This window comes from Marilutibacter aestuarii, assembly GCF_006546775.1.
Lineage (GTDB): Bacteria > Pseudomonadota > Gammaproteobacteria > Xanthomonadales > Xanthomonadaceae > Marilutibacter > Marilutibacter aestuarii.
Map to the genome: position 1 here is coordinate 1 of NZ_VICE01000014.1, position 52,664 is coordinate 52,664.

The 52,664-nt window shown below is 68.7% G+C and carries 70 protein-coding genes and 1 tRNA gene (1 of these 71 running past the window's edge); 46 read left to right on the plus strand and 25 right to left on the minus strand.

Translation table 11 applies throughout. The annotated features are described in order from the left end of the window. Positions 1–79: 79 nt before the first annotated feature. Both ggpS and FKV25_RS01750 read right to left on the minus strand, forming a co-directional pair. Complete coding sequence (ggpS, locus tag FKV25_RS01745) at positions 80–2,410, minus strand: glucosylglycerol-phosphate synthase (protein ID WP_246071833.1); 2,331 nt, start codon at positions 2,408–2,410, stop codon at positions 80–82. Further along, positions 2,407–3,684, minus strand: a complete 1,278-nt coding sequence (locus tag FKV25_RS01750) for an MFS transporter (RefSeq protein WP_141517073.1) — start codon at positions 3,682–3,684, stop codon at positions 2,407–2,409. The genes ggpS and FKV25_RS01750 overlap by 4 nt, the downstream gene beginning before the upstream one ends. A gap of 208 nt (positions 3,685–3,892) precedes the next feature. Between FKV25_RS01750 and FKV25_RS01755 the strand changes: the two genes are divergently transcribed. The 8 genes from FKV25_RS01755 to FKV25_RS01790 all read left to right on the plus strand — a co-directional run bounded on the left by FKV25_RS01755 (position 3,893) and on the right by FKV25_RS01790 (position 11,500). After that, positions 3,893–4,201 (plus strand): FmdB family zinc ribbon protein, encoded by a 309-nt coding sequence (locus FKV25_RS01755; protein WP_141517074.1) that lies wholly within the window; start codon positions 3,893–3,895, stop codon positions 4,199–4,201. Positions 4,202–4,299: 98 nt separating this feature from the next. Next, positions 4,300–6,069 (plus strand): aspartate--tRNA ligase, encoded by a 1,770-nt coding sequence (gene aspS / locus FKV25_RS01760; protein ID WP_141517075.1) that lies wholly within the window; start codon positions 4,300–4,302, stop codon positions 6,067–6,069. A gap of 189 nt (positions 6,070–6,258) precedes the next feature. Then, positions 6,259–6,816: a DUF3016 domain-containing protein gene (locus FKV25_RS01765; RefSeq protein WP_141517076.1), complete on the plus strand. Its 558-nt coding sequence runs from the start codon at positions 6,259–6,261 to the stop codon at positions 6,814–6,816. Beyond that, positions 6,776–7,444, plus strand: coding sequence for an esterase/lipase family protein (locus FKV25_RS01770; RefSeq protein ID WP_484177345.1), 669 nt, complete (start codon positions 6,776–6,778; stop codon positions 7,442–7,444). The genes FKV25_RS01765 and FKV25_RS01770 overlap by 41 nt, the downstream gene beginning before the upstream one ends. 73 nt (positions 7,445–7,517) lie before the next feature. After that, positions 7,518–8,258, plus strand: coding sequence for a YebC/PmpR family DNA-binding transcriptional regulator (locus FKV25_RS01775; RefSeq protein ID WP_141517077.1), 741 nt, complete (start codon positions 7,518–7,520; stop codon positions 8,256–8,258). 112 nt (positions 8,259–8,370) lie between these two features. Continuing rightward, positions 8,371–8,895 carry a crossover junction endodeoxyribonuclease RuvC gene (gene ruvC, locus FKV25_RS01780; RefSeq protein ID WP_141517078.1) on the plus strand — a complete coding sequence of 175 codons (525 nt, stop codon included), beginning with the start codon at positions 8,371–8,373 and terminating at the stop codon, positions 8,893–8,895. A 55-nt stretch (positions 8,896–8,950) separates the two neighbouring features. Next, on the plus strand, positions 8,951–9,538 hold the full coding sequence (ruvA, locus tag FKV25_RS01785) for a Holliday junction branch migration protein RuvA (protein ID WP_141517079.1): 588 nt from the start codon (positions 8,951–8,953) through the stop codon (positions 9,536–9,538). 30 nt (positions 9,539–9,568) lie between these two features. Next, positions 9,569–11,500 carry a potassium transporter Kup gene (locus FKV25_RS01790; protein WP_141517080.1) on the plus strand — a complete coding sequence of 644 codons (1,932 nt, stop codon included), beginning with the start codon at positions 9,569–9,571 and terminating at the stop codon, positions 11,498–11,500. 39 nt (positions 11,501–11,539) lie between these two features. On the opposite strand, the gene FKV25_RS01795 is transcribed toward FKV25_RS01790, so the two are convergent. Both FKV25_RS01795 and FKV25_RS01800 read right to left on the minus strand, forming a co-directional pair. Beyond that, a complete protein-coding gene (locus FKV25_RS01795) occupies positions 11,540–12,214 on the minus strand; it encodes a potassium channel family protein (RefSeq protein WP_141517081.1) in 675 nt (224 codons plus the stop codon). Further along, positions 12,207–13,535, minus strand: a complete 1,329-nt coding sequence (locus FKV25_RS01800; RefSeq protein WP_211345339.1) for a TrkH family potassium uptake protein — start codon at positions 13,533–13,535, stop codon at positions 12,207–12,209. Before FKV25_RS01800 ends, FKV25_RS01795 begins: the two co-directional genes overlap by 8 nt. Positions 13,536–13,642: 107 nt before the next feature. Between FKV25_RS01800 and ruvB the strand changes: the two genes are divergently transcribed. The 11 genes from ruvB to FKV25_RS01855 all read left to right on the plus strand — a co-directional run bounded on the left by ruvB (position 13,643) and on the right by FKV25_RS01855 (position 22,036). After that, positions 13,643–14,686 carry a Holliday junction branch migration DNA helicase RuvB gene (gene ruvB, locus FKV25_RS01805; RefSeq protein ID WP_141517082.1) on the plus strand — a complete coding sequence of 348 codons (1,044 nt, stop codon included), beginning with the start codon at positions 13,643–13,645 and terminating at the stop codon, positions 14,684–14,686. 69 nt (positions 14,687–14,755) lie between these two features. Beyond that, positions 14,756–15,166, plus strand: coding sequence for a tol-pal system-associated acyl-CoA thioesterase (gene ybgC / locus FKV25_RS01810; protein WP_141517083.1), 411 nt, complete (start codon positions 14,756–14,758; stop codon positions 15,164–15,166). A 43-nt stretch (positions 15,167–15,209) separates the two neighbouring features. Beyond that, positions 15,210–15,992: a protein TolQ gene (gene tolQ, locus FKV25_RS01815; protein WP_141517084.1), complete on the plus strand. Its 783-nt coding sequence runs from the start codon at positions 15,210–15,212 to the stop codon at positions 15,990–15,992. A 51-nt stretch (positions 15,993–16,043) separates the two neighbouring features. Then, the gene (gene tolR / locus FKV25_RS01820) at positions 16,044–16,481 is read left to right on the plus strand and encodes a protein TolR (RefSeq protein ID WP_141517085.1); all 438 of its coding nucleotides are present in this window, start codon (positions 16,044–16,046) and stop codon (positions 16,479–16,481) included. Continuing rightward, positions 16,481–17,440: a cell envelope integrity protein TolA gene (gene tolA, locus FKV25_RS01825; protein ID WP_141517086.1), complete on the plus strand. Its 960-nt coding sequence runs from the start codon at positions 16,481–16,483 to the stop codon at positions 17,438–17,440. The genes tolR and tolA overlap by 1 nt, the downstream gene beginning before the upstream one ends. 83 nt (positions 17,441–17,523) lie before the next feature. Next, positions 17,524–18,840 (plus strand): Tol-Pal system beta propeller repeat protein TolB, encoded by a 1,317-nt coding sequence (tolB, locus tag FKV25_RS01830; protein WP_141517087.1) that lies wholly within the window; start codon positions 17,524–17,526, stop codon positions 18,838–18,840. Positions 18,841–19,002: 162 nt separating this feature from the next. Then, positions 19,003–19,527 (plus strand): peptidoglycan-associated lipoprotein Pal, encoded by a 525-nt coding sequence (gene pal, locus FKV25_RS01835; RefSeq protein WP_141517088.1) that lies wholly within the window; start codon positions 19,003–19,005, stop codon positions 19,525–19,527. 14 nt (positions 19,528–19,541) lie between these two features. Further along, positions 19,542–20,348 carry a tol-pal system protein YbgF gene (gene ybgF / locus FKV25_RS01840; protein ID WP_141517146.1) on the plus strand — a complete coding sequence of 269 codons (807 nt, stop codon included), beginning with the start codon at positions 19,542–19,544 and terminating at the stop codon, positions 20,346–20,348. Positions 20,349–20,397: 49 nt separating this feature from the next. Further along, positions 20,398–21,075: a 7-carboxy-7-deazaguanine synthase QueE gene (gene queE, locus FKV25_RS01845; protein ID WP_141517089.1), complete on the plus strand. Its 678-nt coding sequence runs from the start codon at positions 20,398–20,400 to the stop codon at positions 21,073–21,075. A gap of 58 nt (positions 21,076–21,133) precedes the next feature. Then, entirely contained in the window at positions 21,134–21,829 is a 696-nt protein-coding gene (gene queC / locus FKV25_RS01850) for a 7-cyano-7-deazaguanine synthase QueC (protein ID WP_141517090.1), read from the plus strand. 131 nt (positions 21,830–21,960) lie between these two features. Continuing rightward, positions 21,961–22,036, plus strand: a tRNA-Lys gene (locus FKV25_RS01855). A 14-nt stretch (positions 22,037–22,050) separates the two neighbouring features. Here the strand turns inward: FKV25_RS01855 and FKV25_RS01860 are convergent. The 19 genes from FKV25_RS01860 to FKV25_RS01940 form a co-directional block, all read right to left on the minus strand. Continuing rightward, positions 22,051–23,271: a site-specific integrase gene (locus FKV25_RS01860; RefSeq protein ID WP_141517091.1), complete on the minus strand. Its 1,221-nt coding sequence runs from the start codon at positions 23,269–23,271 to the stop codon at positions 22,051–22,053. Continuing rightward, on the minus strand, positions 23,268–23,843 hold the full coding sequence (locus tag FKV25_RS01865) for a hypothetical protein (RefSeq protein WP_170218471.1): 576 nt from the start codon (positions 23,841–23,843) through the stop codon (positions 23,268–23,270). Before FKV25_RS01865 ends, FKV25_RS01860 begins: the two co-directional genes overlap by 4 nt. Beyond that, positions 23,843–24,067 (minus strand): hypothetical protein, encoded by a 225-nt coding sequence (locus tag FKV25_RS01870; RefSeq protein ID WP_141517093.1) that lies wholly within the window; start codon positions 24,065–24,067, stop codon positions 23,843–23,845. Before FKV25_RS01870 ends, FKV25_RS01865 begins: the two co-directional genes overlap by 1 nt. A gap of 4 nt (positions 24,068–24,071) precedes the next feature. Further along, positions 24,072–24,371, minus strand: coding sequence for a hypothetical protein (locus FKV25_RS01875; RefSeq protein ID WP_211345340.1), 300 nt, complete (start codon positions 24,369–24,371; stop codon positions 24,072–24,074). Further along, the gene (locus FKV25_RS01880; protein WP_141517094.1) at positions 24,368–25,036 is read right to left on the minus strand and encodes an HNH endonuclease signature motif containing protein; all 669 of its coding nucleotides are present in this window, start codon (positions 25,034–25,036) and stop codon (positions 24,368–24,370) included. The genes FKV25_RS01875 and FKV25_RS01880 overlap by 4 nt, the downstream gene beginning before the upstream one ends. Continuing rightward, on the minus strand, positions 25,033–25,230 hold the full coding sequence (locus FKV25_RS01885; RefSeq protein ID WP_141517095.1) for a hypothetical protein: 198 nt from the start codon (positions 25,228–25,230) through the stop codon (positions 25,033–25,035). The genes FKV25_RS01880 and FKV25_RS01885 overlap by 4 nt, the downstream gene beginning before the upstream one ends. After that, positions 25,227–25,505 (minus strand): hypothetical protein, encoded by a 279-nt coding sequence (locus FKV25_RS01890; protein WP_141517096.1) that lies wholly within the window; start codon positions 25,503–25,505, stop codon positions 25,227–25,229. Before FKV25_RS01890 ends, FKV25_RS01885 begins: the two co-directional genes overlap by 4 nt. Continuing rightward, positions 25,502–27,457, minus strand: a complete 1,956-nt coding sequence (locus FKV25_RS01895) for a ParB/RepB/Spo0J family partition protein (RefSeq protein ID WP_141517097.1) — start codon at positions 27,455–27,457, stop codon at positions 25,502–25,504. The genes FKV25_RS01890 and FKV25_RS01895 overlap by 4 nt, the downstream gene beginning before the upstream one ends. Continuing rightward, positions 27,454–27,657 carry a hypothetical protein gene (locus FKV25_RS01900; RefSeq protein ID WP_141517098.1) on the minus strand — a complete coding sequence of 68 codons (204 nt, stop codon included), beginning with the start codon at positions 27,655–27,657 and terminating at the stop codon, positions 27,454–27,456. The genes FKV25_RS01895 and FKV25_RS01900 overlap by 4 nt, the downstream gene beginning before the upstream one ends. A gap of 7 nt (positions 27,658–27,664) precedes the next feature. Continuing rightward, positions 27,665–27,904 carry a hypothetical protein gene (locus tag FKV25_RS01905; protein WP_141517099.1) on the minus strand — a complete coding sequence of 80 codons (240 nt, stop codon included), beginning with the start codon at positions 27,902–27,904 and terminating at the stop codon, positions 27,665–27,667. 9 nt (positions 27,905–27,913) lie between these two features. Further along, positions 27,914–28,501 carry a hypothetical protein gene (locus FKV25_RS01910; RefSeq protein WP_141517100.1) on the minus strand — a complete coding sequence of 196 codons (588 nt, stop codon included), beginning with the start codon at positions 28,499–28,501 and terminating at the stop codon, positions 27,914–27,916. Beyond that, on the minus strand, positions 28,498–29,031 hold the full coding sequence (locus FKV25_RS01915; protein ID WP_141517101.1) for a hypothetical protein: 534 nt from the start codon (positions 29,029–29,031) through the stop codon (positions 28,498–28,500). Before FKV25_RS01915 ends, FKV25_RS01910 begins: the two co-directional genes overlap by 4 nt. Beyond that, positions 29,028–29,339: a hypothetical protein gene (locus tag FKV25_RS01920; protein ID WP_141517102.1), complete on the minus strand. Its 312-nt coding sequence runs from the start codon at positions 29,337–29,339 to the stop codon at positions 29,028–29,030. The genes FKV25_RS01915 and FKV25_RS01920 overlap by 4 nt, the downstream gene beginning before the upstream one ends. Positions 29,340–29,352: 13 nt before the next feature. Beyond that, entirely contained in the window at positions 29,353–29,637 is a 285-nt protein-coding gene (locus FKV25_RS01925) for a hypothetical protein (protein WP_141517103.1), read from the minus strand. A gap of 115 nt (positions 29,638–29,752) precedes the next feature. Beyond that, positions 29,753–29,890, minus strand: coding sequence for a hypothetical protein (locus FKV25_RS16095; RefSeq protein ID WP_170218472.1), 138 nt, complete (start codon positions 29,888–29,890; stop codon positions 29,753–29,755). After that, a complete protein-coding gene (locus FKV25_RS16100) occupies positions 29,887–30,039 on the minus strand; it encodes a hypothetical protein (RefSeq protein ID WP_170218473.1) in 153 nt (50 codons plus the stop codon). The genes FKV25_RS16095 and FKV25_RS16100 overlap by 4 nt, the downstream gene beginning before the upstream one ends. After that, entirely contained in the window at positions 30,036–30,338 is a 303-nt protein-coding gene (locus tag FKV25_RS01930; protein WP_141517104.1) for a hypothetical protein, read from the minus strand. Before FKV25_RS01930 ends, FKV25_RS16100 begins: the two co-directional genes overlap by 4 nt. An 8-nt stretch (positions 30,339–30,346) precedes the next feature. Beyond that, the gene (locus tag FKV25_RS01935) at positions 30,347–30,544 is read right to left on the minus strand and encodes a hypothetical protein (RefSeq protein ID WP_141517105.1); all 198 of its coding nucleotides are present in this window, start codon (positions 30,542–30,544) and stop codon (positions 30,347–30,349) included. After that, positions 30,544–30,801, minus strand: coding sequence for a hypothetical protein (locus FKV25_RS01940; protein ID WP_141517106.1), 258 nt, complete (start codon positions 30,799–30,801; stop codon positions 30,544–30,546). Before FKV25_RS01940 ends, FKV25_RS01935 begins: the two co-directional genes overlap by 1 nt. 226 nt (positions 30,802–31,027) lie before the next feature. Between FKV25_RS01940 and FKV25_RS01945 the strand changes: the two genes are divergently transcribed. Continuing rightward, complete coding sequence (locus tag FKV25_RS01945; protein ID WP_141517107.1) at positions 31,028–31,225, plus strand: hypothetical protein; 198 nt, start codon at positions 31,028–31,030, stop codon at positions 31,223–31,225. Positions 31,226–31,283: 58 nt separating this feature from the next. Here the strand turns inward: FKV25_RS01945 and FKV25_RS01950 are convergent, their stop codons facing one another. Next, the gene (locus FKV25_RS01950; protein WP_141517108.1) at positions 31,284–31,997 is read right to left on the minus strand and encodes a S24 family peptidase; all 714 of its coding nucleotides are present in this window, start codon (positions 31,995–31,997) and stop codon (positions 31,284–31,286) included. 73 nt (positions 31,998–32,070) lie between these two features. Between FKV25_RS01950 and FKV25_RS01955 the strand changes: the two genes are divergently transcribed. Then, positions 32,071–32,283, plus strand: a complete 213-nt coding sequence (locus tag FKV25_RS01955; RefSeq protein WP_141517109.1) for a Cro/CI family transcriptional regulator — start codon at positions 32,071–32,073, stop codon at positions 32,281–32,283. A 10-nt stretch (positions 32,284–32,293) separates the two neighbouring features. Here the strand turns inward: FKV25_RS01955 and FKV25_RS16105 are convergent, their stop codons facing one another. Continuing rightward, the gene (locus tag FKV25_RS16105; RefSeq protein ID WP_170218474.1) at positions 32,294–32,587 is read right to left on the minus strand and encodes a hypothetical protein; all 294 of its coding nucleotides are present in this window, start codon (positions 32,585–32,587) and stop codon (positions 32,294–32,296) included. Between the two features lie 202 nt (positions 32,588–32,789). Between FKV25_RS16105 and FKV25_RS01965 the strand changes: the two genes are divergently transcribed. The 25 genes from FKV25_RS01965 to FKV25_RS02085 form a co-directional block, all read left to right on the plus strand. Further along, positions 32,790–33,377 (plus strand): hypothetical protein, encoded by a 588-nt coding sequence (locus FKV25_RS01965; protein ID WP_141517111.1) that lies wholly within the window; start codon positions 32,790–32,792, stop codon positions 33,375–33,377. Between the two features lie 22 nt (positions 33,378–33,399). Beyond that, positions 33,400–33,597 carry a TraR/DksA C4-type zinc finger protein gene (locus FKV25_RS01970; RefSeq protein WP_211345341.1) on the plus strand — a complete coding sequence of 66 codons (198 nt, stop codon included), beginning with the start codon at positions 33,400–33,402 and terminating at the stop codon, positions 33,595–33,597. 2 nt (positions 33,598–33,599) lie between these two features. Further along, a complete protein-coding gene (locus FKV25_RS01975; protein ID WP_141517113.1) occupies positions 33,600–33,830 on the plus strand; it encodes a hypothetical protein in 231 nt (76 codons plus the stop codon). Then, on the plus strand, positions 33,827–34,042 hold the full coding sequence (locus FKV25_RS01980) for a hypothetical protein (RefSeq protein ID WP_141517114.1): 216 nt from the start codon (positions 33,827–33,829) through the stop codon (positions 34,040–34,042). Before FKV25_RS01975 ends, FKV25_RS01980 begins: the two co-directional genes overlap by 4 nt. Further along, a complete protein-coding gene (locus FKV25_RS01985) occupies positions 34,039–35,070 on the plus strand; it encodes a CHC2 zinc finger domain-containing protein (RefSeq protein WP_141517115.1) in 1,032 nt (343 codons plus the stop codon). Before FKV25_RS01980 ends, FKV25_RS01985 begins: the two co-directional genes overlap by 4 nt. 2 nt (positions 35,071–35,072) lie before the next feature. After that, complete coding sequence (locus FKV25_RS01990) at positions 35,073–36,467, plus strand: virulence-associated E family protein (RefSeq protein ID WP_141517116.1); 1,395 nt, start codon at positions 35,073–35,075, stop codon at positions 36,465–36,467. 404 nt (positions 36,468–36,871) lie between these two features. After that, entirely contained in the window at positions 36,872–37,444 is a 573-nt protein-coding gene (locus FKV25_RS01995) for a hypothetical protein (protein WP_246071836.1), read from the plus strand. Continuing rightward, entirely contained in the window at positions 37,441–39,624 is a 2,184-nt protein-coding gene (locus FKV25_RS02000; protein ID WP_141517117.1) for a terminase gpA endonuclease subunit, read from the plus strand. Before FKV25_RS01995 ends, FKV25_RS02000 begins: the two co-directional genes overlap by 4 nt. After that, positions 39,621–39,941 carry a hypothetical protein gene (locus tag FKV25_RS02005; RefSeq protein WP_141517118.1) on the plus strand — a complete coding sequence of 107 codons (321 nt, stop codon included), beginning with the start codon at positions 39,621–39,623 and terminating at the stop codon, positions 39,939–39,941. Before FKV25_RS02000 ends, FKV25_RS02005 begins: the two co-directional genes overlap by 4 nt. A gap of 104 nt (positions 39,942–40,045) precedes the next feature. Continuing rightward, the gene (locus tag FKV25_RS02010) at positions 40,046–40,297 is read left to right on the plus strand and encodes a primosomal replication protein PriB/PriC domain protein (protein WP_246071838.1); all 252 of its coding nucleotides are present in this window, start codon (positions 40,046–40,048) and stop codon (positions 40,295–40,297) included. Then, positions 40,297–41,871 carry a phage portal protein gene (locus tag FKV25_RS02015; protein WP_141517119.1) on the plus strand — a complete coding sequence of 525 codons (1,575 nt, stop codon included), beginning with the start codon at positions 40,297–40,299 and terminating at the stop codon, positions 41,869–41,871. The genes FKV25_RS02010 and FKV25_RS02015 overlap by 1 nt, the downstream gene beginning before the upstream one ends. Further along, positions 41,868–44,081: a ClpP-like prohead protease/major capsid protein fusion protein gene (locus tag FKV25_RS02020; protein WP_246071840.1), complete on the plus strand. Its 2,214-nt coding sequence runs from the start codon at positions 41,868–41,870 to the stop codon at positions 44,079–44,081. The genes FKV25_RS02015 and FKV25_RS02020 overlap by 4 nt, the downstream gene beginning before the upstream one ends. Before the next feature lie 80 nt (positions 44,082–44,161). Then, the gene (locus tag FKV25_RS02025; protein WP_141517120.1) at positions 44,162–44,518 is read left to right on the plus strand and encodes a DUF2190 family protein; all 357 of its coding nucleotides are present in this window, start codon (positions 44,162–44,164) and stop codon (positions 44,516–44,518) included. Between the two features lie 103 nt (positions 44,519–44,621). Further along, complete coding sequence (locus FKV25_RS02030; protein WP_141517121.1) at positions 44,622–45,191, plus strand: N-acetylmuramidase family protein; 570 nt, start codon at positions 44,622–44,624, stop codon at positions 45,189–45,191. After that, positions 45,191–45,559, plus strand: coding sequence for a hypothetical protein (locus FKV25_RS02035; RefSeq protein ID WP_141517122.1), 369 nt, complete (start codon positions 45,191–45,193; stop codon positions 45,557–45,559). The genes FKV25_RS02030 and FKV25_RS02035 overlap by 1 nt, the downstream gene beginning before the upstream one ends. 1 nt (position 45,560) lies before the next feature. Next, positions 45,561–45,839 (plus strand): hypothetical protein, encoded by a 279-nt coding sequence (locus tag FKV25_RS02040; RefSeq protein ID WP_141517123.1) that lies wholly within the window; start codon positions 45,561–45,563, stop codon positions 45,837–45,839. Further along, positions 45,836–46,198 carry a hypothetical protein gene (locus tag FKV25_RS02045; RefSeq protein WP_141517124.1) on the plus strand — a complete coding sequence of 121 codons (363 nt, stop codon included), beginning with the start codon at positions 45,836–45,838 and terminating at the stop codon, positions 46,196–46,198. Before FKV25_RS02040 ends, FKV25_RS02045 begins: the two co-directional genes overlap by 4 nt. Beyond that, positions 46,195–46,491 carry a hypothetical protein gene (locus tag FKV25_RS02050; RefSeq protein ID WP_141517125.1) on the plus strand — a complete coding sequence of 99 codons (297 nt, stop codon included), beginning with the start codon at positions 46,195–46,197 and terminating at the stop codon, positions 46,489–46,491. Before FKV25_RS02045 ends, FKV25_RS02050 begins: the two co-directional genes overlap by 4 nt. Positions 46,492–46,514: 23 nt before the next feature. Then, positions 46,515–46,787 carry a head-tail joining protein gene (locus FKV25_RS02055; protein ID WP_141517126.1) on the plus strand — a complete coding sequence of 91 codons (273 nt, stop codon included), beginning with the start codon at positions 46,515–46,517 and terminating at the stop codon, positions 46,785–46,787. Continuing rightward, positions 46,780–47,202, plus strand: coding sequence for a hypothetical protein (locus tag FKV25_RS02060; RefSeq protein ID WP_141517127.1), 423 nt, complete (start codon positions 46,780–46,782; stop codon positions 47,200–47,202). The genes FKV25_RS02055 and FKV25_RS02060 overlap by 8 nt, the downstream gene beginning before the upstream one ends. Next, entirely contained in the window at positions 47,199–47,798 is a 600-nt protein-coding gene (locus tag FKV25_RS02065; RefSeq protein WP_141517128.1) for a hypothetical protein, read from the plus strand. Before FKV25_RS02060 ends, FKV25_RS02065 begins: the two co-directional genes overlap by 4 nt. Before the next feature lie 64 nt (positions 47,799–47,862). Further along, complete coding sequence (locus tag FKV25_RS02070; RefSeq protein WP_141517129.1) at positions 47,863–48,612, plus strand: phage tail tube protein; 750 nt, start codon at positions 47,863–47,865, stop codon at positions 48,610–48,612. Beyond that, positions 48,612–49,154, plus strand: coding sequence for a DUF6631 family protein (locus FKV25_RS02075; protein ID WP_141517130.1), 543 nt, complete (start codon positions 48,612–48,614; stop codon positions 49,152–49,154). The genes FKV25_RS02070 and FKV25_RS02075 overlap by 1 nt, the downstream gene beginning before the upstream one ends. 127 nt (positions 49,155–49,281) lie before the next feature. Then, positions 49,282–52,044 carry a phage tail length tape measure family protein gene (locus FKV25_RS02080; RefSeq protein WP_141517131.1) on the plus strand — a complete coding sequence of 921 codons (2,763 nt, stop codon included), beginning with the start codon at positions 49,282–49,284 and terminating at the stop codon, positions 52,042–52,044. Then, positions 52,044–52,664, plus strand: the 5' portion of a protein-coding gene (locus FKV25_RS02085) for a hypothetical protein (protein ID WP_141517132.1). It continues 573 nt past the right edge of the window; 621 of the gene's 1,194 nt are visible here — the first part of the coding sequence; the start codon lies at positions 52,044–52,046; its stop codon lies beyond the right edge, outside the window. Before FKV25_RS02080 ends, FKV25_RS02085 begins: the two co-directional genes overlap by 1 nt.

The window sequence follows — 52,664 nt, forward strand, 5'->3', positions numbered from 1 at the left end:
ATCGCCTGGGCCGCCGGCGGAGTCGTGGCGCTCACCGCATGCCTGGTGTTCGCCTTCAGGTAGGCACGCGGGCGCCGCTTCAGTCGCGCTCGAGTTCGTACACGTGGCCGCGCATGCCGCTGCCGGCGGCTTCCACCGCCGCCAGGAAGTCATGGCCCCAGCGCTCGACGTCGTATCGCTCGACAATGTCGAACAGCTGGCGCTGGCGGGCGTCGGCCTCGTCGGCCGGCATGGCCAGTGCCTGCTCGAGCCCGAGCATCAGGTCGGCGGTGTCGTGCGGGTTGGTCAGCACCGCGCCCTTGAGCTCGGCGGCGGCGCCGGCGAACTCCGACAGCACCAGCACGCCGGCGCTGCCCTCGATGCCGTGGGCGGCGATGAATTCCTTCGACACCAGGTTGAGGCCATCGCGTAGCGGGGTGATCCACATGATGTCGGCGGCCGCGTAGTGGGCGACGACCTGGTCGAAGGGCAGGCCCCGCGCGAAGAAGCGCACCGGTGTCCAGTCCAGGCGCGAGTGGCGGCCGTTGATCCGGCCCACCGCCTGTTCGATCTGGGTCTGCAACTGCCGGTAGACCGTCATCTCCTGAGCGGCGGGCACGCAGACCATCAGCAGCGTCATGGTGCCGCGCAGCTCCGGCCGCTCCTCCAGCAGGCGCTCGAAGGCCAGCAGTTTCTCCAGCGAGCCCTTGGTGTAGTCCAGGCGTTCGATCGACAGCACCAGCTTGCGGCCGTGGAACTCCATCCGGATGTGCTCGATGCGGTCGCGGACCTCGCCCTTGGACAGCATGCCGCGGATGCGGCCCAGGTCGGTGCCCACCGGGTGCGCGCCCAGCGACACCAGCCGGTCGCCGACCCGGATCGCGGTGGTCATGCGGTCCAGGCCGACCGCGCAGCCGTAGGTCAGGAAGCGCGGGGCGCAGCCCTCGCGCGAGACCGTCTCGAACGGCATCGCGCCGCGCACCACGTCGACGAAATTCTCGACCTGGCGGGGGATGTGGAAGCCGATGTAGTCGCATTGCAGCAGGCTGCCGAGGATCTCGCGCCGCCAGGGCACCACGTTGAACACGTCCGCGGACGGGAAATAGGTGTGGTGGAAGAAGGCGATCTTCAGGTCCGGGCGCATCTCGCGCAGGTAGGCCGGCACCATCCAGAGGTTGTAATCGTGCAGCCAGACCGTCGCCCCGTGCGCCGATTCGGCGGCGGTGGCCTCGGCGAACTTGCGATTGACTTTCAGGAAGATGCGCCAGTCGCTCTCGCGGAAGCGGGCGCGCTCCCAGAACGTGTGCAGCATCGGCCAGAAGGCCTCCTTCGAAAAGCGCTTGTAGAACGCGTCCACCTCGGACTTGCTCAGCGCCACGCGCGAGGCGGTGAGGTTGGGGTAGTGCTCGCGGTCGACGCTGGTGTGGGTCTGGAAACTGCCGTGCTTGCCGTCGTCGATGCTCCAGGCCACCCAGGAGCCCTTGCGGCCACCGGCGAAGAAGCCCAGCAGGCTGGGGATGATCCCGTTGGGCGAGCGTGGTTGCCGGCGCTTGAGCTCGCCGTCCTCGACGTACTCCTCGTAGGGCAGGCGGTGGTAGACCATGACCAGGTCCGAGTCGCCGAAGTTGCGCGAAGCCGGGGTGCTCAGCTTGAGCTCGTCCTCCGGCAGCAGCTTGAAGTGCCGGATCGCCTGGAGGATGCCGCCGCAGCCGGGCGACTTGGCGTGCAGGACGTTGGCGAGGTGGCGCGTCGCGCGGGTCAGGGCCTTTTCCGAATCGCCGACGGCGACGCCCTGGAAGCCGGCGGTGAACATCGACAGGTCATTGAGCGTGTCGCCCGCGACCAGCACCTGCGCATGCGGTACGCCCAGGTGGTCGGCCAGTGCAACGAGGGTGCGACCCTTGTCGGTGTCCGGCGGGAGGATGTCGAGGTAGCGGTCGGCCGAATACAGCACAGAGCAGCCCAGGGTGCCGGCGGCTTCCTCGATGTCCTCGCGGATGCCGGCCAGGGTGGCGGGATCGCAGAAGTACGAGCAGCGGCGCTCCTGCGGCACGTCCTGGCGGACGAGGCCGTCGAAGCCGCCGATGACGTCGGCGACTGCATGCTCGCCCGGCCAGCGGGCATCGATGTCGCCCTGCAGCGGATGCACCGGTTGCAGCGTATGGCCGTCGACCACGGTGGCGCCGACGTCGCAGATGACATGGTCGGGCCGTGGCAGGGTGGGGTCGGAGAGCAACGGCATGACCGCCTCCAGGCCGCGTCCGGTCACGAACACGAGCTTGATCTCCGGATGGCGGTCGACCAGCCGGTACAGGTGTTGGCGGTCCTCGGCCGATCCGGCGAGGAAGGTGCCGTCGAGGTCGGTGGCCAGCAGCATCCGGGGTGGGGCGGAAGCGGCCGGGGCGGAGGGTGTCGCGCGCGAGTCGGTCAAGGCTTTTCCTGTGGTGGGAGGGCGTCGGGGTAGGGGCGATCGGGGCGCTCGGGCGCCTCCGTCTCGGGGAGCAGTTCGAGCGCGGTGGGCGTGGTGCGCAGCATCGCGTGGAAGGTGGTCGCATGCGCGAGGCTGCGGCGGCGCAGCAGGCGTCGGCCCCCGGCGATCAGGGCCAGCAGTCCGAGCGAGCCGGCGAAGAACGCCGGCAAGGCCTCGGGACCGAAGCGGGTCATCGCGACGCCCGCCGCGGCCGGGCCGATGGCCGAACCGACCCCGTTCAGCAGCAGCAGGCTGCTGCCGGCCGAGAGCGTGTCCTCGGGCGGCAGGTGGTCGAGCAGGTGGGCCACGCAGATGGGGTAGATCGCGAAGGCCAGGCCGCCGAACGCGAAGAACAGCAGGTACAGAGTCGCGCCCGACTGGCCCAGCGGCAGCATCATCGCCAGCGAGACGCCGGCCGCCGCCAGGCAGACCAGGGCCAGCGTGGTGCGACGGTCGCCGCCGTCCGAGAGGTGGCCAATCGGCCATTGGAGGGCCGCGCCGCCAATGATCGTCGCGCTCATCAGCAGCGCGATCCCGGACACGTCGAGGCCGATGCGGGTGGCGAAAACGGCGCCCAGGCCCCAGAAGCCGCCCATCGCCAGGCCGGCGAGCAGCGCGCCCATCGCCGACGCGGGCGCGGCCCGGTAGAGGGCCTTGAGTGCCAGTCGCGGCATCGGCGGCAGTTCGGGCTGGATCATCCGGCTCGCGGTCACCGGCAGCGCCGCCAGGCAGACGAGGACCGCGACCAGGCTGAAGAGTTCGAAGCCCGCTGCCGGCGCCAGCCCGACCAGCCACTGGCCCGCCGCCAGCGCCATCAGGTTGACGGCCATGTAGACGGCGAACACCTGGCTGCGCTGTTGTGGCGGCGCCTGCACGTTCAGCCAGCTCTCGATCACCGTGTACAGCCCGACCAGGGCGATGCCGGTGAGCAGGCGCAGCAGGCCCCAGGCCCAGGGGGTGACGAAGACCGCGTGGAGCAGGACGGTGGCTGCGCACAGCGCGGCATAGAAGGCGAACGCGCGGATGTGCCCGATCCGCTGGATCAGCCCGGGGGCTGCGTAGGTGCCCAGGAAGAAACCGACGAAGTAGCCCGACATCACCAGGCCGAGCGTCTGGTCGTCGAACCCTTCGAGCCTGCCGCGCACCGCCAGCAGCGTGCCCAGCAGGCCGCTGCCCATCAGCAGGAAGGCCACGCCGGCGAGCAGCGCGGCCAAGGGGCGGACGGTTGCAATCATGGAGTGGCGGGGTGGCTTCCTTGAGGCTAACACGTTGAAATATCAGGACATATTGCACGCCATTCCGTGACGGTGGCGTGCTTGCTGCGTTGCAGCACGTCACTCCAGCCTAGCGCGTCGTGGCGCGCGACGCTTGATTACGGGCCGGCAGGCCCCAGACTGGACGCCTCCCGGGCCCACCCCGATTGCTCCTGTCGAACCCCCCGCCATGCCGATCTATGCCTTCGAGTGCGCCGCCTGCGGCCATCATTTCGACCGTCTCCAGAAGCTGTCCGATGCCGACCCCACCCAGTGCCCCGCCTGTGGCGAGCCGCAGGTGCGCCGGCAGTTGACCGCGCCGCAATTCCGCCTTGCCGGCGGCGGCTGGTACGAGACCGACTTCAAGAAGGACGGTGACAAGAAGCGCAACCTGGCCGGGGACAATGCCCCGGCCAAGGCCGGCGGCGAGGGCGGCGGCAAGGCCGAGGCCAAGTCCGCCGCCACGCCGGCCCCCAAGCCCTCGTCCGACGCCGGCTGAGCCGGCGCCCGCGCAGGGGGCGAGCCGCCACCCCGCCGAGCCGCTAAAATGTCCGTTTCCCCGGCGCTCGCCGGGCGTGCCTGTTTCCTGGAGCCTCCATGCGTACCCACTTCTGCGGCCTTGTCAACGAGGCCCTGATCGGCCAGACCGTCACCCTGTGCGGCTGGGCGGACGTCGCCCGCGACCTCGGCGGCCTGTGCTTCATCGACCTGCGCGACCACGAGGGCATCGTCCAGATCGTCGCCGAGCCGGCACCTGGCGTGGAGGGCAATGCCGAGGTGATCGCGGCCGCCGCCGCGGTCGGTTATGAAGACTGCCTGCGCGTCACCGGCGTGGTGCGCCGGCGCGAGTCGGTCAACGCGCGGATCCCCACCGGCCAGGTCGAAGTCGTCGCCCACAAGGTCGAGCGCCTCAACAAGGCCGAGCCGTTGCCGTTCCATGCGCACGAGAACCCGGGCGAGGACATCCGCCTCAAGTATCGCTACCTGGACCTGCGCACCCCCGACATGCAGCGCAAGATGCGCACCCGCACGAAGCTGGTGCAGGCCTTGCGTCGCTGGCTGGACGCGCGTGGCTTCCAGGACATCGAGACCCCGATCCTGACCAAGGCCACGCCCGAGGGCGCGCGCGACTTCCTGGTCCCGGCGCGCATGCACGAAGGCGAGTTCTACGCCCTGCCGCAGTCGCCGCAGCTGTTCAAGCAGATCCTCATGGTCGCCGGCTTCGACCGCTACTACCAGATCGCGCGCTGCTTCCGCGACGAGGCGCTGCGCGCCGACCGCCAGCTGGAATTCACCCAGCTCGACATGGAATTCGCCTGGGTGACCGAGCGCGACGTGCAGGACACCAGCGAATCGCTGGTGCGCGACGTCTTCCGCGAGGTGATGCAGGTCGAGCTGGGCGAGTTCCCGCGGATGACGTGGTCCGAAGCCATGCGGCGGTTCGGATCCGACAAGCCGGACCTGCGCATCGCGCTGGAACTGGTGGACGTCGACGCGCAGGTGGAGGGCTCGGAGTTCAAGGTGTTCACCGACTGGGCCGGCGTGGACGGCGGGCGCGTGTGCGCGCTGCGCATCCCGGGCGGGGCCTCGCTGAGCCGCAAGCAGATCGACGAGTACGCCGCGCACGCGGCCAAGTACGGCGCCAAGGGGCTGGCCTACATCAAGCTGTCGGACAGCGGCGAGGTGTCCTCGCCGATCGCGAAGTTCTTCGCTGAAGAGGCCTTTGCCGCGCTGGTCGCGCATGTCGGCGCCGGCAACGGCGACATCGTGTTCTTCGGTGCCGGCCCGCATGCCACGGTGAGCGACTTCATGGGCGCGCTGCGCCTGAAGGCCGGCAAGGACTTCGGGCTCGTCGAGGCCGGCTGGAAGCCGCTTTGGGTCACCGACTTCCCGATGTTCGAGTGGGACGAGGAGGCGCAGCGCTACGTCGCCCTGCACCATCCCTTCACCGCGCCTGCGGTGGACGACATCGACGACCTGCGCGCGAACGCGCGCACGGCGGTTTCGCGTGGCTACGACATGGTGCTGAACGGCAACGAGATCGGCGGTGGTTCGATCCGCATCCACCGTCCGGCGATGCAGTCGGCCGTGTTCGAGCTGCTGGGCATCGGCGCGGAGGAGGCGGAGGCGAAGTTCGGCTTCCTGCTCGACGCGCTGCGCTATGGCGCGCCGCCGCACGGCGGCATCGCCTTCGGCGTCGACCGCATCGCCGCGCTGATGGCCGGCACCGAGTCCATCCGCGACGTGATCGCGTTCCCCAAGACCACCAGCGCGCAATGCCTGATGACCGGCGCGCCGTCCCCCGTCCCCGACGCGCAGCTGGCCGAGGTCCACGTCGCGGTCAGGCCACGGGTCCGCAACGACTGAGGGCGGCCCGGCGCGCCGGGCCTCTCGGGCCGAAGGGCGCGGACCTGCACGTTCCGTGCCCATCTTCGTTCACGCTCCGGCAGGCTTGGCTGCGACGGCACGCCATCGCCGCGCGTAGTATCGGATGCACGGGGCGGCGGGCGGCGCTCGCCCGATCCGGGCCATTGCATCGAATCCGAGGAGCCTGCCATGTCCATCCCGTACCTGGTCCGCGTCGCCTGCACCGTGCTCCTGCTGGGCAGCGCCGGCCTGGCGGCCGCGCGCAACGTCACCGATCCCGACGCCCCCAGGCAACTGGAGGACGACGGCCCCGTCAGCGTCAGCTGGAACGACCCGGCGACATTCACCGAGATCCGCTACAGCGGCAATCGATGGGAGGCCGAGCGCGGCGACTGGGTCGACGCGCTGGCCCGCCACATGCGCGACCGCATCGCCCGCGTGCTTCCCCCCGGGCAGACGATGGCGATCAACATCACCGACATCGACCGCGCCGGCGACTACGAGCCGGGTCGCGGCTTCCGGAGCGACCAGATCCGCGTCGTTCGTGACATCTACCCGCCGCGCATGGAGTTCGACTACACGCGAACCGGCGCCGGCGGCCAGGTGATCGACCAGGGCCACGCGAAGCTCCGCGACATGGCCTATCTGTCGCAGTCGAACCTGCGCTACCAGAGCGACGACCTGGCCTACGAGAAGCGTCTGGTCGATCGCTGGGTCGAGGCCATGGCATCCGGTGACGGCGGCTGAAGTGCCGGGTGGGACCCGGCGGGTCGTGCTGCTGCACGGCCTGTGGATGCGTGGGATCTCGATGCGCTGGCATGCCGCGCGCCTGGCGGCGGCCGGATTCCATCCCGAGCTGTTCGACTACGCCAGCGTCACGGTCGACCCCGAGCGGGCGATCCCGCGCCTGCTGCAGGCCCTGTCCCGCTCGCCCTGCCACGTCGTCGGCCACAGCCTGGGCGGCGTCCTCGCCCTGTCCACGCTGCGCCGCCATCCCGGGCTGCCGGTGTCACGCGTCGTCTGCCTGGGCTCGCCGCTGTGCGGCAGCGCCGTGGCGCGCGATGCCGGGGGTGGCCCCTGGCGACGGATGACCGTGGGTCGCAGTGCCCCGGTCCTGCAGCGCGGCTGCCCGGAGATGCCCGAGGGGATCGAGGTGGGCATGGTCGCGGGCGACCGGCCCCTGGGCCTGGGTCAGTTGTTCGGCCGGGTCGAGGGCCCGCACGACGGGACCGTGGCGCTGGCCGAGACCCGGCCGCCGGGCCTGCGCGACCATGTCGTGGTGCCGGCGAGCCATAGCGGCCTGCTGTTCTCGGTCGCGGCGGCCCGCCAGGTGCTAAATTTCCTCCAGACCGGGCGGTTCCTGCACGCAGCCTGAGCCTTGCCTATAATTGCGCACCGCAGCAAACCCGGCTGCACCCCAATGCCACAGGCTCGACTCCAGGAATCCCATGGCCGGTCACTCAAAATGGGCCAACATCCAGCACCGCAAGGGCGCGCAGGACGCCAAGCGCGGCAAGATGTTCACCAAGATCATCCGCGAGATCTCCGTCGCCGCGCGTGCCGGCGGCGGCGACCCGACCAATAATCCGCGCCTGCGCAGCGCGATCGACAAGGCGCTCGGCGCCAACATGACCAAGGACGTCGTCGAGCGCGCCATCAAGAAGGCGACCGGCGAGCTGGAAGGCATCAGCTACGAGGAGATCCGTTACGAGGGCTATGCCCCCGGCGGCGTGGCCGTGATCGTCGACTGCCTGACCGACAACAAGGTCCGGACCGTGGCCGACGTGCGCCATGCCTTCGGCAAGTTCGGCGGCAACCTCGGCACCGACGGCTCGGTGGCCTTCATGTTCCGCAAGGTGGGCGTGCTGAGCTACGCCCCCGGGGCCGACGAGGACGCGATCACCGAGGCGGCGATCGAAGCCGGCGCCGAGGATATCGTGGTCTACCCCGAGGACGGCTCGATCGACGTGCTGACCCCGCCGGACGCCTTCGACGCGGTCAAGGCGGCGATGGAGGCGGCCGGGCACGCCGCCGCACGGGCCGAGGTGACCTATCGCGCCGACAACGACATTGCCGTTGAAGGCGAGACGGCGCAGCAGGTGGCCAAGCTGCTGGACTGGCTCGAAGACCTGGACGACGTGCAGAACGTCTACTCCAACGCCGAGCTCGGCGAGGATGCCTACGCCTGAGCGCGTAAGCTGACGTCGTGACCCACGCCTCCCGCCCCGATTCGCCCCGTGCCTGCCATGCGAGCCCGGGAAAGTGCGCGCGACGCCATCGTGCCGGCATGGAACGGGCGCGATGATCCGCGTCCTTGGCATCGACCCGGGCTCGCAGCGCACCGGCCTGGGCGTGATCGACGTGGGCAGCGACGGTCGGTGCCGCTTCGTCCATGCCGGCGTGCTGAAGCTGCTCGACGCGGAAGACTTCCCGTCGAGGCTGGGCCTGCTGTGCGACGGCCTCGAAGCCGCGCTCGACGAATGGCAGCCGCAACAGGTGGCCATCGAGACCGTCTTCATGGACAAGTCCGCGACCTCCGCGCTCAAGCTCGGGCATGCGCGCGGCGCGGCGCTGGCCAGCGTGGTGCGGCGCAAGCTGCCGGTGAGCGAATACGCGCCGCGCGTGATCAAACAGTCCCTCGTCGGCCGCGGCGCGGCCGACAAGCAGCAGGTCCAGCACATGGTGCGCCTGCTGCTCAACCTGGGCGAGATGAAACTCCAGGCCGACGCCGGCGATGCGCTCGCGATCGCCCTGACCCACGCCCACATGAGCGCGACCGCCGGGCGCACCGGTATCGCGGTTGCCCAGCTGCGGAGGCGCGGGTGATCCCGCGCGCGTCCCAGGACGGACCGCACGGCGGTCCAGGAATCGAGGTGAACGCATGATCGGACGACTGAAAGGCCTGCTGGTCCACAAGCAACCGCCGTGGCTGGTCATCGACGTCAATGGCGTGGGCTACGAGCTCGAAGCGCCGATGAGCACGTTCTACGACCTGCCCGAGGTCGGTCGCGAGGTCGCCTTGTTCACGCACTACGCGCAGAAGGAAGACAGTGTCTCGCTCTATGGCTTCATGGGCGAGTCCGAACGACGCCTGTTCCGCGACGTGCAGAAGGTCTCGGGCATCGGCGCGAAGATCGCCCTGGCGGTGTTGTCGGGCGTCAGCGTCGACGAGTTCGCGCGCCTGGTGCAGACCAGCGACGTGGCCGCGCTGACCCGCATCCCCGGGATCGGCAAGAAGACTGCCGAGCGCATGGTGGTCGAGCTTCGCGATCGCGCCGCCGACCTCGCCGGTGGCGGCGCGTCCATGCCGGGCGGCCTGCCCGCCGACGCGCAGGGCGAAGCAGTGATCGCCCTGCAGCAACTGGGCTACAAGCCGGCCGAGGCCGCGCGCATGGCCAAGGCGGCCACCGAGGCGGGCGACGATGCCGCCACCATCATCCGCAAGGCGTTAAAGTCCGCGCTCCGCTGAGCCGGCGCGTCGCAACCCCGGAACCCCCAGATGGCCAACGTACACAATCCGTCCAGCGCCGAGACGTCCCGCCAGGACCAGGCGAACGGCGGGCACGGGCACGGCAACATCGGCCTGTTCGGGCTCGTCGTGGGTGCGATCGGCGTCGTCTTCGGCGACATCGGCACCAGCCCGCTGTACACGATCCGTGAAGCCTTCTCGCCGCATTACGGCCTGGTCGCCAACCACGACACCGTGCTGGGCGTGCTGTCGCTGGTGTTCTGGTCGCTGATGCTGGTGGTCACGCTCAAGTACGTCACCATCATCATGCGCGCCGACAACCATGGCGAAGGCGGGATCATGGCGCTGATGGCCCTGGCCCAGCGCAGCCTGCCCAAGGGCTCCAAGTCGGCGTACATGGTCGGCATCCTGGGGATCTTCGGGGCCTCGCTGTTCTTCGGCGACGGCGTCATCACCCCCGCCATCTCGGTGCTGTCGGCGATCGAGGGCCTGGAAGTCGTGGCGCCCAGGTTGCACCACTGGGTAGTGCCGCTGGCGGTGATCGTGCTGGCCGGCCTGTTCGCCAGCCAGCGTTTCGGCACCGCCAAGGTGGGCCGGATATTCGGACCGATCACCGGCCTGTGGTTCGTGACGCTGGCAGTGCTGGGCGTGGTCAACATCCTGCACGAGCCGGAAGTCCTCAACGCGGTCAACCCGCTGTGGGCGGTGCGCTTCTTCGGCAACCACGGCTGGCACGGCGTCTTCATCCTCGGGGCCGTGGTGCTGGCGGTGACCGGCGGCGAGGCCATCTACACCGACATGGGGCATTTCGGCGCCAAGCCGATCCGCTATGCCTGGTACTTCTTCGTCCTGCCGGCGCTGATGCTCAACTACCTGGGGCAGGGCGCCCTGGTGCTCGAGGATCCGGCCGCGATCCGCAACCCGTTCTACCTGGGCGTGCCGGAATGGGGGCGCGTGCCGATGATCGTGCTCGCCACCGCGGCGACGGTGATCGCGTCACAGGCGGTCATCACCGGCGGCTTCTCGGTGGCGCGACAGGCCATGCAGCTGGGCTACATCCCGCGCATGAAGATCGAGCACACCTCCAAGGAGACGATCGGGCAGATCTACATCCCGGCGATCAACTGGTCGATGATGGTCATCGTCATCGCCCTGGTGCTGGGCTTCGGCAGCTCGACCGCGCTGGCGACCGCCTACGGCATCTCGGTGTCGGCGACGATGCTGATCGACACCCTGCTGCTGGCGATCGTGGCGCGCGCGTTGTGGCCGCGCTGGCGCTTGTGGGTTCTGCCCTTGTGCGTGCCGCTGTTCTTCATCGACCTGGCCTTCGTGACCGCGAACGGCGCCAAGGTGCTCGACGGCGGCTGGTTCCCGGTGGTGGTCGGCCTGTTGCTGTTCACCCTGCTGCGCACCTGGCGCCGTGGGCGCCAACTGCTGCGCGACGAGATCCAGAAGGAGGGCCTGCAGCTGGGCACCTTCCTCAACGGCCTGATGCTGGCCCCGCCGCTACGGGTGCCGGGAACCGCCGTGTTCATGACCGCCGACAAGGGCGTCGTGCCCCACGCACTGCTGCACAACCTCAAGCACAACAAGGTCCTGCACGAGCGCAACGTCTTCCTCACCGTGGACACGCTGACCGTGCCCTACGCGCACAAGCGCCTGAGGATCGAGGCGATCGGCGACGACTTCTACCGCGTGGTGATCCGCTTCGGCTTCATGGAGACCCCGGACGTGCCGCTGGCACTGATGCGCTCGTGCGACGAAGGCGGGGTGTACTTCGATCCGATGGACACGACGTACTTCTCCAGTCGGGAGACCATCGTCGCCACCCGCGACCGCGGCATGCCGGTCTGGCGCGACAAGATCTTCGCGCTCATGCACCGCAACGCGGCGCCGGCCACCGGCTATTTCCACATCCCCGGCAATCGCCTGGTGGAACTGGGCGCCCAGGTCGAGATCTGACGGGCGCCGCCGGCCTGCGCGCGGACCGCCGCGCCGCGGTCAGGCCAGGGCGGCGAAGCGTTCGACCCGGTCGGTGGGGCCGGAAATGACCAGGATGTCGCCGGTCTCGACGATGGTGTCGGCCTTGGCGTAGATGAAGTCGTGGCGGCCGCGCTTGAGCCCGACCACGGTCACCCCGTGCCGGCTGCGCACCGCCGACTCGCTGAGCGTCTTGTCCAGGGTCTCGGCGGGCGCGCCGGTCTTGGCGATCGCGAAGCCGTCGTCGAACTCGATGAAGTCGATCATCTTGCCGGTGACCAGGTGCGCCACGCGCTCGCCCATCGCCGCTTCCGGGTACACCACGTGATGGGCGCCGGTGCGTTCGAGGATGCGACCATGGCGTTCGCCGGTGGCCTTGGCCCAGATGTCGGAGACGCCGACTTCCTCCAGTGCGAGCACGCTCAGCACGCTGGCCTCGATGTCGTCGCCGATGCCGACCACGGCGTGGCCCATCTGGCCGACGCCGAGCTGGCGCAGCACGTCGCTGTCGGTCGCGTCGGCCTGCACCACGTGGGTGAGGCGGTCGGTCCAGCGCTGGACGACCTCGGCATCCTCGTCGATGCCGAGCACTTCGTGGCCGACGTGCATCAGCGACTGCGCGACCGCGCCGCCGAAGCGGCCCAGGCCGATGATCGCGACGCTGTCGGACGGGAAGGGGGATTTTTTCCTAGCCAACGATGGGGCGCTCCTCTGGATAGCGATAGGACAGGTGGTGGCTGCGCAGCGCGAGGGCGGTGGCGACGGTGATCGTGCCCACGCGTCCCACGTACATCAGCACGATCAGGATGCCCTGCCCGGTGGGCGGAAGGCTGCCCGTGATGCCCGTCGACAGGCCCACGGTGGCGAATGCCGAGATCACCTCGAACATCAGGATGTTCAGGGGCTCGTCGGTGACGCTCTCCAGCGCCAGGGTGGCGATGGCGAGCACGGTCAGCCCCAGCAACACCACCGATAGTGCCTGCCGCTGGGTCTCGGACGAGATCCGCCGTCGGAACGCGATCGTGTCGCGGCTGCCTCGGACTTCGGCCCAGACCACGAAGCCCAGCAACAGGAAGGTGGTGACCTTGATGCCGCCCGCGGTGCCAGCGCTGCCGCCGCCGATGAACATGAGCACGTAGTGGACGGCGAGGGTTTCCTGCTGCATGGCGCCGACGTCGACCACGTTGAACCCGGCGGTGCGGGCGCTGACCGAGTGGAAGGCCGCGGCCAGGACCTTGGCGGGCGTGGCGAACGGGGCGAGGGTGGCGTGCCATTCGTAGAGCAGGATCATCGCCATGCCGCCGGTGAACAGGATGGCCGTGCCCAGCAGGGTGATCTTGGTGTGCACCGACCACCGGGCCCAGTGCAGCGGCTCGCGTCGCAGCTCCTGCAGCACCGGGAAGCCGAGGCCGCCCAGGACGATCGCGCCCATCACCGGGACCAGCACCAACGGATCGGTGGCGAAACGGGTGAGGCTGTCCGACCAGGTCGAGAACCCGGCGTTGTTGAAGGCCGATATCGAATGGAACAGGCCGTGCCATGCGGCGGCGCCCCAGGGCTCGCCATAGGCGAAATGCAGGCGGGCGGCGAGGATGGCGGCGAGGGCGAGTTCGATGCCGGCGGTGACCAGGACGACCAGCCGGACCAGCTCAGGGACATTGCCCAGTCCGGTGCTGCGCGTTTCCGCCTGCGCGATCAGGCGCGTCCCCAGGCGCAACCTGCCCGCCACCAGCAGGCTCAGCAGCGTGGCGCCAGTCATCATGCCGAAACCGCCCAGCTGGAACAGGACCATGATGACCACCTGGCCGAAGGTGGACCAGTGGGTCGGGGTGTCCACGACGGCCAGGCCCGTCACGCAGACCGCCGAGGTCGCGGTGAACAAGGCGGTCAGCCAGTGGGTGCCACCGTCGCCCGCGTGCGAGACGGGGAGCATGAGCAGGGCGGTTCCCAGCACGATCGCGCCGAAGAAGGCCAGCGGCACCACCCGGGCCGGGTGGCGGAAACCGTGTCGCAGCACTGCCAGGGGTCCTGTACGGGCCCGGGGCGGGCACGTCGAGCGGCGGATGATGCCACGTCGCGCCGTGAAGGGTGCGCGTGGAGCGGCTCCCGTGCGACCATGCGCCGATGACCGAAGACCGCATCATCGCCGCCGACGCCACGCGCGAGGACGACGCCCTGGAGGCGTCGATCCGACCCAAGCGCCTGGACGAGTACCTGGGCCAGCAGCCCGTGCGCGAGCAGATGAACATCTACATCGAGGCGGCGAAGGGGCGCGGCGAGGCCCTCGACCACGTGCTGATCTTCGGGCCGCCCGGGCTGGGCAAGACCACCCTGAGCCACGTCATCGCCAATGAGCTGGGCGTCAACCTGCGCGTGACCTCCGGCCCGGTCATCGAGAAGGCCGGGGACCTGGCCGCGCTGCTGACCAACCTGCAGCCGCACGACGTGTTGTTCGTCGACGAGATCCATCGCCTGTCGCCCGTGGTGGAGGAAGTGCTGTACCCGGCGATGGAGGACTTCCAGATCGACATCATGATCGGCGAAGGCCCGGCCGCGCGTTCGATCAAGCTGGACCTGCCGCCCTTCACCCTGATCGGCGCCACGACCCGCGCCGGCCTGCTGACCGCGCCGCTGCGCGACCGCTTCGGCATCGTCCAGCGCCTGGAGTTCTACAACGCCGAGGAACTGACCCGGATCGTGCGCCGCTCGGCGCAGATCCTGGGGATCGACTGCGTCGCCGAAGGCGCCGCGGAGATCGCGCGGCGCTCGCGCGGAACCCCGCGCATCGCCAACCGCCTGCTGCGACGCGTCCGCGACTTCGCCCAGGTGCGCGCCAACGGTTCGATCAGCCGCGAAGTCGCCGATGCCGCGATGGCGATGCTGAAGGTCGACCCCCAGGGCTTCGACGAGCTCGACCGCCGCCTGCTGGTGACCATCATCGAGAACTTCGATGGCGGCCCGGTCGGGGTGGAGTCGCTGGCCGCGGCGCTGAGCGAGGAACGGGGCACGCTCGAGGACGTCATCGAGCCCTACCTGATCCAGCAGGGCTACCTGGTCCGCACGGCCCGCGGCCGCATGGCGACCCACAAGGCCTATCGCCACGTCGGCCTGAAGCCCACCGGACGGGATGCGGACCTGTTCGTCGAGGCCGACCCGCCGGTCGCCTGAGCCGGCAGTTCCGGAGGCCGGGGCTGGCCTGGGTCACACTGGCGCACTCCCATTCACGCTCTTAAACCAATGTTCAGCCTACCGATCAGGATTTACTGGGAAGATACCGACGCGGGTGGCGTGGTCTACCACGCGAACTACGTCGCGTACCTCGAACGCGCCCGGACCGAATGGATGCGCAGCCATGGCCACGGCCAGGATGCCTTGCGCACCCGGGAGGACCTGGTGTTCGCGGTGCGCGGGATCGCCGTGGACTACCTCAAGCCGGCGCGCCTGGACGACGCGCTCGAGGTGAGCGCGGTGCTCCGGCAGGTGCGGCGCGCGAGCATGGTGTTCGCACAGGAAGTGCGCCGTGGCGACGAGGTGCTGGTGGTGGCGCAGGTGCGCATCGCGGCCCTGGACGCCGCCGGCTTCCGGCCCCGCGCGATCCCGCAGCCCCTGTACGACCAGCTCAAGTCACTCGAAACCCCCTCGCCCTGATCCGCAATCGAAACACGCCCAGACGGGCACGGAGAACACACGCATGATCCCATTGTCGAGCACGCTGCTGGCCACCGCCGTGGAACCGCTGCCCGAGGAGGCTGCGCAGGCGGCCACGAGCGCCCTGAGCCAGGCCGCCAACGTGACCGAGGCGGGCGGCGACCTCAACGTGGTCAACCTGATCCTGCATGCCAGCCTGCCGGTGCAGGCGGTGATGCTGGTCCTGCTGTTCGCGTCCATCGCGTCGTGGGTGATCATCTTCCGCAAGAAGCGCGTGCTGGACCGCGCCGAACGCGAGGCCGAGCAGTTCGAGGAACGCTTCTGGTCGGGCACCGAGCTGACCAAGCTGTACGCCGGCGCCACCGAGCGCAGCCGCGCGATCGGCGGCATGGAGTCGATCTTCGAGGCCGGGTTCCGGGAGTTCGGGCGCCAGCGCCAGCGCCGCGGCATCGACAGCAAGACCCAGCTCGAAGGCGCGCAGCGCGGCATGCGCGTGGCCGCCTCGCGCGAGCTCGACGGCCTGGAGCAGAACCTCGAGTTCCTGGCCAACGTCGGCTCCATCTCGCCCTACATCGGCCTGTTCGGCACGGTGTGGGGCATCATGATCTCGTTCCACGGCCTGGCCAACATGAAGGAGGCGACCATCGCCACCGTCGCGCCGGGCATCTCGGAGGCCCTGATCGCCACCGCGATGGGCCTGTTCGCCGCGATCCCGGCGGTCTGGGCCTACAACCGCTACGCGACCAAGGTCGAGCGCATCGGTGGCCGTTACGACGCGTTCGCCGACGAGTTCGCCTCGATCCTCGAGCGCCAGTCGCAGGACTGACCCCGCCCCCTGCCTTCGGGCGTTGGATCCCACGAACACGAGAGGAATGCCATGTCCGGCATCGCCGCGCGACGCAAGCGCAAACGCAAACTCAAGGCCGAGATCAACGTCGTGCCCTACATCGACGTGATGCTGGTGCTGCTGATCATCTTCATGGTCACCGCGCCGCTGCTGAACCTGGGCGTCGACATCGAGCTGCCCAAGTCCAACGCCAAGTCCATGCAGGAGAAGAAGGACCCGATCGTCGTCACCGTCGATCGCGACGGCAACTATTCCCTGGTGCTGGAGCCGGGAAGCAACGAAGCGGTCACGCGCGACCAGCTGATCGCCAAGATGAGCGCGATCGTGGCGCAGAACCCGGACGTGCCGGTGTTCGTCGCCGGTGACGGTTCGGCCAGCTACCAGACCGTCTACGACGCGATGAACGCCCTGCAGGAAGCCAAGGTCGAGCGCGTGGGCATGATGAGCGCGCAGAGGGACGAGCGCTGATGCAGGAGAATCGCGCCGACACCACGTTGGCCGTGATCCTCGCGGTCGGCCTGCACGCCGTGTTGTTCCTGTTGTTGGTCGCGGGCCTGTGGTGGGATCGCGACAACCGGCAGGTGCAGGCGATGGGCTCGCCGATCTCGGCCGAACTGGTCGACGCGAACGCGCTGTCCTCGGAAATGCAGCGCACGCTGGCCAACCGGCCCGACCCGGTCGAGCCCCTGCCCGAACCGGTCGCCGAGCCGGCCGCGGAAGAGACCGCGCCGCCGCCGCAGCCGCTGCCCGAGCCGGTGCCCGAGGATGCGCCCAACCCGCCGCAGCCGGCGGCGCAGGACTTCATCCCCGAACCGGACGACACCAACCAGGACGAGGTGACCGACCTGCCGACGCCCACGCCGGCGGAGGAGGAGAAGACCCAGGAGGCCAAGCGCCGCCAGGACCAGGTCGACCTGACCGAGCGCACGCGGCAGGAAGAGGCCGAGCGCCGCCGTCGCCTGGCCGAGGAGCAGGCGCGGAAGGACCGCGAAGCCAAGCTGGCCGACATCCGTCGCCAGCGCGAGGCGGCCGCGCGCGAGGCCCAACTCGCCGAGCAGAAGCTCAAGCAGATCGCCGACGCCCAGGCGCGTACCGCGTCCAGCAGCGCGGCGAGCGCGCCGGCGGGGCAGGGTGGCACCGACACCGGCCTGCTGGCCCAGTACCAGGGAGCGCTGACCCAGGCGATCCTGTCCAAGTGGACCCGCCCGGAAACCGTGCCGCTGGGCGCGCGCTGCCGGCTGGTGATCCGCCAGTTGCCGGGCGGCAACGTGATGAGCGCCGAAGTGTCCTCGCCCTGCGCCTACGACGAACAGGGCCGGCGCTCGATCGAAGCCGCCGTCCTGAAGGCGCAGCCGCTGCCCTATGCGGGCTTTGAAAGCGTGTTCGCGCGCGAAGTCATCCTCAATTTCGAGGCGCGCGACCGCTGACGCCCGCTTGGCGCCTGTTCATCTTTGAGACCGTCTTAACGCCGAAGCTGTTAACACTTCACAGGTCCACACTGGAAATGCCCATGAAACGATCCCTGCGCTGGTTCGCCGCGTTGCTCACGTTGCTGCTGCCCCTCGCCGCATCCGCCCAGCAGAGCCTGGAGCTGGACATCGTGGGCGGCAACGCCGCGGCCCTGCCGATCGCGGTCGTGCCGATGCCCTACCAGGGCAGTGCCGCCGCACCCGAGACCGACATTGCCTCGGTCGTCGCCGCCGACCTCAACCGTTCGGGCCAGTTCCGCAGCCTGCCCGACGCCAACATCGTCGAGCGGCCCAGCCGCGGCAGCGAGGTCAACTACCCGACTTGGCGCGCCCTCAACCAGGACTACCTGGTGGTCGGTCGCGTCGTCGATGCCGCCGGCGGCAGCTACCGGGTCGAGTACGAGCTGTTCAACGTCGCCACCCAGGAGCGCCTGCTCGGCTTCGCGCTGACCGCCCGCGCCGGCGCCATGCGCGACGTCGCCCACCAGATCGCCGACGCCATCTACGAGAAGGTGCTGGGCGTGCGCGGGGCCTTCTTCACCCGCATCGCCTACGTCACCGCCACCGGCACCGGCCGCGCCACCCAGTACGCGCTGATGGTCGCCGATTCCGACGGCTTCAACCCGCAGACCGTGGTGCGCTCCTCCGAGCCGCTGCTGTCGCTGTCCTGGAGCCCGGACGGCAACCGCCTGGCCTATGTCAGCTTCGAGGGCGGCAACTCCTCGATCTACATCCAGAACATCGGCAGCGGCAGCCGCGAGATGATCGCCAAGTTCCGCGGCATCAACGGTGCGCCGGCGTTCTCCCCGGACGGCCGCCGCCTGGCCCTGACCCTCTCCAAGTCCGGCAACCCGGAGATCTACGTCATGGACCTGGGCAGCCGCGCGCTGACCCAGCTGACCAACCACTTCAGCATCGACACCGAGCCGACCTGGTCCGCCGACGGCAGCAGCATCTACTTCACCTCCGACCGGGGGGGGCGCCCGCAGATCTACCAGGTCCCGGCCGGCGGTGGCAGCGCGACGCGCGTCACCTTCCAGGGCAACTACAACGCCAGCCCCGACGTGTCCTACGACGGCAAGAAGCTCGTCACGGCGCAGGGCAGCGGCAATACCTACCGGATCGCCCTGAGCGACAGCAGCCTCGGCTCGCCGCGCTGGACGACCCTGTCCCCCGGCTCCCTGGACGAATCGCCGAGTTTTGCACCCAACGCCAGCATGATCCTTTATGCTGCGCGCGAAGGCCGTAAGGGGGTCTTGTACGCGGTGTCCGCCGACGCCCGGGTGCGCCAGCGCCTGGTCCTGGCCGACGGTGACGTGCGGGAGCCGGCCTGGGGACCCTATCGAGACAAACGTTGAAGCCTGCCGGCTATACCCGACGTGCACGGGGTCTGATGCATGAATAGAAGGAAGAGTTCGCCCGGCCGCTCCATCCGCCGGATCCAAGACACGAAGTAAGAACGTCCAAGAACGCAGTACCCATCGCGATCAACCTGTCCCATGCAACGACGAGGAACAACCATGAACAGCATCACCCCGGCCACCATTGGCAAGACCCTCCTCGCCGCCGTCCTCTGCACGGCGGCGGTGGCCTGCTCCAAGAAGGTCAAGGAAGAGGCTCCGCCGCAGGAGCCGACCACCCCGGCCACCACCCAGACCCCGAGCACCCCGGGCGCCTACACGCCGGAAGACCTCGACACCGACGCCTGCCTGCGCCAGCGCGTGGTCTACTTCGACCTGGACCAGGACAGCCTGCGTCCGGAGTTCCAGTCGATCGTCGCCTGCCACGCCAAGTACCTGCGTGACCGCCCGACCTCGCGCATGACCCTGGAAGGCAACGCCGACGAGCGCGGCAGCCGCGACTACAACGTCGGCCTCGGCGAGCGCCGCGGCAATGCCGTGTCCTCGGCCATCCAGGCCAATGGCGGTTCCGTCAGCCAGACCACCGTCGTCAGCTACGGCGAAGAGCGTCCGGTCTGCACCGACTCGACGGAAGACTGCTGGGCGAAGAACCGTCGCGTCGAGATCGTGTACACCGCGAAGTGATGCGGGCCGTGTCGATGCGTCATCTGTTCGCATGCACGGCACTCGCGGCGGCCCTCGTGGCCGCCGCACCCGCGCAGGCGCAGCGCATGAGCCTGGCCGATCGCGTCGCGCTGCTCGAGCAGCGTGCCGCCGACAACCAGGCCAACGTCGATCTCCTCAACCAGGTCAGCCAGCTCAAGGCCGAGGTCCAGGCCCTGCGCTCGCAGGTCGAGGAATTGAACCACCAGCTGAACCAGCAGCAGGAGAGCGGCAAGGCGCAGTACCTGGACCTCGACGGGCGGATCAATCGCCTGGAAGGGGGCGGGGCTCCGCCGGTGGACGCGGGCGAGCCCGTCTCCAGCGCTCCGGACACGCGGTCGCCGTCGCCGACGGCGGCCGTCACCGAAACCCCGCCCTCGGTCTACGGCGACCCGGGCCGCATCGCCCAGACCGCCGACGAGCGCGAGGCGTACGATCTCGCCTTCGACGCGCTCAAGGCCGGTGAGTACGCGCAGTCCGCCAACCTGTTCCAGGATTTCCTCGCCCGCTTCCCCGCCGGCGCCTATGCGCCCAATGCCCTTTACTGGCTCGGCGAGAGCTACTACGTCACCCAGAATTACCCGCTGGCCATGGGCCAGTTCCAGGCCCTGCTGGATCGCTACCCCACGCACGACAAGGCGCCCGGCGCCCTGCTGAAGGTGGGCCTGTCGCAGTACGGCCTCGAGCAGCTCGAGGCGGCCGAGCGCACCCTGGGCGAGGTCACCGAGCGCTATCCGGGCACCGATGCCGCGCGCACCGCCTCCGACCGCCTCAGCGCCATCCAGCTCAACCGCCTGCGCTGACGCGGGCGACGGGTGCGCGGTCACGCGCACGGTCCGCTAGAATTCCCGCATGAACGCCGTCAACGCCGATGCGGCTGCCGTGTCGCCGGACCGGCTGCGCATCACCGAAATCTTCCTGTCCCTGCAAGGCGAGTCCCGCAGCATCGGCTGGCCGACGGTCTTCGTGCGGCTGACCGGCTGCCCCCTGCGCTGCCAGTACTGCGATACCGCCTACGCGTTCCACGGGGGCGAGTGGTGGGACATCGACGCCATCCTCGCCGAAGTCGCGCGCCTGGGCGCCCGCCATGTCTGCGTGACCGGCGGCGAGCCGCTGGCGCAGAAGCGCTGCATCGGCCTGCTCGAGCGGCTGTGCGACGCCGGCCTGGAGGTCTCGCTGGAAACCTCCGGGGCCATCGACATCGCCGCCGTCGACCCACGCGTGTCCAGGGTGCTCGACATCAAGACGCCCGACTCGGCCGAAGCGCATCGCAACCTGTGGTCCAACCTGCCGCTGCTGACCGCGCACGACCAGGTCAAGTTCGTGGTCTGTTCGCGGGCGGATTACGAGTGGGCCCGCGAGGTGGTCGCCGAGCATCGCCTCGTGGATACCTGCGACGTGCTGTTCTCGCCCAGCTTCACCCAGGTCAAGCCCCGCGACCTGGCCGACTGGATCGTCGAAGACCGCCTGCCGGTCCGTTTCCAGCTGCAGCTCCACAAGATACTGTGGGACGACGCCCCCGGCCGTTGACCCGGCTGGCGGGCGGCGCCGCTTTTCCATTCCCCATTCCCCACGTCCCATTCCCGCCATGAAAAAAGCCGTCGTCCTCGTGTCCGGAGGCATGGACTCCGCCGTCGTCATCGCCATCGCCCGCGAGCAGGGCTATGCGGTGCATGCGCTCAGCGTCCGCTATGGCCAACGGCACACCTCCGAACTCGATGCCGCCGAGCGGGTCGCGCGCGACCTGGGCGCGGTCGAGCACAAGACCGTCAGCGTGGACCTGCGCAGCATCGGCGGCTCGGCGCTGACCGACGACATCGAGGTGCCGACCGACGCCGATGGCCATCCGGTCGGCGACGCGGCCCCCGAGGGCCACATCCCGGTGACCTACGTCCCGGCGCGCAACACCATCATGCTGTCGATGGCGCTGGGCTGGGCCGAGGTGATCGGCGCCGCCGACATCTTCTGTGGCGTCAACGCGGTCGACTACTCGGGCTATCCCGACTGCCGCCCCGCCTTCATCGAGGCCTTCCAGGTCCTGGCCAACCTGGCGACGAAGGCGGGCGTGGAAGGCGCCGGACTGCAGGTGCACGCCCCGTTGCAGCACATGAGCAAGGCCGACATCGTGCGCGAGGGCCTGCGCCTGGGCGTCGACTTCTCGACCACGGTGTCGTGCTACCAGGCCGACGCCGATGGCCGCGCCTGCGGTCACTGCGACGCCTGCCGCCTGCGCGCTGAGGGTTTCGCCGCCGCGGACGCGGTCGACACCACCCGCTACTCCTGAGCCGTGCGCCGGGCCGGGCACGGCGTGGCCGGCCGTATCCCACTCCGCGCGGCCTTGCGCTAGAATGCACGCCCCCGATGCAATGTCGGGCGAAGGCCACGGCGGCCCATGCCGCGGCTTCCGGATCCCCCGGGTCGTTAGCTCAGTCGGTAGAGCATCGGACTTTTAATCCGCTGGTCGTTGGTTCGAATCCAACACGACCCACCATTCCAATCAGACAGTTACGCGATTCCGGAGCCCTCGGAATCGCCACCTCCCGAAAATTCTCCCGAAAATTCAGCCCCCCTTGGGGGTGCGACGACGGGCAGCTCGTGGTCATAGACGTCGGTCATGCGCGCCGAGCGGTGGCCGCCGGCGGTTTGCTTGTCGGACTTGTTGCCCACCGTGTCCGTGATGCCGCGGTGCTTCATGGCATGGAGCCCGAAGCGTTCCTCTGGGGTGATGATGCCGCCCTTTTCTGGCGGGGCGATCGCTGCGTGCATCAGTCGCTGCCACGCTGAGTCCAGGCTCGACTTGCGCAGGGCGTCGGCGTCTTCGGCCACGATCAGCGTGCGCTCGCTGGGCTTCAAAAAGACGGGACGGCCCGTGCGTTCGTGTGCCGCCTTGCGAAGTTCGCGCGCGGCGTCGACGGCCGCCCGCAGGCGGGGAGACCAGGCCATGAGCCCATCGTTGCTGCCTTTACGCCGGTTGGTGACAAGTCCCGCCTCGGTGATATTGGCATCCGTCAGTGTAATCACCTCAACGCCGCGCAGGCGGCACAGGTAGGCGAGTTCCATGCAGATCCAAAGGTAGGGCGGGCATGACCCCGCGGTGCGCGTCTGACGGGCCCCACGGGCTCGCGCGAACTCCAGGACCCGGTTGTACGTCTGGATATCCGGAACGCGCACCTGAGGCTTCACGCTCACTTCCTGGACGCCGGCGGCTGGGTTCGTAAGGCACTTGCCGTGGTTGATGCCCCACCGGAAGCAGCGGCGCAGATACCGCAGCCAGTGGTTGGCCTTGGTCCGATGGCCCTTCGCTGCAGTAACCTCGACCAGGCGCTGGATGACCGGAGGTGACAAGCGGTCGACCGTCATTTGCCCGAACTTGCCGCCGGCCTTTGTCGGCAGCTCCTCGAGATGATCGCGGTAGCGTTGGTAGTCTCGCTGGGTGCGGGGCGCGAGGTCTCGAAACGCGACGCTCTCGTGGAAGTGCTCGAGGACATAGGACACCGTGCCCTTGGTGGAGCCGCCCGCGCGTCGTTCCATGATGTCGTGAAGCTCGGATAGGCGTGCGCGAGGACCTGCAACAGTGACGGTACGGGTCCTACCCTCGGGGTGCTCTTCGCGCACGTACCACCGGCCCTTGCCGCTCGCATCGAAATAGATGCCCCGTGGCAGGCTCGTCTGGTCGACGTGCGCCGGGATCGCCGGGTTATGCTTTCGCTTGCGACCCCGGGTCATGGCCGAGCAATCTCTGCTGCGGGCGGCGCGTCTTCGGGTGAGGCCGCCGAGTAGGCTTCGGAGAAGAGCGTGAAGCCGAAGAAGCCTAGTACGATTAGGCCTGCTCCGAGTCCAGTGATGACGGCCGGATAGAAGATCCATGGCTGCCATCCATTGATTACGTCCACGGCTAAATTTGATCGGTCAATGGCTTGATTTGCCGTGAGACCAAGCTTCTTGCTGCGGGTGAGGCTCGCAGATGAAACTGCGGTCTTTGCCAGCTCGAAACTAATGAACAGCAACAGGGAAAAGGCGATCATCAACCCGGAGAGGCCAAACAGCCATGCGGGCATCTTCCCCGCAACGGTCGTCCAAAGCGCGAAGAATCCGCCATAGCCCAGGAGCAGGATTACGTTCGCGTAGTGCACCTCGCGTTCTTGGTGCCGCTCCAACTGATCCCAAGCGTCACTACGTGGCAAGGTCAATCGAGCATGGCTTCGCCGGGCACCCTCTTCGAGTGCTTGGACGCGCTTGTTCAGGTGCTCGAATGCACGCTTCATTTCTTTGAACCAATCGGGGTCTCGCATTCCCATCAGAACACCTCGTCAGCCGTTAGCGTCGCGGTGCCATCATTTGCGGCCTGCAGGCCGATGGCGGCATTCAAGGCATCGAGCGTCGTCCAGATGCCGCCCCTGCCGTCATAACGGTAGCGCACACCTTGCTCTCGCGCCCAGCGCTCCACCGTTGCCAGACGGGGGTGGCCGCCTGGCTGGCAAAGTTCCTGCAGGTCTTCAAACTGAAGGACTGGGCCGATCACTAGATCAGAGGCTCCCCCGCGGCCCCACCGGCGGCAGCCCGCGGCCGGGGACGGGCTGGGTCGCGGTGCCCTGAATGGCCGGACGCCCCGGGTCGTGCTCGATGAGCTCGCCCACGAAGCCGGTCGGGCGAAGGCGCTTCGTGCCGACGGCCTTGATCATGTCGACCTCGACCTTGGCCGAGTTGATGATGGTCTGGGCGACGTCGGCGACGCCCTTCGCCTTTTCGAGGCTGATCTTGTCGCTGCGCAGGTCGCGCATGGTCTCGAACAGCGCGGTGCGCAGCTCTTCAACGGTGTGGGTCATGGCTTGGCTTTCCTACGTCGATGGTTGATGGAGCGCACCAGGCCGGCGCGCTGGCGGATCACGCGCTTGAGCGGCGCGGGCAGGTTCTGAATGGAGTTGCGGCGCATCCGCTCGGCTTTGCTTACCAGCTCGAGGTTCTCGATCCGCAGATCGCTCTTGTCGCCATTGAGGAAGCCGACCTGGTGGCCGGGCGGCACCGGCCCGCGGTGCTCCTCCCACATCAGCACGTGGACCGCGCGCCAGCGCTGCTGGAACGGCCTGTCGTCGTTGATCTTGCGCTGCAGGTAGCCGTCCCTGCAGAAGCGCGTGGCGCCGATCGGTTGGTAGACCTCCCGTGCGCGGCCGCCGCGGTGTCCCTTCTTGAATTGCGTCTCCGCCATCCTGCCCGGTGCCCAGCCCGGCGGGTGTCGCACACCCTTGTTGTGGGGCACCTGGTTCGGCTTGAAGCGGGAGGCCACGGTGTTGGGATGCGTCCATGATGCCCAGAGGTGTGCGTGCGGGTTGCGGTGGTAGCCCGGGCCCTTGTGGAGACCGAGCTTGTGGGCCAGGCTGTGCACGCTCGCGACCGAGCGCCCAACGAGGTGGGCGATGAGGAAGGTCGGCCAGTCCGCGTAGTTGATGCGCACGGTTTCGATCTCGTCCTCGGTGTAGGGCGCGCGGCTCATTCTCCGTCTCCCTGGCCCACGTCCTCGGCGCGTGGGCGCTTCCCACGCCGGGTCTTCTCGCGGCGTGCAGCCGCCAGCAACGCCTGCATGGCGGGGATCCGCTTGGCGAGGTCGGCGATGTTCGCCGCGAGTGCTGCATCGGTCATGCGGTGCACCGCGAAGTTCAGGAATCGGCGGTTGGCGGGGCGGCTCATGGGATGGGCCCCTCCGGCGGTATGCGCATCCACGCGCGCGGATCCTGGATCCCGGCCGCCCGCAGCTCGAGGCGGTAGGCAATACAGGTCTCGGCCTCCTGGACCGAGGCGTACAGGCCGCCCACCACGCCGTGCGCGTCGCCGGCGCGCCAGCTGATCCCGAAGCGATCCCCCTTTGGGACGACGCTGTAGGTGACGCCCTGCGCAGCAGTCCGGACCTCCGCCGGCGGTGCCGGCGGAGGCAAGGCGAACAGATCGAGCTGTGGTGCGCTCACGCGGCCTTGCTCGCCTTCTTGGCCTTGGGCTTGGCCGCCGCGGCGCGCTTCTTGGCGGCCTTCTTCGCCGGCTTCTTGGCGGCTTTGCCCTTCGCCGCGCTACCGTAGCTCGGCCCGCGCAGCGTCTTGGGCAGCCAGCCGGTACCGGCCAGCAACTTCGCCGCCTCGGCCGCCAGCTCGCCCTTTTTCAGGCCCTCCACCGACTTGGCCACGTCCTTGCCCTTGGCCTCGGCGATCGCTGCCAGCAGGTAGGGCTTCGGGACGCGCCCGACGAAGTTGTCGCAGCCGGGGTTCCAGCGCTCCGCCATGTCGAAGCCGATGGCCTCGTGCAGCTCCTGGACGCCGGCGTGGCCACGCTCGTGGTCAGTCATGCCGTCGAAGCTCTGGGCGACCAGGTAGGCGAGCATGTCGAGCAGATCCTGCTGCGGCTGCTTGATCAGCCAGGTCAGTCGCTTGGCGCGGGGCATCTTCATGCGACAGGCCTCCGCCACCTCATCCTTCGGCCGCAACGCGTTGTAGTTGTCCGGTGCGATCGCCGCGGCATCGGCGCCCCGGCCCCCGCTCGCGGTGAGGAGTCGCGCGTGACTGAAGGTGCCGGCCAGGTCCGAGGCGAAGCGATCGACCAGCAGCGCCAGCGCGAGCTGGGGATCCCGGCTCACGTGATGGCGAGCCTCTTCGCTGAGATGAGCGCTGAGGTTGCGCAGGACGGCCGCGCTGAGCGTCGGTGCCTTCGGCTTCGCCGGCGCACTCGCGTCCGCCCCGCCGGTGACCGTACCGCTCTTGCCCAGCTTCTCGCCCGGCTTCAGTCGGCCACAGCTGACCTCGATGCCATTGTGGCCCACCGTGACCAGAGCGCCGGCCTGCGCCATGATCCGCTCCGGCCAGATCTCGCTCTTCCGATCCTCGATCTTGGTCAGTTCATCCTGAAGCGCCCAGCACTCCTCCTGCTCGGCGTCGGTCAGATCCTCACTGCCGTTCTCCAATTTCTCGAGACGCGCCTCGACTTCCGCTTCACGTGCAGCGTCCTCCGGGGTCGCATGTGCGAGCTCGACGTCGATCCGCGGAGCGGAGGGGAACTCGGCACGAGCCGCGTAGTCCAGATCGATGCGCGCTTCGACCCACGACCAGCCCGCGTCGCGCAGCGCCTGTGCGGTCTGTTCGAGGCGATCCATGGCCAGTTGGTCCAAGAGGGCCCGGTCGGTCAGCCAGGCGCGATCGCTGAAGAGGTCGCGGCGCACGGTTCCGCCGGCCTGCTCGTAGGCCTCCAGCCCCACGAACTTCGCGAGGGCATCGTCTGCCGACACGTCGCTCTGGGTGAGGAACTGGCGCAGATGGTAAGGGCTCCGCTCGTAGTCCTGGCGGTTCTTGCCCCAGGCCTGCTTCTGCAGGTCGTGGTTGTCGGTCAACGCCAGCACCTGCAGCTGCTCGAGCGTCATGCCGCCGTCGCGGTAGACCTGCACCAGGTCCGGATTGACGTTGGCGAGCTTCAGCCGCTGGCGGACGACGCGCTCGGTGACGCCGAAGTGGGCGGCGATATCCGGGATCGGCTTGCCCGCATCGATCATGCGGCGGAAGGCGTCGAACTCGTCGGCCGGGTGCATGGCCTCGCGCAGCGTGTTCTCGGCCGTGGAAGCCTCCACGGCGATGTCGGCGTCGTCGACCACCAGGCAGGAGATCTCCCGCAGCGTCGTCGGCAGGCGGCCCTGGGCGTCGAGCAGCTGCAGGGCCGCGAGGCGGCGGCCACCGGCGATGACCTCGAACGTGCCCGCGTCTTCGGCCGGCAGCACCGTGAGGTTCTGCAGCAGGCCATGCGCCTCGATGCTGGCGGCAAGGTTCTCGACGCCTTCGCCCTGGGTCTTGCGGGCGTTGAGCGGTGACAGCTGCAGGTGGGCCAGCGCGATGCGCTGCAGGGACGCCGCTTCGGCGCGCGCGAGCGGGGAGACGGCGTTCATGCCGGCACCTCCGCCACGTCGTTCGGGTGCACGCGGTACAGGTGCGCCGGGCAGCTGAAGGCCGGCTCCGGGGTCGACAGCAGGGTCACCCAGTGGCCCTGGGCGGATGACTGGGCGCCGGACTTCAGGTGCCAGGCTTGGATGCGAGCGCCGCGCTTGGCGGCCGCGCGCAGATCGGTGTACTCGTCCTTTGCGTTCATGGTGACCTCAGCGGCTGGAAGGGGTGATGGCATGGCCGCGGCCAAGCTGCGCCAGGAGGCGCTCGGGCTTGGCGGCGATCGCGAGGGTGGACTCGGCGGCCTGCAGGGCGTGCTGGTCGCGACGCCACTCGCGTGCGAGGGCGCGCAGGCCTTCGGCCGTGACCTGCAGGCCTTGGCCTTCGGTCTGATCGGCAAGGGCGTCGAGCTGGTTGGGGCCGCGGGCGGCGTCGTCGTGGGTGTTGAACATGGGCAGTCCTCAGGCGGCGCGCTTGCCGCGTTTCGTGGGATGGATTTCGCTGCGCTCACGGCGGAAGGCCTGGGCCTGCCGCTCGCGCTCGGCGATCGAGTGGGCGGTCTCGCCCATGGCAAAGGTCTGCACGCGGCCGCCGCCGGCGACGAAGGCGTCGACGTGGCGCGCGAGGGTGTCGCGCAGGGGTTTCTTGACCTCGACGGCCGAGCACATCGTCGCGACGGTCGGTGCGGCATCCCGCACGGTGGCCAGCGGCGCTGCCGGCGAGGTCGGGATGCGGTGGGGCGCGGCCCTGGTCGCGGCGGCGACCTCTCCCGCGCGCAGCGCGAGCGCGACGCGCTTGGGCTCGGGCTTCGGCGGGGCTACGGTCATGCCACTGCGGCGGTCGACGAAGCTGGCGGCATTGGTGAAGAACCGGTTGCCGCGCTTGTCCAGCTTTCCGTGCTTGACCATGGTGGCCAGCATCGAGGCCGTGGACCGGCTGGGCCCTTCGCCGACCAGGAAGCGATGGACCTCTCCGGTGGTCGCGCCGTTCGCACGGCTGGCAATGAAGGTGCGGACCCGATTTGCCGCGGTGGACTTGCCGGCCGTCATGCTTGGCGCTCCGCCGACTGATCGCCGCAACCCGGTCCGGTCAGGCCCTTGTCGTTGGGGTCGGTGAACTCGCGCCAGTCCACCCAGCCACGCTCCGGGCAGTGAAATCCCCAGGTGCGGAGGCGAGGCCCCGTGATGAAGAGCGTCCAGCACGAGAGGGGCGTGTCATTGCTTGGCTGGCTCGAGACGAAGTCGCGGATCTTGAATAGCTCGATCCGGTGCGCCCGGCGTGGCCCGCTCAGCTTGATGCTGGGGGCGCTACGCTCGCGGCGGTGATGGATACCGCCCGCGGCGATCGTATGCTCGATGTAGCCACCGCTAAGCAGAATGCTGCACCAGGGCCACGGGTGATCGTGTAGGGCACGGTCGTCGTCGTCGCGCAGGAAGCAGTGCAGGTAAACGTTGAACACTGGATTGCGCGGGATCAGGAACCAACGCAGCAGGTAAGGTTGTTCAACGCCGCCGACCACGAAGTCCGGCGCGCGTTGGCGTGCCCAGGCAATGAGTGCGGACGCAGCCTTCTGGATCATGCGGCGCCCGCCCGCGGGCCTTTCGCCGCCTCGGCAATCGCCTGCGCCAGCTGCAGACCCTTGGACGTCAGGGCGAAGCGGGTCGGGAAGCCCGGCTGATCGGACTCCACCAGGTACTCGCGCTCGAGCATCAGCATCAGGCGCTTGGTGAAGGTCTCCACCTGCAGCGCCTGGCTGCGGTTCGCCTTCGGGTAGGCGCCGGCGGCGACGTAGCCGGCGCGCTGCCGGGTGAAGCTATGGGAGGGCGATGCCAGGGCCGCCAGAAGCGCGCGGCGCTGCAACGGTGACAAGCTCTGAAGTGTCGTCATGGAATCCTCGGACTCAGGCAGCGGCCGCGACGACCGCCGCGATGCGCTCACGCACGCGGGGCAGGTCGGACAGCGGGATGTGGCCCATCGGATCGCGCCAGCGCAGCTCGGTGATGGCGCGGTTGGGCGACGGCACCGTGGCCACGCGGCAGCGATGGCACTCGATGTGGAAGTGGGGCGGGCAGGGCGAGCCCACGCGATGGCCCGCCGGGGCCCCGCGGGTCTCGACGAGCTGGGGGCGGTGGCCCTGGACGCAGGTGGGGACGTCCGCCGGCAGCGGACGGCTGTGCTGGATCATGGTCAGAGGCCTCCGGTCGAGGTCTTGGGGTTCGCCAGGGAGAGGAAGCCGGCGGCGGTGCGCATTCCGGCGCAGAAGCCGAGGCACAGGCAGACGTAGGCGGTGATCAGGACGGTCATCGCGACGCCCACCCACGCAGGCGGCCGGCGATCGTGTGGCAGGTGTCGGCGGCCACCAGGTCGAACCAGTCGGCCAGCCATGCGGCCGACAGGCGGACCCAGTAGTCGGCCCAGGCACGCAGGCGGGCGTTCATCGCGCACCTTCCTGCGCTTGCACCGGCGCGGGCTGAGGGGGCCATGCGGGCGGTGGGTCGCCGCCGAACAGGCGCAGCCACTCGCGGCCGCTCTGCTCGCGCACCGGTCCCCAAGACGCGAACTCGCGCTTGATGTCCATGGGGGTCATGACGCACCGCCTTGGACGCGGGCGAGGACCGCGGCGCGACGCTCCGCATGGTCGGACAGGTCGCGGGTCGTCAGTTCCGCGCCAAGACGGCCCTTCTCCCGCTCGGACAGGTTGTCGTTGAGGTAGGAAAGCAGGAGGGCGACAAGCCTCGCGTCTGCCTGCTGTGAGTCGACCAGCCTAGCGACGGCGGCGATCGCGTCGTCGGCGCGCCGTGCGAGCGGGTTCGGCTTGCTCATGAAGGTGACGGGGCATTGCGACCCCGGCGGCAGCTGTGCCCGCATTTCGCGCAGCGTGTCCAACACGGCATTCATGCCGCACCGCCTTGCAGCGACGCCAGGTCACGCCGGGTGCGCTGCAGCTGGAAGGCGACGGCCTGGCCGTTGCGGCCGGCATTGAGCTCGGCCAGGACGGCGCGGATGCACGCGCGTCGGTCTGGCGGGGAGGGTAGGCGGTTGGCCTGCGCTAGGGCGTTCTCGATGGGGCGCAGCGGGATGACGGTGGCCATCAGCGCACCTCCGCAAGTAACTCGGCCGCCAGCGCTTCGGTGCGCAGGGCGGTGCGGTGGAGTCGGTTGCCCCGGCGGTTGTGCCGCAGGCGGTGCTGGGCCTGGCCTGACTTGCGGTGGGCCTCGGCATAGATGTGGTCGCGGGCCGTGGTGCGCAGCACCGCGCGCACGCAGGTGGGAACCATCGGGATGGGGAGGGCGGCCAGCACGGCCTGGTGCTGGGCCTCGAGATCGCGGGTGTCGGTGGTGTCGAACATGTGCGCCTCCATCAAAGATGAAGGGCGGCCGGGCCCGGCGCTGGGGGAGAACGCGCCGGGCCCGGCTCTGTCCGCCTATGGCCGCATCGGGTCGGCCGGGGCGGGTGCCCTGCCGGTCCTAGGGGGAGCCGGCAGGGCAGATATAAGCACACTTACATCTTCATATGCAAGCGGGCTTATACATGGGGTTGCTATCGTCGGGCATTCAGCCTCAGGGGAGACCGAAGTGCAGATTGTTTTCTTGCTGATTTCCTTGGCCGCGTTCTTCGGCGGCGTGCTTCTACTCGGTGGGGCGAAGAGTGCGATTCACGAGATCCTCGCCGGCGTCACCTTCCTCATCTGGGCGGTGTTCTTCGTCGGTGCAGGTGTCATCGGCGCTATCCGAGAGGCGGCCAAAGAACTGCTAGCTGCTCAACAGAAGTAGTCGGCTTGAAGCCTGAGTTCTCAGGCGGGCCGCCAGGCGTATGCCTGAGATCACTAGATCAGAAGTTGCGGAGCGTCCACCAAGCTGCCACCCGCCCGGCAATGTGTAGTTGCTCGATTTCTTCTGGCGCCACGTCTTCGGGCGGGTATGCCGGGTTCGCGGACTGGATCTGAAGTCGTCCCGTTCGCAAATTGGGGACGAGACGCTTGATCAGGGCGCGGCCCTGCCAATTGAAGACGTAGATGCCTTCGCCTTCGTAGTGATCAATGCCGGTGTCGACGAAGACCACGTCGCCGTGATTGATCACACCGGCCATGCTGTCGCCACGCGAGCTGATCAGCTTGACGCGGTCTAGGTCTCGCGGGAGGTTCTGGCGCGCCCACCATTCGGCGACGTCCAGGAACTTCACGACGTCGGGTTGCTCGTCGCTGTAGGTGCCATAGCCCATGTCCCCCTCCATGTTCAGTAGCGGGAGACGAACGTATCCAACGGGTGTCTCTGAACCTGCGACGTAAGTGGCGGGCTCGTCAGCGACGCCGATGCGCTCTCGCTTGGCGGGGCCGCTTCCGTCAATGAGCCACTCGATCCGGAAGTCGGTGTAGACCCTCCCCAGCTGCACAGCAGTCGTCCCCTTGAGCGACTTCGTCGTGCCGTCCTCGAGTTGATAGAGCGCAGACGGCGAGATGCCCGCCTTGTGAGCGGCGATCGCAGGTTCGTTGTAGCCAGACTCGACGCGTGCATGCGTGAGCCGTTCGCCCAGGGTCATAGCCATGTTAGCGAGCTTATAGGGAGCTCATATAAGCGCCCTTGCACGTATCGTATAAGCATGCTTATACTCGTTGCCCATGGACATGCCGCCCATCTCAAAGGCTGAAGCGATCGCCGCTTACGGAGGCAATGCCTCCGCGCTCGCAAACGCGCTCCGGATCACGCCATCCGCCGTCTACCAGTGGCCTGAGGGGCCGATACAAGAGCGCCACGCCCTCAAGCTCCGGTTTGTCCTCAAGCCCGACGTCTTTGGCCCCACGCAGGACGCACCGACGCCGGAGGCCGCCTGAGATGTACTTGTCAGTGTTGGCCTGTGATCTCCCTGTAAGCCGCCTCTGCCCCGAAGGCGGTAAGTGCCTGGGTGTCGACATCTCGGCCGGTCTCCCTGCACCAAGCGGCAAACTCAGCGGGACGCACTTTGGCCTTGATGGCCCGGACGCCTTGGTCTTTGAGGCGTTTGAGATTCTGCTCAGCGGCGGCTTCCCATTCGGCGAAGGTCGGGTGCCACCTGCGTTCCGGCAGGAGCGCTTTGAATGACTCGTAGTCGTCTGCCTCAAACCACGGATGGCCCACTGCTTGAACTTGGTTTTGCATCGCCGGTCTCCGGTGTTGTGTTGGCTGGGTCGCGTGTCCAAGGCTACACCGGGGGCCGGTCCCATACTGAAGAACACCGCCGCGAGCGCGGTCCCGTCAGTCCTCAAGTGGAAGTGTCGCAACGCATCCAGACGCAGTGGGCGGGGCAGCGGAATGATGTTCGTCATGGGCACCATGCTGACGTGCAGCATCAGGTGCGCGCATGAAGCCCGCGCCTCATTTTCTGCCGCCGCGGCAGTCGGTCATCTACGGCTATACGCGCCGCATGCTTGATGAGACGGCCACCAACGCCAACAGCTTCGCCATGGCCGTTGCCGAGCACTACGTCGCCACCGTGGCGCCCGACGTGCGCCACGTGCCGTTCAAGCTGGGGGAGGGCGATGCCCTGCTCGCGGCGATGAAGGCGAACGGCCAGACCCTTCGCCGCTACATGGATGGCACCGTCAAGGTGCTGCCCGTTGATCTCGAGGATGCATGGGTGATGGCGCTGCCGGATCCCTACCGGAGCGCATGCGAGCGCGACCTGGCCAAGCGCCGGGGCCGGCTCTCCATTGCTGCGATCGAGGACGCCCCGCATGCCCCCGCCGTGGGCATGGCCGCGCTGGCGACCGAGTTTGCGCAGCTGGTGGAGGCGCTGGCCCCGGCGCTGGCGGACGGCAAGCTCAATGCCGACGACCTGCCGCACGCCAAGCGAATCCTCAACGAATCCGACGACCTGATGGCCGCCCTGTTGGGTATGCGTCGCCAGGTGACCGCACTGCTGCCCGAGGGGGACGCCGCACATGCCTGACCAGATGGACCAGGTGCAAGCCATGAACGAACTGCACACCGAGAACGCCTTGCGCACCCACGCTCGGCGCGAGCGATCGCAGGGACTGACCCACTGCGAGAACCTGGACTGTGGCGAGCCCATCGCGGCGGTGCGGCAGGCGATGGGTGCGCGGCTGTGCGTGCCTTGCCAGAAGGGCGAAGAGGCCGCGGCCGCGCACCAGCGAGCGTGGCGCCGTTGATCATGGCCGCCCGCCGCGCCCTGCCGAGAGGTGTCCATGCCGGCGACCGGCCGTTGCGGCACCGGGTTTCGGGGCGTGCTCTCGAAGGCATGGCAAGGGCCCTCGATGCCCTGCGCGCGCCGGCGACCGGCATGACCCACGAACAGGCGCTGGCAGAACGCGCGCAGTGGGTCGCGGAAGATGCGGCCAAGCGCCTGCCGCAAGGCTGCCTCGCGCTGGAGCCGGCGAAATGAGCGTGAGCCATTGCATGGGCAAGGCGCTCGAGATTGCGGCGGGCCCCCTGGACACCTGGGCTGGCAAGATCGCGGCGCTGCCGGACGCCTGCCTCCACAGCGACTGCGGGGCGCCGCGCAATTGCCGCGAGCGTATTGCCGACTACCTGCGCGTGCAGTACCGCGCCGCGAAGCGTAAAGCCGCCATGCCGCCCAGGAAGGGGCCGCGATGAGCCGGATCGACGTCGGAGCCCTGAGAGCGCAAGTCGATATCGTGCAGGTCGTCGGTGCCTACGTCGACCTGAAGAAGGACGGGCGCGAATACAAGGGACGCTGCCCGTTCCACGACGAGCGCACGCCCAGCTTCTATGTCTCGCCCAGCAAAGGCTTCGTCCACTGCTTCGGATGCGGTGCCCACCACGACGTGATCGACTTCCTGCAGCGCTACGAGAACATCACGTTCCAGGAAGCCTGCGCACGTCTTGGCGGCGAGTCATTCCGGCCCTCGCCGGAGGCCCGTCCCGCGCAGCGGGCCCCCCAGGTTGAACAGGTGGGCGGCAAGTGGGTGCCGCTGATGCCCGTCCCGGACGACGCCCCCGAGCTGGTGCAGGGCGATGGCTGGACCGTGCCGGTGTGGAACGTGAAACGAGGCAAGTTCTCGCGCTTCAAGCCAGCCACCGCGTTCGACTACCGCGACAGCCAAGGCCGGCTGATCGGCTACGTCCTGCGGTGCGAGTTCAAGGACGGAAAGATCACCCCGACGGTGACCTGGTGTATCGGCCCTGACGGGGCGATGCAGTGGTGCATCCAACCCTTTCCCCGGCCGCGGCCCTTGTTCGGCCTTGACGCGCTGGCAGATCGCCCGGCCGCGCCGGTGCTGCTGTCGGAAGGCGAAAAATGTCGCGCGGCTGGCGCTGACGCGCTGCCCATGTACGTGTCGGTCAGCTGGGCGGGGGGAGGCAAGGGCGTGGCTTACGTCGACTGGTCTCCCTTGGCCGAGCGTGATGTGGTGCTCTGGCCGGATGCGGACGACGCCGGCCGCCAGGCCATGCTCGGCCACCGCGACTACGCGGGACGCTTCCACGTCGGGGTCGCCCAGCTCCTCAAGCAAGCCGGGGTGCGCTCGATGCGCGTGGTGGATCCCGCCGGCCAGCCCAAAGGCTGGGATCTGGCCGATGCGCTGGCGGAGGGCTGGACCCCGCGCCAGCTGGCTACCTGGGCGGCGCATCGCGTCGCTGAAATCGACGTGGTGCGAGGGTGAGCGTGGCGCGGAAGCGATTGGAGGTCATTGACGGCGGCGGTACGCCGCCAGGCGGGGGCTCGCCGGGCGACAGCGATTGGCGCGTGGCCTTGACGACGAACCGCGACGGTCGCATCGAGAGCACCTTGCACAACTTGATGCTCATCCTCGAGCACGACGACCATTTCGCCGGCGCCTTCTGGCTCAACGAGTCGAGCAACCAGGTGGTGCTGGCCAAGGATCCGCCCTGGGTGGGCGGCAACCGCGACGAGTTCACCGACACGGATGCCTGCGAGCTGGCGGCCTGGCTGCAGCGGCCCGATCGCTACAGCATGCTGGTCAGCGACGAGATGGCCCTCAAGGCGGTCATCACCGTGGCCCGCCGGCACAGGCGGCACCCGATCCGTGAATACCTGCAAGGCCTGAAGTGGGATGGCACGCCGCGCGTGGAGCGCATGTTCGTCGACCTGTTCGGGGTCGAGGACCGGGCATACAACCGCCACGCCGCCCAGTGCTTCATGGTCAGCGCTGTCTCGCGCATCCTGTGGTTCGACCCCAAGCAACCCATGGTGGGCGCCAAGGTGGACTTCATGCTGGTGCTGGAAGGCATCCAGGGCAAGAAGAAGACCACGGCTATGGGCGTGCTGTTCAACCCGAGCTGGTACGTCGAAACGCTGGAGTCGCCCTCGGGCAAGGACTTCTACCAGGTGATCCTGGGGTGCTGGGGCGTGGAGATCGCCGAGATGGACAGCTTCACGAAGGCCGATATCACGGCAGTGAAGGGCGCCATCACCCGCCGCGTCGACAAGTACCGTGCGCCGTACGAGCGCGTGCCTCGGTCCTACCGCCGTGAGTGCGTGTTCGTCGGCACCACGAACGAGACCGAGTACCTGCGCGACCACACGGGTGGCCGACGCTTCCTGCCGGTCCGGATCCAGGACGGGGGGCAGATCGACCTCGACCGGCTCCAGGCCGCGCGTGACCAGCTGTGGGCCGAGGCGGTGGCGATGTTCAGCGCGGGCTTCCAGTGGTGGGACCTGCCCGACGACGCCGGCGACGAGCAGGAGGCGCGCTACTTCGAGGACAGCTGGGAGGGACGCGTTGCGCGTTGGCTCGACGGCAAGGACCCTGGCGAGAAAGCGTACCCGTCGAGGCTCTACGGTCGGGCGCCCACCTGGACCACCACCGATGAGCTGCTGCTGTTCGCCATTGGGGTGGACGCGGCCAGGCATGGCCGGCCGGAGCAGATGCGCGTGGCCAACATCATGAAGCGCTTGGGATGGCGCCACGATCGCGGTATCGTGCCCGGCGGGCGTCGTGAGCGACGATGGCTGCAGCCGGGCCTGACCTGGGCCGCGATGGCGGCCGCCGAGACGCCTGGCAAGGCAGCAGGGGGTGACGATGACATCCCGTTCTAGCCCGACCTCGGGCGCGCTGCCCAACCTCTGCCCAACCTCCTGCCCGACCTCGGGCCTTTCGCCGTGGGCATTGCCCAACCTGCCCAACCTTTTGCCCCTCGCGTGTATGGAGTGGGTCCGCCACTACATTCTCCCCATGTGTAATAACAGGTTGGGTAGGTTGGGTAGGTTGGGAATAGCCAATAGCCGCAAGGGTTTCCGCTGCCCAACCTCCTGCCCAACCTCGGGCGAGGTCGGGCAGGGGGAGGAGGGCCCGGTCGGTCGAGACACCGCGAGGGCCGTTGGCCACCGGCGCGCGGGTCCTCCCGGGGCGCCGGCTGGTGCGGGTAGCGAGGCCGCGAAACTCGTGCAAGTTTTTGATTTGGTTATTGGTTCCGGGGTTCCGATGGTGGCAGGGGGTTCCGGTGACCGCTGAATCCCGCTTCATGACGACCGCCGAGTACGCCCAGCACCGGGGCTGCAGCGACTCTTACGTGCGCCGGATGCGCCGCGACGGCCGTCTGATCCTGGCGCCGGATGGCAAGCGCATCGACGTGGTCGCCAGCGACGCGCTGCTGGCCGAGACGAGCGATCCCGTGCGCGGGGGCGACCGGACGGGCAAGCCGGCCCCCGTGGACGCGCAGGGCGCGCCTACTGCGATCGTGGCGCCCCTGCACGACCGGGTCGACCTGCGCGAGGCGATGCGCCGCGAACGGCTGGCCAAGGCCCGTGCGGCCGAGCTGAGCCTGGGCGAGCAGTCGGGCGCGTTGACGCGCACGCACGACGTCCGCCGCGACACGTTCACGCTGGCGCGGCAGGCGATGGAGCGCCTGCGCCGGATGGGCAGCAAGCTGCGCCTGAAGCTGGCCGCCGAGAGCGACCCGCATGCCTGCGAGCAACTGATCAACGACGAAGTGGCGCGGATCAGCGAGGAGATGCAGAAGGCGGCCCACGCCCTGACGCAAAAGCGGCCGATGCCGACCGAGGACGCCGCATGATGCTCGAGACCTTCGACGTCGACTTCGACGTCCAGCTCGCCGACGCGAGCGCGGTCGTCGCCGCGGCCTGGGCGGAAGGGTGGACCATCCCGGCGCGAATGACGGTCAGCCAGTGGGCCGACAAGTACCGGCAGATCGCCCAGGGCGCCGGCGCCGAGCCGGGCGAATGGCGCACCAGCCGCACGCCGTACCTGCGCGAGATCATGGACGCGCTGAGCGAGCACACCCGGGTCACCGACGTCACGTTCAAGAAGTCGGCGCAGATCGGCGCCACCGAGGTCGGCATCAACTGGGTCGGATACGTGATCGACCGAGGCCTGGACTCGATGATCGTGGCCCAGCCGGTGAAGGACCTGGCGCGCAGCTGGAGCGTGTCCAAATTCGAGCCGGCCGTAGCGATCATGCCGACGCTGCAGGCCAAGCTCGAGAGCGACAACACCTTCGAGAAGCAGTTCCCGGGCGGCACGCTCTGGACGATCTGGGTCAACTCGAGCAAGCAGCTGCGCCAGCGGACCGCGCGCTTCGTGTTCCACGACGAGTACGACGAGTCGCCGACCGATATCGGTGGCCAGGGCTCGGCCGCCGAACAGCTCGCCGCCCGCGCGATGTCGTACGGCGATCGCGCCAAGCGCTACCGGGCCTGCACGCCGACGGTCGCCGGGGCGAGCCAGATCGACGACGACTTCCAGGACGGCGACCGTCGCCATTACCGCGTGCGTTGCCCGGAATGCGGCGCGCACCAGGTGCTCAAGCCCGACAACCTGCACCCGCAAGGCTTCTTTGCCTGCATCGCCCACGGCTGCGAGATACGCGAGCACCATCGCGAGGCCATGCTGCGCGAGCGCAGTGCCTGCCCGGACTGCGGTGAGGTGCCGCTGCGAGTGATCCATGCCCAAGAAGGCAAGGGGCGGCTGGTCTTCGCGGATGTGTGCTGCCGGACCGTCATCGATCCACCTGCGCCCGACGGCGCCTTCTGGGAGCCCACGAATCCGGAGGCTCCGCGCTCGCACCAGAGCTATCACATCTGGGCCGCCTACTCGCCGGAGGGCATTGGCGACTCGTGGAAGGCGATCGCCGACAAGCGCGCCGCCGCCGAGAAGAACCCAGACAAGCTGGCCGGCTTCACCAACCTGGTGCTGGGCGAGGTCTACGAGGGCGAGCGCAAGACCCAGAACGCCGAGGACGTGAAGTCGCTGGCTGAGCCGGGCGTCCATGCCGGCGTCGTCCCGGAGGCGGGTCTGATCCTGACCGCCGGCGTCGACCTGGCGCACGACCGCTTCGAGGTTCAGTTGGTGGCGTGGGGTCGTGGCCAGCGAGGGCGCGTGGTCGAGTACGCCATCCTCGATGGCGATCCCTCCAAGCCTGATGGCTATGCCGAACTCGACCGGTACCTGCAAGGCGTGTGGCACAACGTCTATGGCCGGCCGATGCACATTCGCGCCGTGGCGATCGACGGTGGCAACTGGACCGAGATGGCGGCCAAGTTCGTCCAGTCGAAGGTGGCGAGCTCGGGCCGCGACCGGATGATCCAGGTCGATCGGGGCTATCGCACACAGGCGCTCTACCTGATCCGCGGCCGCGCCGAACACAAGTCCGAGCGCGCGGTGTACCGCCCCTCCAAGACCGAGGTGAACGACCGCGACAAGACACTCGCGCGAAGCGTCGGTGTCTGGGGCGTGGGCACCAGCGTGCTCAAGCACATCATCTACGGCTGGCTGTCGTCGGCGATCCTGGCGAAAGAGGCCGCGGACAAGGACGGTGAGCCGGATCCGATCGACGCGCGCATGATTCGTTTCCCCGGCGGGCGGGGCGAAGAGTACGACCCGCTCAAGCCGGATCCGGGCGCCTTGGAGCCCAAGTACTTCGAGGGCCTGGTGGTGGAGTACTTCGACGAGGCGGCGAAGAAGTGGATCCGGCCGAAGGGCTCGTACAACGAGCCGCTGGATACGCTGGTCTACGCGCTGTGGGCGGCCTACGCACCGGCGGTGAAGATCGATGCAATGCGCGAGGCGCAGTTCAAAGCCCTGGAAGCAGCCCTCCTGCCGGACCCACAGGACCTCTTTAGCCAGCCGGCCGATGATTCCCGTGAAACATCGACGCCCGCGAAGCCCGCCAGTGCGCCGCCCCGGGCAACACCGAAGCGGGGTGGCGTCGTGGATGGGGAGTGGAACATCGGATGAGCAACAGCCGAGACCTCGACAAGACCGAGGCCCTGCGCGCGGAGCTGGTGCAGGCGATCGTGGAGGACCTGGGCGCGACGGAGTCAATCGCGCTGCCGTTCGCCAACGTCATCGTCGACTACCTGCAGCGCGAATATCCGGGTGAGCGTCTGTACATCCCCAAGCCGGGTCGGCAGTACGACGTGTCGCAGATGGAAGTGGAGCTTCGCAACGGCGCCGACGCATCGCGCGTCGCGGGACGCCATGGAATCACAGTCCGTCATCTGCGCCGTCTGTTACCAGGCGGACTACCAAAAGGTGGCGCTGAAGCGGCCTAAATGTGCTCCGCGGACATGTTTTGGCAAAACGTGTCCGCACTCAATCCTGAAACGTAAGCAGGGCAAGGCTTTCAGATTCTGTCGCGGACACGTTTTGCCTACGAATGTCCGCGCGACCCCGGCAACCTACTCATGTGCCGACCGTCAACCAACAGCGACTCGACCTCTACCTGGCCGCCGAGGCGAAGATCCTCTCGGGCCAGTCGGTGCGCTTCGGCGACCGCCAGCTGACGCGCGCGGACCTTGAGGCAGTCCAGAAGGAGATCGCCCGCCTGCAGGCGGTCGTGGATCGCGAGGCACGCGTCGCAAATGGTGGGGGCCGCTTCTCCCAGGCCGACTTCGGAGGCCGGATCTGATGGCGGGCTTGACCGCCACCGTCGCCCGTGAGCGCCTGCAGGCCCTGATCCCCACGGATCACGCGGTCATCGCTGCGGAGGCGCGCCACGACCAGACCCGCCGCGAGCTGGACTCGGCCCGGCGCGTCCAGGCGGTGGTCCACGAAGCCACCCGCCCAAGCCGCAGCCGCAAGATGGCCCTCGACCACGGCAGTGGTGACCGCATCGTGGGACTGGACGCCAAGCAACTGCGCGACAGCGCCCGTGCGCTGTGCCGCGACCACGACGTGGCGCGGACCGTGCTCTCGGTCCTGGTTCAGAACGTGGTCGGGTCGGGCATTGACGTGATCCCGGCGCCACGCCGGCGCGGCGGCAAGGTCGATCGCGGCCTGGCGCAGGACCTGCGCGATGCCTGGGACCTGTGGTGGGACCGCCCGGAGGTCACCTGGCAGCACGATTTCGGGAAGTCGCAGCAGCTCCTGTTCGGTGGCTGCGCTCGCGACGGCGAGTCCTTCTTCCAGGACCTGACCGGCCGCATCCCGTACCTCGACCACGGCACCGAGGTGCCGTTCTCGATCGAGATGCTCGAGGCGGACCTCATCCCCCTCGACTTCAACGACGAGGCCCGCAACATCCGGCAGGGCGTCGAGCGCAATGCCTGGGGGCGCCCGGTCGCCTGGCATGTCTACAAGCAGCACCCGGGCGACGGCCTGTACTGGAAGGCCGAGACCAAGCGCGTGCCGGCCGAGTTCATCTGTCAGCTCGCCAACATCGACCGCATCCACCAGGTGCGCGGCTTGTCAATGTTCGCCCCCGTCATGAACCGGCTGCGCGATATCCAGGACTACGAGGACAGCGAGCGCATCGCGGCAAAGGTCGCCGCCAGTCTGTGCGCGCAGATCATCAAGGGCGACGCTAGCGGCTATGGCTCGAGCAAAGACCCGGTCACCGGGCAGGCGCTGGAGGCGGCGGCCTACCGTGCCCTGACCATGGTGCCCGGCATGATCGGCGACGACCTGCTGCCCGGCGAGCAGATCGAGATCCTCGACAGCAAGCGTCCCAACCCGAACGTCGCGGTCTACATCAACGACCAACTGCGCCGGGTCGCCGGGGGTACCAGCACCAGCCACAGCTCCGTGTCGAAGAATTACGACGGTACCTATTCCGCGCAGCGCCAGGAGTTGGTGGAGCAGTGGGGCGCGTACGCCATGCTCGGCGAGTTCTTCACTGCACGCACGATGCGCCCGATCTGGACCCGCTTCGTCCAGGCCTGCCTGCTGGCGCGCATCGTGCGCCTGCCCCGCGGATGGACGCAGCGCGAGCTGATGGCCGCCATCTTCGTGCGGCCGCAGATGCCCTGGATCGATCCGCTCAAGGAAGCGCTGGCCCGGGGCGAGATGGAGGACCGCGGCTGGCAGGCGCCACAGCAGAACATCCTGCTGTCGGGCAACGACCCCGAAGAGGTGCTGCGCCTGCGTGAGGACTGGCGCGACCAGACCGCCGGCCAGTCGACGCCTCAAGACACGAACCCCGACGACACGCGCGCATCGCGGCGGAGCCTTGCCCGCGCCCTCGCGCTGAAGGAGCCCGAATGACCATCAAGCTGAAGAAGATTCCGCAGGCCATGCGCGCCATCCTGGGCCGCGGCGGCGACCGGCGTACCTCGGCCGCGGCGGCCGCCCGCGCCGTTCCCGGCCGTATGGAGGTGCGCGCCGAGGCCGGCGATGACCAGGCCGAGCTCCTGATCTACGGCAACATCGGCGAGAGCTGGTGGGAGGACACGGTTACCGCCAAGTCGGTGGTCGACGAACTGGGCGATATCAGCGCCAGCACCATCGTGGTGCGCATCAACAGCTACGGCGGCGCCGTCTCCGACGGCGTGGCGATCTACAACGCCCTGCGCCGGAAGGCGAGCGAGGGCGCCACCATCGACGTGCACATCGATGGGATTGCGGCCTCGATCGCCAGCCTGATCGCGATGGCCGGCGACACGATCACCATGCCCGACAACACGCTGATGATGTTGCACGCGCCGTGGGGCTTCGCCCACGGCAACAGCGCCGAGCTGCGCGAGTACGCCGACGTGCTGGACACCTTCGGCAAGGCGATGGCCACCAGCTATGCCCGCAAGAGCGGGCGTCCGGCCAGCGAGTTCGAAGCCCTGTGGGCGTCGGGCAAGGACTACTGGTACACCGCCGCGGAGGCCGTGGACGCCGGCCTGGCCGATGAGGCTGTGGATACCGAGGCGCCGGAGGAAGCCGAAGAGGACGCCGCCGCGAGCGAGGCCGCTCTCCAGCGCCTGTCCGCGCGAGCGCCCCAGCACATCGCCGCACAGCTCGACGCGCTGCTTCACCCGCGCGACTCCCGTGCGACGGCCGCCGCTGCCGCACACCCCACCCCCCGTTCGCCGGCGGCCGCCGGCACCACTTCGCCGGCCGTGTCCGGCATCCATGAGGACATCGACATGCCGAACCCGACCCGCACCGCGGCGGCCGAACCCGCGGCCAACCCGCAGAACGCCGAGAACCCGATCGCGGCCCTGCAGGCGCGCAACGCCGAGATCCGAGCGATCGCCACCCCGCACCTGGGCCACCCGGACGTGCGGGCGTACTACGACGAGGTGATCGCCGGCGCCGACCCGGACGTCACCGCGGACGACGTCAGCCGCCGCATCCTGGCGCTCATCGGCCAGGGCCGCGAGCCCATGAACGGCAACGCCGCCGTGGCGGCCGGTGACGATGACCGGGACAAGAAGCGCCAGGCGATGGCGCTGGCCATCGACTCGCGCCTGGGCGTGACCCGCGCGGCAGGCGACAACCCCTTCCGCGGCCACACCATGTTCGAGCTCTCGCGCGCCTGCGCGGAAGCGGCGGGGGTAAACACCCGCGGCATGGACCGAATGGAGATCGTGGCCAGCTCGTTCACGCACAGCACCAGCGACTTCCCGCTGCTGCTGAGCGACGTCGCTCACAAGTCGCTCAAGCGCGGCTACGAGGAATCGCCGGAGGTCTTCCCGCTGTTCACCCGCCCGGTCACGCTGACCGACTTCAAGCCAACGAGCCTCGCCGGCCTGGGCCGCTTCAGCAACCTCGACATCGTGCCCGAAGGCAGCGAGTACAAGTACGGCACCTTCAACGAGTCGGGGAGCCCGCTGCGCCTGGTCACCTACGGCAAGATGTTCAGCATCACCCGTCAGGCGGTTATCAACGACGACCTCAATGCCCTGGCGGACGTGCCGCGCAAGATGGGCCAGGCCGCCAAGCGCACCCTGGGCAATGCGGTGTTCTCGATCTTCACCAGCAACCCGGTGATGTCGGATGGTGTCGCGCTGTTCCACGCCGACCACAACAACCTGGTTTCCCCGGGCTCGACCATCAGCACCACGACCGTCGACGGTATGCGTGTGCTGATGGCCACGCAGAAGGACGCCGACGGCAACGTGGTGCGCGTGCCGCTGAAGTTCCTGGTGGTGCCGGTGGGCCTGGGTGGCCTGGCCCGCACCGTCCTGGAAAGCCAGTTCGAGGTCAGCGGCAGCAAGAACAACACGACCCCCAACATCGTGCGCAACACCTTCGAGGTGATCGAGGATCCGCGCCTGGACGCCGCCGATCCGGCGGCCTGGTACGGCGTGGCCGACCCCACCTTCTACGACGGCATCGTCGTGGGCTACCTCGATGGTCGCCAGGAGCCCTACCTGGAATCGAAGCAGGGCTGGAACGTCGATGGCACCGAATGGAAGGTGCGGCTCGACGCCGCGGCCGCCGCCGTGGACCACATCGCCCTGGCGAAGAACCCCGGCGCGTGACGGGACGGGTGGGGCGGCAGATGGCCGCCCCACCAAGCTCGAAGCACGCCTCCCCGTAACGCCATTCTCGGAGAACCCTCATGGCGAAAAACTTCATCCAGCCGGGCAACGTCATCGACTACACCGCCGGCGCCAACCTGTCCTCGGGCGTGCCCCTGATCGTGGGCACCCTGCTGGCCATTCCGATCGCCGATATCGCCAATGGCGACACCGGCGCCGTACAGATCGAAGGCGTGTGGGAACTGCCCAAGCTCTCGACCGCCGTCGTCCCGGTCGGCGCTGCCGTCAACTGGGACTCGGGTGCCGGCGAAGTGATCATCGCCGCCGGCGGCGCGGGCGACCTCAACAGCTTCGGCATCGCGATCGAGGCGGCCGGCAATGGCGCGACCACGGTCAAGGTCAAGTTGACCCCCGGTAGCGGCGTCGCCGGCGCCTGATCGTGAGCGCACTGGCCCGCCATCGCTTCCCTGGGGCGACCCCCGCCCGTCGCCGCCTCGTCCCGGCGGCGGGTGGGGTGATCGCTTGCCTGGAGGCGCGCTGATGGCGGGCCGGCTGACCGACCGTGGCCTGGAGCGGGCTGCGCGCGTATTGGATGTGGAGGTCGCCGCCCTGCGCGCGGTGGTGGCGGTCGAGTCGGCGGGGCAGGGCTTCCTGCCCGATGGCCGGCCGAAGATCCTCTTCGAGTCGCACATCTTCAGCCGCCGCACGGGCGCTCGCTTCGACCGCAGCCATCCCGAGCTGTCCACGCCGATGCCGGCGCGGCAGTTCTACGCCCGTGACCAATACCTGCGGCTGTACCAAGCGGTGCAGCTGGACGCCGACGCCGCCATCCAGTCCTGCAGCTGGGGCCTGTTCCAGATCATGGGCTTCAACTACCAGGCCTGCGGCGAGGCCAGCCTGCACGGCTTCGTGCTGGCGATGAACCACAACGAAGACGCGCACCTGAACCTCGCGGCGAACCTGATCGCCGAACGGGGTTGGGACCGGCCCTTGCGCCGGCGTCAGTGGGACGAGTTCGCCCGCCAGTACAACGGGCCTGCCTTCAAGGAGAACCGCTACGACGAAAAGCTCGCGGCGGCCTACCAGCGCTATGCCCAGGGGGGAGCCTGATGCGCAACGAGCTGTTCGCCACCGTCATGTCCAAGCAGGTCCCCGCCGCCAGCGGGGCGGTGGGCATGGTCATCCTGGGCGTGCCCTACGGCGTCCTGATCGCGGCCCTGTTGGGCGCGACCCTGAGCTTCTACTTCCGCAAGGGCGAGCCCGAGACGCGTATCCCGCGCGTGGTGTTCGGGATCGTGGCAATGGCGTTCTCGGGTGCGTGGTTCTCGCTGGTGCTCCCGCACATCGACTTCCTCGGCTTGGGCGCCATGGCGGCCAAGGTCGACCCCAGCGCCCGCGCGGGCCTGTGCGCATTGGCGTTCCAGTCGATCTGGAACCTCGGCCACCGCTTCGTCGAGCGCAAGGTGGAGGCAACCTGACATGAGCTGGATCTGGACCACGTTGAACCTGATGGCCTGCGGCGTGATCTGGTTCGTGGCCATGTACTTCTACCTGCGTCACGGCCGCCCGCGCTGTGTGCGCCACCATGCCAGCCAGATCGCCTTGGTATTCGTGGCCGTCGGCGCGATGGCGATCGCCATTTCCGAGCTGCGCGGCCACCCCGCGCACTGGTGGGAGATCCTGTTCCGGATCGGCGTGGCGCTGCACATGGCGCACTGGCTGTGGCGCTGGCGCCTGCAGCGGGGGCGAATCGCATGACGCGCGTCGCGATCGCCTTGGCTATCGCCCTGGCTTTGTCGCTGCTGGCCAACGGGGCGCAGCTGTACCGCGCCGGCGGGGCCGGCGCGCGAAGCGACGCGGCCATGCAGGCGGCGCGGGATGCGGGCGCCATCGCCGCGTTGCACGGGCGGCTGGACGTCGTGAACGGCGTGGCCCGGGCCGCAGACACCGACAACGTTGCACTGCTGGCCGACCTGGCGACCCTGGTCGAGCGCGGCCGCGAGCGCGTCACCGAGTTCCGGACCGTGGAGCGCGCCTTGCCGCCGATGCCGGGCAACTGCGGCCCTGGTGCGGCACGGGTGGAGGCCTTCAACCGGCTCTCGGGGGCGACGCCGTGAGCCAGCTGCTGATGGCCGTGGCCCTCGCGCTGGCGCTCGCCGGCTGCGGGCCGAAGCGCCCCGGCCCGCCGTCGCCTGCCGTCCCGGCCCTGTGCAATGCGCTGTGCTACGTGCCCTGCGACACGCAGGCGCCCGCGTGGACGCCCCGCGACCCGGACAGCCCCGAGGCCTGGCGCGAACTGGGCGAGCAGGTCATCGCCCCTTTGGTGGGGCAGCTGACGCAGTGCGAGGCAGGCCGCAGGGCCTGCGCCCAATGCATCGAGCGCCACAAGGCCAGCGGGGTGCTGCTGTGATCCTGGACCCGGCATTCACCGACATGGACGACAGCCTCTTCGAGGTCTTCGGGGTCGATGGCACCGTCCAGCGCGGACTCGACGCGGCCGTTCCGGTCCGCCTGGTGATCGACGAGGGCGTAGCGCGCCTCGGGGACTACGGCCAGAAGATCGGCCAGGTCACGGTGGCGAGCTTCAAGGTGCCGCAGTGGCGGCCCAAGGTCGGCGACCTCGTGACCGTCGATGGGGTGGCCCGCAAGGTCGATGACATCGACAGCGACGACGGCTATGTCGCCCGGGTGGTGCTCCTTGGCTGACACCCCGATCCCCTGGGCGATCCTTCAGGCCATCCAGGCGCGCCTGCAGGTCATCAGCATCGCAAACGGCTACCACACCGATGCCGGTGAAGACGTTCGCATTGAGCCCAGCAAGACTGACTCGGACGCGCCGCTGATCACCATCTACAGCGGCAGCATCGTGGGCGACAACGAGCGCGTGCGTGGCCAGCGTGAGTTCGCCCTCATCATTGAGGCGCAGGTGCCGGTCGGGTTCGACAACGCGCACGCGCTGGTGGTGGCGATGACCGACGACATCGAGGCAGCCCTGGATCAGTGGCTCCCGTTGCCGGGGGCGCTTCCCCTGCACTGGCTGGAGGCGGTGTATCTGGACCGGCCGGAAGGCATGCCCGTGATGGCCTCGCAGTCGATGCTGCGCACGGGGTATCGGCGATGACGCGCCGGGACAACATCCGCTTCGAGCTGCAGGGCGAACTGGCAGCGGTGCGCAACGCCCAGGCACTGGGCGCGCAGTTGCCATACGTGCAGGACCGCGCGATTGCCACCCTCAAGCGCCGGCTGCCGGTGTTCGCGCGTCGCGATATCCAGGCCGAGTACAACCTGAAGGCCGGGCGCATCAACCAGGACCTCATCGTCCGCGGCGACGGTAACGGCATCTCGCTGTCCGGCCGCTGGGGCCGCGGCATCGGCTTGTTGAACTTCGGTGCCCGCCAGGTGCGCAAGGGCGTGACCGCCGCGATCTTCCGCGGCAAGCGCGAGTTGCACCAGGGGGCGTTCAAGGCGCGCCTTCTGAGCGGTAACACGCAGATCGTCACGCGGTCCGGCGCACCCCGGCCGATGACGGCGGGCCGCTACAAGGGCAAGCGCCGGGAGCCGTTGGCCGTCGAGTACGGCGCCACGATCGCCCAGGCCCTGGCCAAGGGGCGCCGCCCCGAACGCATCGCCGACTTCGCCCGCGGCGTGCTCGCCGCCGAGGTCGAGCGGCTGCGCGAATCCTACGAACGCCGTGGGCGCAAGAGCGCCAGCGGATGAACCCCGACCGGAGGCCTGCGGCCCCCGATTCCTTGACCTCATCGTTTAACCGGAGATCGCCGCGATGAAAGACTTCAGCTTCCAGGGCCGTATCGAGCTCGGCACCCGCCTCGCGGGCCCCAAGCCGGGCAAGCTGTTCTGGGTGGGCGACCAGTCGTCCTGTGACCTGACCTTCGAGACCGACACCGAAGACCGCACCGAGACCTACTCGGGCAACCGCCTGCAGTCCGCGCAGCTGACCACGGCCACCCGCGTCAGCCTGGAGCTGGTGCTGCGCTACGGCACGGCCGAGAACCTGCAACTGGGCCTGTACGCCACGCCGAACAACGTCGCCGGCGCCAGCGTGATGGACGAGCCGCTGCCGGATGCCCTGGCGGCGGGAGACCGCATCGTGCTGGCCAAGGGGGCCAACGTGTCGGCGCTGACGCTCAACGACGCCACCCCGGCGCCCGTGGACTCGGGCGACTTCGTGCTGGAAAACGCTGCCGGCGGGATCGTCCGGATCATCGATCCGACGGGCTACACCCAGCCGCTGACGGCCGACTACACCCATGAGGCCTTCATCAGTCTGCCGTTCTTCACCGCGCCGCCGCCGGAGCGCTACCTGTACCTGCACGGCATCAACACGCTCGACAACAGTCCCGTGCGCCTGCACCTGTACCGGGTGAAGTTCCAGCCGATCGCCAGCCTGCCGCTGATCAACTCCAGCTTCGGCGAGATCAGCCTGACCGGCACCGCGCTGTTCGACAGCGAAGGCGCGCTCGATCCGACCCTGGGCGGCTTCGGTCGCATGGAAATCCCGCAGGAGTCCTGATGGCCCGCAAGTTGCCCCGGGAGGATACCCCTCCTGCCGCGCCCGCGACGGAGTCTCCCGCCGTCCCCGATTCGGGGACGGCGGGCCTGGACACGCTCGCGCCCGACTTCACCACGCAGATCGCCGGCCGCGAGGTCACCTTCCGCGAGTACGGCTTCCTCGAGGGCCTGGGGATCGCCGAGCGTGCGAGTGACCTCATCGCCGACATGGTGACGCTCTGCGCCGACGGGACCATGCGCTACGCACGAGTCAGGCGCCTGTTCGGCAAGCATCGCGCCGTGGTGGTACCCATCGCCGCCGATTCGGCCGGCGTCGAGGCGGACTGGATCGAACGGCTGGAGCCGGCGGATTCGGAGCTGTTCTTCAGCACCTGGTTCACGGTGAACAGCGGTTTTTTCGTGCGCGAGGTGGCCGTGGACATGCGGGACGCGGCGTTGGCGGCCGCACATCGCGCGTCGACTGGTTCGAGCTCTTCGCCCGGCTCGCGGCGGCCGGGATCGGAGACCACGACCGCCTCGGGCGACTCACCGAGCGTCAACTGAGGGCCTACGACGCCGCCTTGGCCCGCCTGGAGCGCCGCACGCGCGCCAACGCGATCGAGGATGCCGCCGTGGCGCACTGGGGCGGCAAGGAAACGCCCAAGCGAATTGAGCGACTGAGGAAAGGCTGATGGCCACCCGCAACAGGGACTTCGAGATCGACCTGAAGATGCGCGCCGAGTTCGGCGAGGCGCAGCGCGAGCTGGTGCGTACGGAAAAACAGGTGAAGTCCTTGGCGCGCAGCCTGAGCCAGGCCAACCGAGACCTCGCCGGAGGCACGGTCGGCTCGAAGGCGGTGGACCGCACCACTCAGTCCATGGACAAGGCGACCCTGTCGGCGAAGCAACTCCAGCAGGCCACGCGCCAGCTGCCAGTGCAGTTCACCGACATCTTTACCGGGTTGGCCACCGGGCAGCGGCCGCTGCAGGTATTCCTGCAGCAGGGCGGCCAACTGAAGGACGTGTTCGGCGGCATTGGGCCGGCGGCGCGCGCCGCGGGGGGCTACTTACTGGGGCTGATCAACCCGCTGACGTTGTCGGCTGGCGCTGTTGCGGCCTTGGCCTACGCATGGAATGAAGGCAGCAAAGAATCCCAAGCCTTCAACGAGGCATTGATCGAGACCGGTGGAATCGTGGGGCTGACTTCAGATCGTCTCGCCGAGATGTCTCTGACGCTGTCCGATGGCGAGAACAGCCAGCGCAAGGTGGCTGCCACCCTGGCCGAGATCACGAAGTCCGGGAAGTTCACTGCGGACCAGGTTGCGGCGATCACTGGGGCCGCGCTGGATCTCCAACGGATCGGCGGAGTTGCGGTAGAGGAAGTCGTCGAACGATTTGCCAAGCTCGCCGACGAGCCGGTCAAGGCCGTTCTTGCGCTGAACGATGCGACGCACTTCCTGACGCTCGAGGTCTACGAACAAATCAAGGCTCTCGAGGAGCAGGGGCGCACGCAGGAAGCGGCCACGCTGGCCATGCAAACGTACGCAGACGAGGTCCAGCGCCGCACGTCGCAGATCGAGGATAACCTCGGCCTTCTCGAGAAGGCTTGGAGCCACATCACTCTGGCTGCCGACGCAGCGTGGGACAGCATGCTGGGTGTTGGGCGTGCCGAAACCGGGCAGGAAGCATTCGTCGGTCTTCAAGAGCAGATCCTCGCAATGGAGGAGGCGCTGCAGACCCGGGCAAGTGGTGGCTTCAGCTTGTCCTTCCTGCAGCTCAGTGATCAGGAGCTCAACTCCCGAATCGCGACCATGCGCGATCAAATGCGAGCGTTGTCGGACGCCAATGTCGAGGAGCAGAAGGCGGCAAACCGGCGAGCCGAAGCGCAGCGCGCCGAAGAGGCCGCAATCGCGCTCGACCAGGAGGCGGCCAAGTACGCCTCGGCGGAGGAGAAGCGCGCCCAGAGGATCGCCGCCGCGCGGCAGCAGGCCAACGATGCGGTCGAGGCGGCCATGGCGGCCGACAACAAGGATCTGGTGGCCAAGATCCGTGCCGACGAGGCGGCGATCATCGCCGGCATCGAAGCCGAGGCGAAGAAGCCCCGCAAGCGGCGGCCGAAGAAGGGCGAGGACCCCGACGCCGCGGCCAAGTCCGCGCTGGCCAACCTGCAGCGGCAGGTGGCGCTGCTGGGTGAGGTTGAGGACGGCGAGACTCGAGTCAGCGAAGAGGCTCGCGTCCGCTACGAGATCCAGTCCGGTGCCTATGCCAGCGCCAACGATGCGCTGAAGGCCCAACTCCTCGAGAACGCGAAGCTGCTCGATGCCGAGCGTGCCCGGCGTGACCAGGCAAAGGAGCAGAAGAAGGCGTTCGAGGAGGCCGAGAAGGCCTACGAGCGGATGCTGGACAGCCTGCGCACGCCGGCGGAGGTGGCGCTGGACACCGCGATCGAGCGCGTGCAGACGCTCAACGAAGCCATGCAGCGCGGCATCGGCGATGCCGGCGACTATGACGAGGCCCTCGAGCGGATCCTCAAGGACTCGTTCAAGGAGGCGCCGAAATTCCAGGGCCTGGCGCCGGAAGTGGCGGGGCCCTTCGGCGAGCTGGGCAAGATCAACGAAGCCCGCACCCAGCTGCAGGAGTGGTACGCCGAGCGCCTCCAGTTGCTCAGGGAGGCTCGTGAGACTGAGCACTTCACCAACGAGCAACTTAACGCCGCGGAACTGCAGACAGAGGCCGAGCACCAGGCAAAGCTGCGCCAGCTGCAGAGCGCCCAGTCCCAGGTGATGCTGGCCGGCGCGTCGGAGATGTTCGACGGCCTGGCGGGGATCGCCCGGGCCTACGGGGGCGAGCAGAGCAAGACCTACCGGGCCCTGTTCGCGCTGAGCAAGGGCTTCGCGGTGGCGCAGGCGGCCGTGGCGCTGGGCCAGAACGTGGCCGAGGCCAGCAAGGCGGGATACCCGCAGAACATCCCCCTGATCGCGGCCGCGTTCGCCCAGGGCGCGCAGATCGCTAGCCTGCTGGCAGCCGCGACCTATGGCGGTGGCGACGGGTACGCGACCGGTGGCCATGTCCGCGGCGCCGGTACCGGGACCAGCGACAGCATCAATGCGCGGTTGTCCGACTACGAATACGTGACCCGGGCCGCCGTGGTGCGCCAGCCCGGCGCGCTGCCGTTCCTGGAGGACTTCAACGAGCGCGGCATGGACGCGCTGTACGGGTGGACGCGGTTTGCCGATGGGGGCCTGTTCGAGTCGGCCAACGAGCCTCGGCTGCCGACGCCGCGCTACGACACCTATGCGCCGACGATCAGTCCCGAGATGAGCGTTGCGGTCATCAATGCGCTCGACCTGGATGACGTGGCCGAGCGGCTGGCCGGCAATCGCCGCTTCAAGAAGGCCGTCGTGAACACCGTGATCGAGGACCAGAACACCGTCCGCTCCGGGTGGGAGGGCTGATGGCTTTCACGCCGGGCGGGCCCGTGCCGTGGACCGTGCCGCCCGACTGGGCACGGCCGGTGCGTGAGTCGCTGGGGTGGGGCACCAACACGCTGCGGGCAAACACGACGGGCGCGTCGTTCCATGCCAGCCTGCGCGAGACGCCCGCGCGGGCCTTCGAGTTCGAGGTCTTCGACGAGGGCCTGCCCTGGCGCTTCGCGGACGCGCTCCTGCACTCCGCGAGCGGCCAGGCGATGCTGCTGCCAGTCTGGCCGGACCTGCAACTGGTCGGGCCGCTGACCAGCGGGCTGGGCAGCATCGCCTGCGCGACCGATGGCTACGACTTCACCGATGACGGGCTGGTCCTGCTCTGGGGCGGGGTCAACACGTGGGAGGTCCTGGAGGTGGCGACGGTCGATCCGGGCGCATTGGTGCTTGCATCGCCGACATCGCAGGCCTGGCCGCGCGGCACGCGTCTGTATCCGCTGCGGCGCGGCCGCGTCCGCAACGGCCTGCAGGAGACCGTGCGCGCCGACGACAAGGGCCGGCGCACGGTCCGATTCGAGGTCCGCGAGCCCTGCGCATGGCCCGCCGCGATGCCCGTGGCCACCTATCTGGGGCACCCCGTGCTGGAGTGGCGC

Coding starts and splice junctions, on each gene's coding strand:
- FKV25_RS01750 (WP_141517073.1), bottom strand. CDS start 3,684: ATGATTGCAACCGTCCGCCCCTTGGCCGCGCTGCTCGCCGGCGTGGCC.
- FKV25_RS01755 (WP_141517074.1), top strand. CDS start 3,893: ATGCCGATCTATGCCTTCGAGTGCGCCGCCTGCGGCCATCATTTCGAC.
- aspS (WP_141517075.1), top strand. CDS start 4,300: ATGCGTACCCACTTCTGCGGCCTTGTCAACGAGGCCCTGATCGGCCAG.
- FKV25_RS01765 (WP_141517076.1), top strand. CDS start 6,259: ATGTCCATCCCGTACCTGGTCCGCGTCGCCTGCACCGTGCTCCTGCTG.
- FKV25_RS01775 (WP_141517077.1), top strand. CDS start 7,518: ATGGCCGGTCACTCAAAATGGGCCAACATCCAGCACCGCAAGGGCGCG.
- ruvC (WP_141517078.1), top strand. CDS start 8,371: ATGATCCGCGTCCTTGGCATCGACCCGGGCTCGCAGCGCACCGGCCTG.
- ruvA (WP_141517079.1), top strand. CDS start 8,951: ATGATCGGACGACTGAAAGGCCTGCTGGTCCACAAGCAACCGCCGTGG.
- FKV25_RS01790 (WP_141517080.1), top strand. CDS start 9,569: ATGGCCAACGTACACAATCCGTCCAGCGCCGAGACGTCCCGCCAGGAC.
- ruvB (WP_141517082.1), top strand. CDS start 13,643: ATGACCGAAGACCGCATCATCGCCGCCGACGCCACGCGCGAGGACGAC.
- ybgC (WP_141517083.1), top strand. CDS start 14,756: ATGTTCAGCCTACCGATCAGGATTTACTGGGAAGATACCGACGCGGGT.
- tolQ (WP_141517084.1), top strand. CDS start 15,210: ATGATCCCATTGTCGAGCACGCTGCTGGCCACCGCCGTGGAACCGCTG.
- tolR (WP_141517085.1), top strand. CDS start 16,044: ATGTCCGGCATCGCCGCGCGACGCAAGCGCAAACGCAAACTCAAGGCC.
- tolA (WP_141517086.1), top strand. CDS start 16,481: ATGCAGGAGAATCGCGCCGACACCACGTTGGCCGTGATCCTCGCGGTC.
- tolB (WP_141517087.1), top strand. CDS start 17,524: ATGAAACGATCCCTGCGCTGGTTCGCCGCGTTGCTCACGTTGCTGCTG.
- pal (WP_141517088.1), top strand. CDS start 19,003: ATGAACAGCATCACCCCGGCCACCATTGGCAAGACCCTCCTCGCCGCC.
- ybgF (WP_141517146.1), top strand. CDS start 19,542: ATGCGTCATCTGTTCGCATGCACGGCACTCGCGGCGGCCCTCGTGGCC.
- queE (WP_141517089.1), top strand. CDS start 20,398: ATGAACGCCGTCAACGCCGATGCGGCTGCCGTGTCGCCGGACCGGCTG.
- queC (WP_141517090.1), top strand. CDS start 21,134: ATGAAAAAAGCCGTCGTCCTCGTGTCCGGAGGCATGGACTCCGCCGTC.
- FKV25_RS01860 (WP_141517091.1), bottom strand. CDS start 23,271: ATGACCCGGGGTCGCAAGCGAAAGCATAACCCGGCGATCCCGGCGCAC.
- FKV25_RS01865 (WP_170218471.1), bottom strand. CDS start 23,843: ATGGGAATGCGAGACCCCGATTGGTTCAAAGAAATGAAGCGTGCATTC.
- FKV25_RS01875 (WP_211345340.1), bottom strand. CDS start 24,371: ATGACCCACACCGTTGAAGAGCTGCGCACCGCGCTGTTCGAGACCATG.
- FKV25_RS01880 (WP_141517094.1), bottom strand. CDS start 25,036: ATGAGCCGCGCGCCCTACACCGAGGACGAGATCGAAACCGTGCGCATC.
- FKV25_RS01885 (WP_141517095.1), bottom strand. CDS start 25,230: ATGAGCCGCCCCGCCAACCGCCGATTCCTGAACTTCGCGGTGCACCGC.
- FKV25_RS01895 (WP_141517097.1), bottom strand. CDS start 27,457: ATGAACGCCGTCTCCCCGCTCGCGCGCGCCGAAGCGGCGTCCCTGCAG.
- FKV25_RS01900 (WP_141517098.1), bottom strand. CDS start 27,657: ATGAACGCAAAGGACGAGTACACCGATCTGCGCGCGGCCGCCAAGCGC.
- FKV25_RS01905 (WP_141517099.1), bottom strand. CDS start 27,904: ATGTTCAACACCCACGACGACGCCGCCCGCGGCCCCAACCAGCTCGAC.
- FKV25_RS01910 (WP_141517100.1), bottom strand. CDS start 28,501: ATGACGGCCGGCAAGTCCACCGCGGCAAATCGGGTCCGCACCTTCATT.
- FKV25_RS01915 (WP_141517101.1), bottom strand. CDS start 29,031: ATGATCCAGAAGGCTGCGTCCGCACTCATTGCCTGGGCACGCCAACGC.
- FKV25_RS01920 (WP_141517102.1), bottom strand. CDS start 29,339: ATGACGACACTTCAGAGCTTGTCACCGTTGCAGCGCCGCGCGCTTCTG.
- FKV25_RS01925 (WP_141517103.1), bottom strand. CDS start 29,637: ATGATCCAGCACAGCCGTCCGCTGCCGGCGGACGTCCCCACCTGCGTC.
- FKV25_RS16095 (WP_170218472.1), bottom strand. CDS start 29,890: ATGAACGCCCGCCTGCGTGCCTGGGCCGACTACTGGGTCCGCCTGTCG.
- FKV25_RS16100 (WP_170218473.1), bottom strand. CDS start 30,039: ATGACCCCCATGGACATCAAGCGCGAGTTCGCGTCTTGGGGACCGGTG.
- FKV25_RS01935 (WP_141517105.1), bottom strand. CDS start 30,544: ATGGCCACCGTCATCCCGCTGCGCCCCATCGAGAACGCCCTAGCGCAG.
- FKV25_RS01940 (WP_141517106.1), bottom strand. CDS start 30,801: ATGTTCGACACCACCGACACCCGCGATCTCGAGGCCCAGCACCAGGCC.
- FKV25_RS01950 (WP_141517108.1), bottom strand. CDS start 31,997: ATGGCTATGACCCTGGGCGAACGGCTCACGCATGCACGCGTCGAGTCT.
- FKV25_RS01955 (WP_141517109.1), top strand. CDS start 32,071: ATGGACATGCCGCCCATCTCAAAGGCTGAAGCGATCGCCGCTTACGGA.
- FKV25_RS16105 (WP_170218474.1), bottom strand. CDS start 32,587: ATGCAAAACCAAGTTCAAGCAGTGGGCCATCCGTGGTTTGAGGCAGAC.
- FKV25_RS01965 (WP_141517111.1), top strand. CDS start 32,790: ATGAAGCCCGCGCCTCATTTTCTGCCGCCGCGGCAGTCGGTCATCTAC.
- FKV25_RS01970 (WP_211345341.1), top strand. CDS start 33,400: ATGAACGAACTGCACACCGAGAACGCCTTGCGCACCCACGCTCGGCGC.
- FKV25_RS01975 (WP_141517113.1), top strand. CDS start 33,600: ATGGCCGCCCGCCGCGCCCTGCCGAGAGGTGTCCATGCCGGCGACCGG.
- FKV25_RS01980 (WP_141517114.1), top strand. CDS start 33,827: ATGAGCGTGAGCCATTGCATGGGCAAGGCGCTCGAGATTGCGGCGGGC.
- FKV25_RS01985 (WP_141517115.1), top strand. CDS start 34,039: ATGAGCCGGATCGACGTCGGAGCCCTGAGAGCGCAAGTCGATATCGTG.
- FKV25_RS02000 (WP_141517117.1), top strand. CDS start 37,441: ATGATGCTCGAGACCTTCGACGTCGACTTCGACGTCCAGCTCGCCGAC.
- FKV25_RS02005 (WP_141517118.1), top strand. CDS start 39,621: ATGAGCAACAGCCGAGACCTCGACAAGACCGAGGCCCTGCGCGCGGAG.
- FKV25_RS02010 (WP_246071838.1), top strand. CDS start 40,046: ATGTCCGCGCGACCCCGGCAACCTACTCATGTGCCGACCGTCAACCAA.
- FKV25_RS02015 (WP_141517119.1), top strand. CDS start 40,297: ATGGCGGGCTTGACCGCCACCGTCGCCCGTGAGCGCCTGCAGGCCCTG.
- FKV25_RS02020 (WP_246071840.1), top strand. CDS start 41,868: ATGACCATCAAGCTGAAGAAGATTCCGCAGGCCATGCGCGCCATCCTG.
- FKV25_RS02025 (WP_141517120.1), top strand. CDS start 44,162: ATGGCGAAAAACTTCATCCAGCCGGGCAACGTCATCGACTACACCGCC.
- FKV25_RS02030 (WP_141517121.1), top strand. CDS start 44,622: ATGGCGGGCCGGCTGACCGACCGTGGCCTGGAGCGGGCTGCGCGCGTA.
- FKV25_RS02035 (WP_141517122.1), top strand. CDS start 45,191: ATGCGCAACGAGCTGTTCGCCACCGTCATGTCCAAGCAGGTCCCCGCC.
- FKV25_RS02040 (WP_141517123.1), top strand. CDS start 45,561: ATGAGCTGGATCTGGACCACGTTGAACCTGATGGCCTGCGGCGTGATC.
- FKV25_RS02045 (WP_141517124.1), top strand. CDS start 45,836: ATGACGCGCGTCGCGATCGCCTTGGCTATCGCCCTGGCTTTGTCGCTG.
- FKV25_RS02055 (WP_141517126.1), top strand. CDS start 46,515: ATGGACGACAGCCTCTTCGAGGTCTTCGGGGTCGATGGCACCGTCCAG.
- FKV25_RS02065 (WP_141517128.1), top strand. CDS start 47,199: ATGACGCGCCGGGACAACATCCGCTTCGAGCTGCAGGGCGAACTGGCA.
- FKV25_RS02070 (WP_141517129.1), top strand. CDS start 47,863: ATGAAAGACTTCAGCTTCCAGGGCCGTATCGAGCTCGGCACCCGCCTC.
- FKV25_RS02075 (WP_141517130.1), top strand. CDS start 48,612: ATGGCCCGCAAGTTGCCCCGGGAGGATACCCCTCCTGCCGCGCCCGCG.
- FKV25_RS02080 (WP_141517131.1), top strand. CDS start 49,282: ATGGCCACCCGCAACAGGGACTTCGAGATCGACCTGAAGATGCGCGCC.